This is a genomic window from Parablautia muri (assembly GCF_009917485.1).
In the GTDB taxonomy this organism is placed as follows: domain Bacteria; phylum Bacillota; class Clostridia; order Lachnospirales; family Lachnospiraceae; genus Suilimivivens; species Suilimivivens muri.
This window is the reverse complement of sequence record NZ_QZDT01000033.1, coordinates 1-46,205: the sequence shown is the minus strand read 5'-3', so window position 1 is coordinate 46,205 and position 46,205 is coordinate 1. Positions and strand designations below refer to the sequence as shown.

Annotated in this window: 39 protein-coding genes and 2 pseudogenes; 33 read left to right on the top strand and 8 right to left on the bottom strand. The window is 42.9% G+C overall.

The window, feature by feature from the left end; translation table 11 throughout:
• Positions 1-90 precede the first annotated feature (90 nt).
• The 5 genes and pseudogenes from D5281_RS26970 to D5281_RS16990 all read right to left on the bottom strand — a co-directional run.
• Positions 91-276 (bottom strand): annotated as a pseudogene (locus tag D5281_RS26970) (sigma-70 family RNA polymerase sigma factor); the annotation flags it as partial.
• Positions 277-335: 59 nt separating this feature from the next.
• Positions 336-740, bottom strand: coding sequence for an FMN-binding protein (locus tag D5281_RS17005; protein WP_160561295.1), 405 nt, complete (start codon positions 738-740; stop codon positions 336-338).
• Complete coding sequence (locus D5281_RS17000) at positions 737-1,306, bottom strand: flavodoxin family protein (RefSeq protein ID WP_160561294.1); 570 nt, start codon at positions 1,304-1,306, stop codon at positions 737-739. The genes D5281_RS17005 and D5281_RS17000 overlap by 4 nt, the downstream gene beginning before the upstream one ends.
• Positions 1,299-1,946 (bottom strand): annotated as a pseudogene (locus D5281_RS26965) (TetR/AcrR family transcriptional regulator). Before D5281_RS26965 ends, D5281_RS17000 begins: the two are co-directional and overlap by 8 nt.
• Positions 1,947-2,158: 212 nt before the next feature.
• Entirely contained in the window at positions 2,159-2,320 is a 162-nt protein-coding gene (locus D5281_RS16990) for a DUF4294 domain-containing protein (protein ID WP_160561293.1), read from the bottom strand.
• Positions 2,321-2,376: 56 nt separating this feature from the next.
• Here D5281_RS16990 and D5281_RS16985 point away from each other — a divergent pair, with 56 nt between their 5' ends.
• The 6 genes from D5281_RS16985 to D5281_RS16960 all read left to right on the top strand — a co-directional run bounded on the left by D5281_RS16985 (position 2,377) and on the right by D5281_RS16960 (position 8,863).
• Positions 2,377-2,547 (top strand): helix-turn-helix domain-containing protein, encoded by a 171-nt coding sequence (locus tag D5281_RS16985; protein WP_334296620.1) that lies wholly within the window; start codon positions 2,377-2,379, stop codon positions 2,545-2,547.
• A 58-nt stretch (positions 2,548-2,605) separates the two neighbouring features.
• A complete protein-coding gene (locus D5281_RS16980) occupies positions 2,606-3,676 on the top strand; it encodes a hypothetical protein (protein ID WP_160561292.1) in 1,071 nt (356 codons plus the stop codon).
• Between the two features lie 304 nt (positions 3,677-3,980).
• Complete coding sequence (locus D5281_RS16975) at positions 3,981-5,345, top strand: dihydroorotase (RefSeq protein WP_277935422.1); 1,365 nt, start codon at positions 3,981-3,983, stop codon at positions 5,343-5,345.
• A gap of 116 nt (positions 5,346-5,461) precedes the next feature.
• Positions 5,462-6,247 carry a dihydroorotate dehydrogenase electron transfer subunit gene (locus D5281_RS16970; protein ID WP_456299544.1) on the top strand — a complete coding sequence of 262 codons (786 nt, stop codon included), beginning with the start codon at positions 5,462-5,464 and terminating at the stop codon, positions 6,245-6,247.
• Complete coding sequence (locus D5281_RS16965; RefSeq protein ID WP_277935423.1) at positions 6,247-7,152, top strand: dihydroorotate dehydrogenase; 906 nt, start codon at positions 6,247-6,249, stop codon at positions 7,150-7,152. Before D5281_RS16970 ends, D5281_RS16965 begins: the two co-directional genes overlap by 1 nt.
• A 139-nt stretch (positions 7,153-7,291) precedes the next feature.
• Entirely contained in the window at positions 7,292-8,863 is a 1,572-nt protein-coding gene (locus D5281_RS16960; protein WP_330585112.1) for a DUF3794 and LysM peptidoglycan-binding domain-containing protein, read from the top strand.
• Positions 8,864-8,964: 101 nt separating this feature from the next.
• Here the strand turns inward: D5281_RS16960 and D5281_RS16955 are convergent, their stop codons facing one another.
• The gene (locus D5281_RS16955) at positions 8,965-9,573 is read right to left on the bottom strand and encodes a hypothetical protein (RefSeq protein WP_160561289.1); all 609 of its coding nucleotides are present in this window, start codon (positions 9,571-9,573) and stop codon (positions 8,965-8,967) included.
• A 434-nt stretch (positions 9,574-10,007) separates the two neighbouring features.
• Here D5281_RS16955 and ispE point away from each other — a divergent pair, with 434 nt between their 5' ends.
• From ispE to D5281_RS16930, 5 genes are all read left to right on the top strand, one after another.
• Positions 10,008-10,880 (top strand): 4-(cytidine 5'-diphospho)-2-C-methyl-D-erythritol kinase, encoded by an 873-nt coding sequence (gene ispE, locus D5281_RS16950; protein ID WP_160561298.1) that lies wholly within the window; start codon positions 10,008-10,010, stop codon positions 10,878-10,880.
• A gap of 114 nt (positions 10,881-10,994) precedes the next feature.
• Positions 10,995-11,675 (top strand): GntR family transcriptional regulator, encoded by a 681-nt coding sequence (locus D5281_RS16945; protein ID WP_160561288.1) that lies wholly within the window; start codon positions 10,995-10,997, stop codon positions 11,673-11,675.
• Between the two features lie 147 nt (positions 11,676-11,822).
• Positions 11,823-12,176 (top strand): hypothetical protein, encoded by a 354-nt coding sequence (locus tag D5281_RS16940; RefSeq protein ID WP_160561287.1) that lies wholly within the window; start codon positions 11,823-11,825, stop codon positions 12,174-12,176.
• Positions 12,177-12,236: 60 nt separating this feature from the next.
• Complete coding sequence (murI, locus tag D5281_RS16935) at positions 12,237-13,058, top strand: glutamate racemase (RefSeq protein WP_160561286.1); 822 nt, start codon at positions 12,237-12,239, stop codon at positions 13,056-13,058.
• Between the two features lie 146 nt (positions 13,059-13,204).
• On the top strand, positions 13,205-13,669 hold the full coding sequence (locus D5281_RS16930; RefSeq protein ID WP_160561285.1) for a DUF1934 domain-containing protein: 465 nt from the start codon (positions 13,205-13,207) through the stop codon (positions 13,667-13,669).
• A gap of 99 nt (positions 13,670-13,768) precedes the next feature.
• On the opposite strand, the gene D5281_RS16925 is transcribed toward D5281_RS16930, so the two are convergent.
• Positions 13,769-14,245, bottom strand: coding sequence for a hypothetical protein (locus tag D5281_RS16925; RefSeq protein ID WP_330585110.1), 477 nt, complete (start codon positions 14,243-14,245; stop codon positions 13,769-13,771).
• Positions 14,246-14,814: 569 nt separating this feature from the next.
• Here D5281_RS16925 and D5281_RS16920 point away from each other — a divergent pair.
• The 7 genes from D5281_RS16920 (at position 14,815) to D5281_RS16890 (ending at position 25,182) form a co-directional block, all read left to right on the top strand.
• Complete coding sequence (locus D5281_RS16920) at positions 14,815-16,830, top strand: ABC transporter substrate-binding protein (protein WP_160561284.1); 2,016 nt, start codon at positions 14,815-14,817, stop codon at positions 16,828-16,830.
• 148 nt (positions 16,831-16,978) lie between these two features.
• Complete coding sequence (locus tag D5281_RS16915) at positions 16,979-17,977, top strand: ABC transporter permease (protein ID WP_160561283.1); 999 nt, start codon at positions 16,979-16,981, stop codon at positions 17,975-17,977.
• A 17-nt stretch (positions 17,978-17,994) separates the two neighbouring features.
• The gene (locus D5281_RS16910; RefSeq protein WP_160561282.1) at positions 17,995-18,831 is read left to right on the top strand and encodes an ABC transporter permease; all 837 of its coding nucleotides are present in this window, start codon (positions 17,995-17,997) and stop codon (positions 18,829-18,831) included.
• 6 nt (positions 18,832-18,837) lie between these two features.
• A complete protein-coding gene (locus D5281_RS16905; protein ID WP_160561281.1) occupies positions 18,838-19,818 on the top strand; it encodes an ABC transporter ATP-binding protein in 981 nt (326 codons plus the stop codon).
• Complete coding sequence (locus tag D5281_RS16900; protein WP_160561280.1) at positions 19,811-20,791, top strand: ABC transporter ATP-binding protein; 981 nt, start codon at positions 19,811-19,813, stop codon at positions 20,789-20,791. The genes D5281_RS16905 and D5281_RS16900 overlap by 8 nt, the downstream gene beginning before the upstream one ends.
• Before the next feature lie 224 nt (positions 20,792-21,015).
• Complete coding sequence (locus D5281_RS16895; protein WP_160561279.1) at positions 21,016-22,686, top strand: glycoside hydrolase family 13 protein; 1,671 nt, start codon at positions 21,016-21,018, stop codon at positions 22,684-22,686.
• Positions 22,687-22,764: 78 nt separating this feature from the next.
• A complete protein-coding gene (locus D5281_RS16890) occupies positions 22,765-25,182 on the top strand; it encodes a glycoside hydrolase family 31 protein (RefSeq protein WP_160561278.1) in 2,418 nt (805 codons plus the stop codon).
• A 195-nt stretch (positions 25,183-25,377) separates the two neighbouring features.
• On the opposite strand, the gene D5281_RS16885 is transcribed toward D5281_RS16890, so the two are convergent.
• Positions 25,378-26,223, bottom strand: coding sequence for an AraC family transcriptional regulator (locus tag D5281_RS16885; RefSeq protein ID WP_160561277.1), 846 nt, complete (start codon positions 26,221-26,223; stop codon positions 25,378-25,380).
• Positions 26,224-26,435: 212 nt separating this feature from the next.
• On the opposite strand from D5281_RS16885, the gene D5281_RS16880 reads away from it, so the two are divergent.
• The 15 genes from D5281_RS16880 (at position 26,436) to D5281_RS16810 (ending at position 45,737) form a co-directional block, all read left to right on the top strand.
• On the top strand, positions 26,436-26,582 hold the full coding sequence (locus tag D5281_RS16880; RefSeq protein WP_160561276.1) for a hypothetical protein: 147 nt from the start codon (positions 26,436-26,438) through the stop codon (positions 26,580-26,582).
• A gap of 92 nt (positions 26,583-26,674) precedes the next feature.
• The gene (locus D5281_RS16875; RefSeq protein ID WP_160561275.1) at positions 26,675-26,821 is read left to right on the top strand and encodes a hypothetical protein; all 147 of its coding nucleotides are present in this window, start codon (positions 26,675-26,677) and stop codon (positions 26,819-26,821) included.
• An 89-nt stretch (positions 26,822-26,910) separates the two neighbouring features.
• A complete protein-coding gene (locus D5281_RS16870) occupies positions 26,911-27,057 on the top strand; it encodes a hypothetical protein (RefSeq protein WP_160561274.1) in 147 nt (48 codons plus the stop codon).
• Between the two features lie 620 nt (positions 27,058-27,677).
• Positions 27,678-28,763, top strand: a complete 1,086-nt coding sequence (tig, locus tag D5281_RS16865; protein WP_160561273.1) for a trigger factor — start codon at positions 27,678-27,680, stop codon at positions 28,761-28,763.
• 143 nt (positions 28,764-28,906) lie between these two features.
• Positions 28,907-30,265 (top strand): C40 family peptidase, encoded by a 1,359-nt coding sequence (locus tag D5281_RS16860; protein WP_277935421.1) that lies wholly within the window; start codon positions 28,907-28,909, stop codon positions 30,263-30,265.
• A 162-nt stretch (positions 30,266-30,427) separates the two neighbouring features.
• Positions 30,428-31,954, top strand: coding sequence for an ATP-dependent Clp protease ATP-binding subunit ClpX (gene clpX, locus D5281_RS16855; protein ID WP_160561272.1), 1,527 nt, complete (start codon positions 30,428-30,430; stop codon positions 31,952-31,954).
• Positions 31,955-32,139: 185 nt separating this feature from the next.
• Positions 32,140-32,991 carry an AraC family transcriptional regulator gene (locus tag D5281_RS16850; protein ID WP_160561271.1) on the top strand — a complete coding sequence of 284 codons (852 nt, stop codon included), beginning with the start codon at positions 32,140-32,142 and terminating at the stop codon, positions 32,989-32,991.
• A 292-nt stretch (positions 32,992-33,283) separates the two neighbouring features.
• Positions 33,284-34,684 (top strand): ABC transporter substrate-binding protein, encoded by a 1,401-nt coding sequence (locus D5281_RS16845; protein WP_160561270.1) that lies wholly within the window; start codon positions 33,284-33,286, stop codon positions 34,682-34,684.
• A gap of 101 nt (positions 34,685-34,785) precedes the next feature.
• Complete coding sequence (locus D5281_RS16840) at positions 34,786-35,661, top strand: carbohydrate ABC transporter permease (protein WP_160561269.1); 876 nt, start codon at positions 34,786-34,788, stop codon at positions 35,659-35,661.
• 109 nt (positions 35,662-35,770) lie between these two features.
• Positions 35,771-36,610 carry a carbohydrate ABC transporter permease gene (locus D5281_RS16835; RefSeq protein WP_160561268.1) on the top strand — a complete coding sequence of 280 codons (840 nt, stop codon included), beginning with the start codon at positions 35,771-35,773 and terminating at the stop codon, positions 36,608-36,610.
• Between the two features lie 167 nt (positions 36,611-36,777).
• Entirely contained in the window at positions 36,778-38,091 is a 1,314-nt protein-coding gene (gene melA, locus D5281_RS16830) for an alpha-galactosidase (protein WP_160561267.1), read from the top strand.
• A 212-nt stretch (positions 38,092-38,303) separates the two neighbouring features.
• Complete coding sequence (locus D5281_RS16825) at positions 38,304-40,076, top strand: sensor histidine kinase (RefSeq protein ID WP_160561266.1); 1,773 nt, start codon at positions 38,304-38,306, stop codon at positions 40,074-40,076.
• A gap of 103 nt (positions 40,077-40,179) precedes the next feature.
• Positions 40,180-41,628, top strand: a complete 1,449-nt coding sequence (locus D5281_RS16820) for a response regulator transcription factor (protein ID WP_160561265.1) — start codon at positions 40,180-40,182, stop codon at positions 41,626-41,628.
• A gap of 671 nt (positions 41,629-42,299) precedes the next feature.
• Complete coding sequence (gene metG, locus D5281_RS16815; RefSeq protein WP_160561264.1) at positions 42,300-43,943, top strand: methionine--tRNA ligase; 1,644 nt, start codon at positions 42,300-42,302, stop codon at positions 43,941-43,943.
• A gap of 114 nt (positions 43,944-44,057) precedes the next feature.
• Positions 44,058-45,737 (top strand): S8 family peptidase, encoded by a 1,680-nt coding sequence (locus D5281_RS16810; RefSeq protein ID WP_160561263.1) that lies wholly within the window; start codon positions 44,058-44,060, stop codon positions 45,735-45,737.
• Positions 45,738-46,205 lie beyond the last annotated feature (468 nt).

Here is a 46,205-nt window from a genome sequence, read left to right as displayed (position 1 = left end):
TTCTCTTTCTCTATGCTGATGTCATTATATCGGTTAATTCTGTGACAATCAATCAGATTTATTTGAAGCCAGAATAAATGGGCAGCAACAGAAATATGTGTCTGATGTACAGAATGGATAAAACTTTTCTTCTGTGAGGTATTCAAAAGATATTTCCCTTTGCCGCCGCTTATCCCTGTCACGCCATGCGTTGATAGCCGCATAGCGTATGACTACTCTGCAAAAGGCGTTAAAGGTGTACTCGATATGCTCCTTGTATGCTTCTGTGCAATTCACGGAAATTCCCCCTTTCTCCCACATGGGGCGGTGCATGGATTACAGTTACTTTTGAATTGTTATAGCCCATTTTTTAGGGCATTTTCAACAGCCTTTTTTATAACGGTGCTTGAATTTGTTGCGCCCGATATTGCGTCTACGTCTATTTTCTGTTCATCAACTATTTTGTTAGTTATGGCTTCTGCGGCTTTTCCACGTTCATGCCTATGCTCCAAAATGTTAATATTTGTGATTTCTCCATTTTGCACGGTAACTTCCACTTTAGCATATATAAAATTTACATCATATTCACCAATATAAACTCCGTCGGAAATATCCGAAATATTTATTTCTTCAAAAGTGGTTTCCTTTATTGCCTGTTTATAATCTGTAACACTTTTAAGATAAATTATTCCCCAAACCAAGCTAATAAGCACAAGGAGCATAACAGCAAATAAAACTACTTTCTTTTTAGACATTCTCATTTCATACACCTTTCGATTTTTTTGATTGTTTGTTTTGGTAACTCTTTTTTACTCGCTGTACCCGCACATACAATTTTGCCTATCGGTTTCATTCCCGCTGTCTTAAAAAATTCGTCCATACTGCGGATTGCCCCTCTGCTTTGCCCGAATATCCATGAAAAAGGAAACGGCGTGTTGCAGGAAGTTAAAAGCATATATTTCTTGCCCTTTAAACGTGGCTTAGGAAAAGTGCTTGTTTCCTCCATAGCTGTTCCCAATAATCGGTCAAATAAATTTTTAACAGGAGCAGGCACATTCGCCCAATAGACAGGAGTTGCAAGCAGAACCGTTTGGCATTTTTGTAAACATATTACAATTTTCTGTATATCGTCCTTTTGAATACAAGTGTGCGTATTCATACAAACCCTACACCCCGTACAGTAAGAAAGATTTTTTTCGTATAGGTTAATCTTCGTTACGGTATAGCCCATTTCTTCGGCTCTACAAATTGTATAATTTAGCATAGTCGCGGTTGTTCCGTTTGTATGAGGGCTTCCCAAAATAGCAAGCAACCTTTTTTCATTCATACTCATTCCCCTTGTCTGCAATAGAGCAATACAGCATATGAAAACCATGCTCTAAAAACTGGATTTTTGATAAGCCCATTGTTTTTTTTATATATTCTTCTTTATTTGCTGCAAACTGAATAAGCCCGGACAGCATACCCCACAAATTAAAAATAGTAGGCATGATTTTCAGATTGCCACGCAAATCGCCTTTATCTATGCCGGAGATTAAAAACTCCTTTATCTTTTCGTTTATTTCTTCCCCTATTTGATAAGTTTCTTTTTCTTCGGGAAGATAATCGTGGTTTTCAAAATCAATATTGATTTAATCTAATACCATTTTGAAGTAAAATGGAAATTCTTCTTGGTACTGAACCAACCCACGGCAAATGAAATTGTACTGTTCTTTTGTGGTTTCTTGTTGTTCAAGTGCAGAAACGATGTAATGATAGAGTTTTTTCATGCTATCCAGCACTAAGATACCAACAATTTCCTCTTTATTCTCAAAATACACATATAAAGTCGCTTTACTATATCCGGCTGCTTTTGCTATATCGTCCATAGATGTTGCTACAATGCCTTTATCCATAAACAATACTGACGCAGCGGAAGCAATTTTTTCTCGGTGTACGCTTCTCGGCTCTTTTTTTCTCCTTGCCATTGCTTACCTCCTATAATTAAACTTAGAGTTTAATTATAGCGGTTTTAAGGAACAATGTCAACTTTTATCTGGGAAAAGCATTTTGAAAAATGTATGTATGAATAAGTGAATGAGAGGGATTCCGTCGTCGTCGGCATTGTGGGAATGTGTATAACTGGCTGACTTATGGAATTGTGGATAACTCTGTTTGCAGGACGTGGGAAAGCTGCACTTTAGGTTTTCCATGTGCTGTGAATAGAGTTATCCATGATTCCATAGCCTGTTATGCACATTTCCATAATGCTTGTCTTTTGGTCTTTGGTTCTTTTGTTCGGAATAGTGTGGAGCTGGCGGTCTATCTCTTGTTTTCGGTTGCTTGCTTCTTTACCGTACATGAGCATTATCCCGTCTGTTTAAGCGTGCTACCGGAGAAGGGTGTAACGAGTATATTGTGCGAAAGCGGATTGAACAGGCGAAATCACTGCTGGCAACCACAACCTTGAAGGCAGGAGAGATTGCTATCATGGTTGGGTATCATGATATGAATTATTTTTCGCTGGCGTTTAAGAAGCATACGGGGGTATCACCCATTAAATACCGGGAGCAGGTGCAAAAAAAGTAGATTTATATAACGATTTTTAAGAAAGATAATGAAAAAGAGCTTGACAGGAAGTGAGAAAATGAACGGGAGAAACAGAATGGGACATAATAAGGATTCCTTGAAAAAAAAGAAATGCATGCGGTATTTACCGGTTTTGTGTCTGATGGGATGTCTGACGCTTTTGGGCGGATGTGGACGGACAAGAGAAAATGCGCAAAAGCAGGCAGAAGAAACAGAAAAGGAAGATGTGACGTATACGGTGCAAAGAGAGGAAAGCAGCCTTGCAAAATGGAAAAGTGATCTGCCGGAAGGAAAGACAGAGGGAGTATCGGCGCCGGCAATCAGGGGACTTTGTGTGAGTATGGAAGGAAAACCATTTTTTGCAGTTTCTTATGAGCCCAGGGAATATAAAAATTCCTTTGACTGCTGGGCAATTTCCGTACCCTACGAGTCTATGGTTTCCGTAGATACGGAAGTCATGTACGACTATTTTCAGATGGTGGCGGATTTGGAGCTTGGCAGAACAGAAAATATAAGCCGGAAACAGACCGGAATTGAGGAGGGAAACCGCAGTATTTTCGTGGCTTACTATGAGGGACAGACAGAGGCTGGCGGACAGGCGCAGCCGGATAAAGGACTTCTGTACCAATTCGGAAAAGAGGACGGCGAGGGAAACTATTATGTGGAAGCGGCAGACCAGATATGGACGGTAAAGAAAGCGGCGGCAGATGAACTTTTTGCATTGCATCCTTATGATTTTGTCCTTAAGGTAGTCAGCATAGTCAGCGTTGAAACGGTGTCAAAGGTGAAAATAGACACAGGGGAGAAGGAGTATGTAATGGAGGCGGAAGAAGGGGGATTTACCTTTGACGGACGTGCAGTGGATGAAAGTGTCTTTTATGGACTGTATACGGAGCTGATGAGCATTTTTATTGAGAAAGAAATTCCCGAAGATGGGGAAGGCATAGGCGGCGAGGTGCTTCTGAGGGTGACATATCAAAGAAACAACAAGGAGGCGCCGCAGATTACCCAGGAGTACTATGTTTATGATGAAACTTACGCGGTGGCAAGAGTAAACGAGACAGAATTTTTCTTAGTAAGCAGGGAGGCAGTTGAGGGCTTGATGGGGGAAATTGCGGGGGCTTTTTAGACTTTTTATGGTTTTTGCGCAAGGAGAGAAGCCGAAGTGTGAACTGTTGTTACTTTTCACGGATCAGGAATGCGCATTTACTGCGCATTCCGTGAGAACATGATTCAGGTGTGAGAGGAAATATCGCCCCGAATGTTACTATGAGCGGCTTCCAGGCCGTGAATAGTAATGAACTGTTACGAGTTAATGCGGAAAGATTTTCGGGGTTATTGTGAAAAGATAGGGGGCATGGTAGAATAAAGGCGTACAGACTGAGAGCGCCTTGTACATATTTAATTTTTGTACGCCGATAGGAAAGGGGATTATGATGAAGGAATTTTTACTTTATATAAAGAATGGCACGATAATAGACCCGATCGGAAACCGCCTGTACAAGGGGGATCTGCAGATTGAGAACGGAAGAATTAGCAGGATTATCCGTAAGGAAGGAACATCTTTTGGGAAAGATCCTTTGGCAGATGCCGGGGCGAAGATAGACCTAACAGCCCGGAAGGAGGAAAGTATATCAAATGTAAAGGTGATAGAAGGGGAAGGGCTTATGATTGCTCCCGGACTTGCGGACACTCATGTGCATTTCAGGGACCCGGGCTTTCTTTATAAGGAAGATATTTACACAGGAGCAAGGGCGGCGGCAAAGGGAGGCTTTACACAAATTGTTCTGATGGCCAACACGAAGCCCTGCGTGGACAATGAGAACACTCTTTCTTATGTGCTGGCGAAAGGAAAAGAGACGAATATCCATATAGCATCCTGCGCCAATGTGACAAAAGGAATGGCAGGGAAAGAGCTGACAGACATGGAAAGATTGTCAGAATGTGGCGCGGCAGGATTTACGGACGATGGTATCCCGCTGCTTCATAAGGAGCTGGTGAGGGAGGCTATGGAGCGGGTGAAAAAGCTGCATAGACCCATCAGCTTTCATGAGGAAAATCCTGCCCTGATTTTCAACAATGGCATTAACAAAGGAAAGGCTTCGGAATTTTACCATATCGGCGGCTCACCCAGAGAGGCGGAGATCGACCTGGTGAAAAGGGATTTGGAGCTTGCACTTTTAACAGGTGCGGATGTGGTCATTCAACATATCAGCACAAAAGAGGCGGTGGAGCTGGTGCGCAGAGCAAAGGAGGCGGGCGCATGGGTGCACGCCGAGGCTACCCCTCATCATTTTACCCTGACGGAGGAGGCGGCGATTCAAAAAGGCACGCTGGCCAAAATGAACCCGCCCCTGCGCGGGGAGGAGGACAGGCTGGCTATCATAGAGGGTCTTAAGGATGGAACCATTGACCTGATTGCCACAGACCATGCGCCTCACAGCAAGGAGGAGAAAGAGAAACCCATTACAGAAGCGCCAAGCGGAATTATCGGGCTGGAAACTGCGCTTTCCCTGGGAATCAGGGAGTTGGTGGAGAAAGGGTATTTGACTTATCCGGAACTGATAAAGGCAATGAGTACGGCTCCCTGTCTGCTTTACGGATTAGAGGGAGGCCGGATAGAGGAAGGAGCGGCGGCGGACTTGGTGCTGTTCCATCCAAAGGAAAGGTGGACAGTGTCAGAGTTTGCGTCTAAATCCGCCAATTCTCCTTTTGTGGGAGAAAGCCTTCCCGGGGTGGTTTATTACACGATTTGTGGGGGAAAGATAGTGTATGAGAAGGAATATTGTGAAAAATAAATTTTTCACAGACGGATTTTCACAGGCGATTCTTGATTCAATATGGGATTTGAGCAGGTGCCTGGAATAAATGTGGAGGGGCAGGATGGAACAAATTTGCGCGATAAGCAGGAGGTATAAGTATGAAAAAGAAAGTTCGGGCCAGAATTTTGTCCCAGAATATGCTTACGGAAGGCATCTACGATATGTGGCTGTCCACAGAGCTTGCGAAAGAGGCAAGAGCAGGGCAGTTTATCGGCATTTATACAGGCCATGAGGCGCATTTGCTGCCTCGGCCTATCAGTATCTGTGAGGTGGACAGGGAAAAAGAGGCACTTCGGGTGGTATACAGGGCAGTGGGCAGGGGAACAGAGATTTTTTCTGCCTGGCAGCCGGGAGATGAGGCGGATATTTTAGGCGTTCTTGGAAACGGCTATTCCATAGAAACAGGACGTGGTAAACAGGTAGTGCTGATGGGAGGAGGAATCGGGATCCCGCCTATGCTGCAGCTTGCCAAAGATCTTTGGGCAGCAGGCACACATGCGGAGATTGTTCTGGGGTACCGGGACAATCAGCTTTTCCTGAAGGAAGAATTTGAAAAGTACGGAAAGGTGTACGCTGCCACAGAGGATGGAAGTGTGGGGACAAAGGGAAATGTGCTTACGGCAATGGAGGCAGAGCACCTAAAGGCGGATGTGATTATGGCCTGCGGTCCCTTACCCATGCTTCGTGCAGTCAAGCGCTATGCCGAAGAAAAGCGGATAGAAGCCTACCTTTCCCTGGAGGAGCGGATGGCCTGCGGCGTAGGAGCGTGCCTTGGCTGTGTCTGTAAGACCACCCATAAGGATGCACATTCCCATGTAAACAATGCCCGAATCTGTACAGATGGGCCTGTTTTTGATGCAAGGGAGGTGGAGATTTGATGAATACAAAAGTGACGATTGCAGGTGTGGAATTAAAAAATCCGGTTATGACTGCCTCAGGAACCTTTGGATCCGGCATGGAATACAGCGATTTTGTGGACTTAAATAAGTTAGGGGCAGTGGTGACAAAAGGAGTTGCGAGTGTACCATGGCCGGGAAATCCTGTGCCCCGGGTGGCGGAAACCTACGGAGGAATGCTAAATGCAATCGGCTTGCAGAATCCGGGCATTGACGTTTTTGTAGAAAGAGATATTCCTTTTTTGCGGCAGTTTGACACGAAAGTGATTGTGAATGTGTGCGGCAAAAGTGTGGAGGACTACCTTGCGGTGGTGGAACGGCTTGGGGATACGGATGTGGACATGCTGGAAATCAACGTGTCCTGCCCTAATGTCAAGGAGGGCGCCATTGCCTTTGGACAGAAGGCGGAGAGCCTTTACGATATTACATCCCAAATTAAGAAAAAGGCGAAGCAGCCGGTGATGATGAAGCTCAGCCCCAATGTGACGGATATTGCGGAGATGGCGAAAGCAGCGGAGGCAGCAGGGGCGGATGCTATTTCGCTGATTAATACATTGACCGGTATGAAAATTGATGTTCACAAAAGAAGCTTTGTACTGGCAAACAAGACCGGCGGTTTATCGGGACCTGCCATTAAGCCGGTGGCGGTAAGGATGGTCTATCAGGCCTCCCATGCAGTGAACATACCGGTGATTGGTATGGGTGGAATCGGCTCTTTTGAGGATGCCATTGAATTTTTGCTGGCCGGGGCCAGCGCCGTAGCGGTAGGGGCCATGAATTTTGTAAATCCCTACACGACAATGGAAGTAATAAAGGGAATCGAAGCTTACATGCAAAAGTATGGAGTTGAAGATATAAAAGAATTGATTGGTGGGGTAAGGGAGTAAACACACTGTGCTGTTTGTTCAAAATACGCCTGTATTTCAAATAGATGATGAAGATGTTTCGGGACTGTTTCTTTCTTAGAGGCATACTTTACCTCCCTGGGTCATACATTAAGATAAGTAGACTTTGGGGAGGTTTTTTGTGGAGCTAATCAAACGGAATATACATATGGACTGCATGAAATGCAAGGCCCAGACACAAATGACACTTGAGGATGATGTGATCATATCAGATTCAAGGCCCGATGCCACAAAACTGATCATGGATAGAGGAAATGTGATAATTGATGAAGTGAAGGTGACCGATGATCATGTAAATGTGAAAGGCAAACTGGAATTTCATGTGCTTTATCTGGCAGAAAAAGGCGCTTCCTCGGCGGTAAAATGTGACGTGGCGGACATGGAGGGAGCGATTCCTTTTGATGAGATGGTTTTTGTGGAGGGTATCAAAGGGGGAGATAGTGTAAACGTAGATTGGGAGCTTGAGGATTTAAGCGTAAGTCTTATTAATTCCAGAAAGCTCAGCGTGCAGTCGGTGGTTACGCTTATGCTTACCTGTGAAGAAATCTGTGATGAGGAAACCGCTGTGGACCTTTACAGTGAGGAACCCGTAGAGTTCAGAAAAAAGACACTGGATGTTGCCACAATGGCTATCAAAAAGAAGGACATTTTCAGGGTAAAAGAGGAAGTGGAAATACCAGGGAGCTTTCCTAATATTTTTGCCATGATTTGGTCAGAAATCACACCGGAGGCGCTGGAATTTAAGGTGCTTGAGGATAAAATCGGGATACAGGGCGAACTGCGTGCTTTTTTCCTTTATAAAGGGGAAGGGGACGAGGAGGAAATCTGTCATTATGAGACCACATTGCCCTTTGCAGGAAGTTTGGACTGTCCTGGCGCGAGAGAGGGAATGATACCAGAAATCCGTTACCGGGCGGAAAACCGAGATGTGGAGATTCGGCCGGATTTTGACGGAGAGGAAAGGGTCATCACCTTTGAGCAATGTCTGGATCTTGATATTTGCATTTATGAGGAAGAACGGATCGATATTCTTTCGGATGTGTATGGCGTGGTAAATGAAGTGTCCGTTGTGGAAAAAAATGCGGATTTTAGAAACCTTATCACAAGAAGCAGCGGTAAGACAAAGCTGTCAGGACACTTTAAATGCCCGGATGAAAAAATCACGCTTCACAAAATACTGCATACAACAAGCAGCCTTCAGATAACGGGGCAAAATGCGAACGAGAGCGGAATTGAGCTTACCGGTGTGGTAAATTTGCAGATTTTTTATGAGTGCAGCAATGAGGAAGATAAGTATGGTGTGATTAAGGGAACCATCCCATTCCAGTATGTGCTGGATGCAGAAGGCATCAATCAGAACTGTATTTATTCTGTGCAGGCCTTTGTAGATCAGATTACAGTATCTATTATTGATACAGGAGAAGTGGACGTAAAGTGTGTACTGTATTTCAGAGCCAATGTGTACAGTAAATGGCAGGAAAAGATTGTAGAGCAGATTGTAGTGACAGAACCTGACATGGAAAAAATGGCGGCCCTTCCGGGAATAGCGGTGTATATGGTAAAAGAAGGCGATAGCCTGTGGGATATTGGAAAACGCTACTATGTACCTGTTTCCGTCATTAAGCAGACCAATGACCTTGCTTCTGATGAAGTAAAGGCAGGGGACAAAATTTTGATTGTGAAAAATGCGTAATCTTTCATTATGACACAAAAATTTCCGGAGCCTCTTAAAAGCTCCGGAAATTTTATGTTGTGCACCTGACGGCGTAGGTCTTTAAGGATTAATACAAAATATTAATCTTCCACTGTAAGGCCGGCTTCTTTAGCCATGTCGTCAAATCCCTTCTGTACAGCGTCATAAGTCTTTTGTGAAATGTCGGGAAGACTGCCGCCCCATTTCTTTTCAGCCATTTTGAAACCTTTTTCAAAAGCAGAACGCATTTTTTCAATCTGGCTGGGGTCACCGCCTGTTAATGCTTTCGCAAAATCCAAAATACGCTGGGATGTCTGAGAAACACCCCAATAGCCGTCTTCAGCGATATCGGCCTGAGCCTGAAGCTTGGTAGCAGGATCTACGGTAAATTTGCCACTGGCTAAAATGCTCCACATGTCGTTTGCATTTCCATAAGTCTGACCCTGCTTGGTGAGCATTTTTTCTACAAGGCTCTGAAGCTGAGAGGTCCTTGCATCGGCATCTGCTTTCAACTTAGCAATCATATTCGTATCAGGTTTATACTTAGTGGTTTTAGCAGTTTCGCCAGAAGGCTCGTACACTGCACCGGCAGATGTAGTTCCTTTTGAAGTTTCTGTTTTAGCTTCTGATTTGGTTTCGGTGTTCTTAGACTGGGCAGCATATGTTGTGCTGTAGACATTAGAGCCACCTGTAACTCCATTTACGCTCATAGTATCACCCTCCTTGGTTATTTTATCAATTTACTTATCGGCACATTCTTTGTAAAAATCAAGAGAGTTTCAGTATTTTACTTAAAATTGTTATGAAATATATTTAATATGTAATGAATGTGTCCGACAGGTCGATTCCAATCTCCCGCGGATTTTGCGGCAAATGCAAAGTCCCGGGCCGAACGGTTACAAACAGCCTTCGAAGCCTGTAACGTGCTTGACAAGAGAGAGGGGATTGTATAAAATTAAGTACAATTCATGTATTATGTATACAGAAATGGATGTGAAGTTTTGAATAACGGATGCAATTTCATGGGGAGGCTGTTATTTTTTCAGAGATATTCCAAACGCCAATGTAAATTGAAAGGATTAAGAAAGTATGAACGCAATACCGCAAGTATAGCCTGCGGTATGCAGGGGGTGTAAGAATGATTATGAACCAGGTTACTAGAAAAGCATATGCTAAAATAAATTTGGGCTTGGATGTTTTAAGGAGACGTCCTGATGGTTATCATGAAGTGAGGATGGTAATGCAGACAGTAGGAATTTTTGATACCCTGACCTTTCGGAAAAGAGCAGGTAAAGAACCATTACCAGATATTTTGCTCTCAGTGGATAAGGAGGAGCTTTCCGGTGATGAAAGTAATTTGATTTACAGAGCGGCAAAGCTGGTTATGGAAACTTACGGGGTGAAGGAAGGAGTGGACATTTCATTAAATAAGAACATTCCCATAGCGGCCGGTATGGCAGGAGGAAGCAGCGATGCGGCGGCGGCATTTCATGGATTAAATGAGCTCTTTGAACTATCTATGAGCCTTGAGGATATGCAGAAAATGGGTGTAAAAATTGGAGCGGACGTACCCTATTGCATAGTGGGAGGAACAGCGCTTTCGGAAGGGATTGGGGAAATATTAACCCCTATTGCAGCGCCGCCTGAGGCATATTTGCTGATAGTGAAACCGGACATTGATGTGTCTACTAAATATGTATATGAAAATCTCCATGCGGATACTTTGTCAGAGCATCCTGATATTGACGGCATGGTGGAGGCATTGCAGGAGGGGAGCCTTAGAGGGATTACTGAGCGCATGGGGAATGTGCTGGAGACCGTGACCATAAAAAAATATCCGGTCATCCATCAAATTAAGGAAGCTATGGTTATGCAGGGGGCGGAAAATGCGCTTATGAGCGGTAGCGGCCCTACTGTTTTTGGAATTTACAGGGAGAGGGAAAGGGCTCAGGAAGCGTATAAGGCAGTGGAGAAAATGGGACTTGCCAAGCAGATTTATGTGACAGAGTTTGTATAAGCATTTGGCTTAGGGAAAGGCTTTAGAAAGGGGTATAAGTTTGGAAGTAAACTTCCAAACTCTTTATTGAAGGCAGTACCGCAAGTAAGCTTGCGGTATGCAGGGGGTGTAAATATGGAAGAATTTCAAATTGATATGAATGAATTTTTACCTCTTAGGGATGTGGTATTTAATACTTTAAGAAGCGCGATCCTCACAGGTAAGCTAAAGCCTGGAGAACGTCTTATGGAAGTGCATCTTGCCAACCGGCTGGGAGTCAGCCGTACGCCAATCAGGGAGGCGATTCGAAAGCTGGAGCTGGAGGGACTTGTGATTATGATTCCAAGGCGCGGCGCGGAGGTGGCGCGGATTACGGAGAAAAGTTTGAAGGATGTGCTGGAGGTTAGGCGTACCCTGGATGCCCTCAGTGTGGAGCTTGCCTGTGAAAGAATCAGGGAGGAAGATTTAGAACGCCTGCAGAAGGCCTGCGAAGAATTTGAGAGGGCGGCCAAGGGAAAGGACGCATCGGTGATTGCAAAGGCGGATGTGGCGCTCCATGATATTATCGTAGCGGCTACCGGCAATGAGCGCCTTGTGCAGCTGGTAAACAACCTATCTGAGCAGATGTACCGCTACCGTTTTGTTTATATTATGGAAGAAAGCCAGCATGATATGCTTGTGGCTGAGCATAGGGAGATTTATGAGAGCATTGCCGGCAGGGATAAAGAACGTGCCTCAAAAGCGGCAAAGCTCCATATAGATAATCAGGAAGAATCCATTATGAAACAAATTAGAATGGAAAATCAAAGAAATTGAATAGAATAAATAGATAAGGACACACTCTTATCATAGACGCAATTAGTCCAACCAGATGTAGCTTGTCTTATCTGAAGTGCGATGCGTCTAAACAGTGGCCAGCCTGGAAATGGTTTGGGCTGACGATGGAAGGATGAGAGTGGTTCAATGAAAAGAGCATGTGAAGCTATTGTATTGTTAATTGGTACCTTGGGCTGGTGGGGATTCGTGTATCCGGATTTGTGTCTAACAAAAGACGCCTATGAACAGGAATATGAAGCGTATGGAGACTGCGAAGAACAGGAAGGAGACGAGGGGTATGACGATTGCGAAGAAAAGCAGTCTGAAGGCGGGGAAATAACAGAAGCTTTTAGAGCTTTTCCGGATAATAAAGCGAATGCTGAAAATGACAGCCATCATAAAGAAGTCTTGACAGAAGTTAAGAAAGGAAAAACGATGGAAATATCGGGTACAATACGTATAAAAAGCCGTCTGATAGAATATGTATATCAGGGCAGGTAAAACAGAGAAGGCGTTTTACCGCCGGCTGGAAAGATAAAATAACAGGAGAAATAGATTGAGATGATAAATAGAAATGCACCCGTAGGAGTCTTTGATTCCGGTGTGGGAGGACTTACGGTGGTAAGGGAAATCATGCGGCAGATCCCCAATGAAAAAATTATTTATTTCGGGGATACGGCAAGAGTGCCCTATGGCAGTAAATCAAAGGAAACGGTTACCAGATATTCAAAACAGATTATCCGTTTTTTACAGACCCAGAATGTGAAAGCAATTGTGGTGGCCTGCAACACGGCAAGCGCTTACGCCCTGGATGAGATAGAGCGGGAAGTGGATATTCCCATGATTGGTGTGGTAAAGCCGGGGGCTAAGGTGGCGGCGGAGGCTACCGCAAACGGGAAAATAGGAGTAATCGGCACGGAAGGTACGATTGGCAGCAGTATTTATTCCAGATACATAAAAGAAATAAAACAGGATGCGGATGTAGTGGGAAAGGCCTGCCCTTTGTTTGTTCCTCTTGTGGAGGAAGGGCTTTTGCAGGATCCGGTTACGGATGAGATAGCCAAAAGATATCTGACGGAGCTGATTGATATTGGCATCGATACCCTGATTTTAGGCTGTACGCATTATCCTTTGATACGCTCTACCATTGGACGGGTTATGGGAGTAAAGGTGACTTTAGTAAATCCTGCTTATGAGACGGCAAGGGAACTAAAGGAGCTGCTAAGGACAGAAAATATGTTGAATGAGGAAGAAATCCGGCTTGGCGATAACAGATACCGTTTTTATGTCAGTGATGGTGCGGAAAAATTTATGCATTTTGCAAATTCCATTATCAAATATGGAATACTATCCGCCAAAATTATTCCGATAGAAGATTATTAGTGCGCCATGCCGAAAACCCTTGTGCGAATATCTTCAGAAGTTTGCACAGGAACTTGAGGTACACTGCATGAGGCGAATCATAAAAAATGTGTGAGAAATTAAAATTTGACTCCGGTTTATCCGGGTTAGGAGGATGAAAAATAAAAATGACGAAAGAGGTACTTTTATCTCTCAAAGGTCTTCAGATGGAAATCGGCGAGGAAACACAGGCATTGGAAACCATAACGCCGGCGGATTATTATGAGAGAAATGGAAAGCATTATGTAATTTATGAAGAAATGATGGAAGGATTTACAGATGTCACAAAAAACAGGATCAAATTCAGTGATTCCAGTCTGGAGGTTTATAAAAAAGGTCTCATAAATGTACATATGGTGTTTGAAGAAAATAAGAAAAATATGACCAGCTATATGACGCCATATGGAACTATTTTAATTGGGATTGACACGGAATCTGTTCTAGTGGAGGAGAAGGAAAACCAAATCCGGGTGGAGGTGGATTATGCCTTAGAGGCGAATTACCAGCATTTGGCTGACTGCCGGATAGAGATGGAATTAAGGCCCCGCGAGGAAGGCATAAACCTTGGATACGGATCGCAGACATTATCCTGAAAGCCCTAAGGGGCTTCTTTAAGAAGTTGAACTTAAAATCAGCTTAATCTTACTCTAGAAAATAAACTTAAAAAGGCCTGCTTTTCAAGCAGGCTCCTTTTATTTAATTGGCTTTGCGCCAGCCTTTTCCTGGACTTTTTCAAGTGTCCGTTTAAAGAAACTTTTCTTTTTGGCAGGGGCAACTACCGGTTTGCCGTGAAGTCCTTTCACATCTGTAATGTAAATACCGCTTACTACGGCTTTTACTTCTTTCTTAACGGGAACAGAATCAAATATCTTTTCTTCACAAATTAAGGTCATGATCTGAGGACCTACCTTTGCTTTTACCACAGGAAGCTTACTTCCACGAAGCAGCTTGGGGGTCTGGTCAATGACCATCTGCGGAAGTCCGGACTCTTTTAGTTTCATGCGCTTCTTATCTATAATCAGCATAGATACGGTCTGCTTCATGGCGTTAATCTGTTCCTGCTGCGCTTCTTGACGCTTCTGAGCCTTTTTCCCAAGAAAATATAATACTACAAGTGCGATGATTAATACTACCAGAATAACTAATAAGATGATGGCTATTTTACTCACAATAAACCTCCTTGCCGCTTAAACATATTCAGAATCCCAAAATGACAGTATAGAAATTATTCTAGCATTTCGGGAAAGAATAGGCAAGTGATTTCACAGAAACGAGATAAAAATTGGATTTGCCGGAATGAAATCTATTAAATAAAAATTATATTAATTAGCTATTGCTTTTTTGAACAATTTCGGGTAAACTATGATTATGCTCATATAGTAAAAATGTACAGTAAATGACAATTATAGACTATTAAATGTACATGAATGATACATATATTACGTTTGTTTTGTACATATTTTAAGCTTTGAGCATTGAAGTTTGGAAGATTTACTTTAAAATCGAACAAACGTTTTGGATATTTTTTATTATACCATTAAAGGGAATTTGAAAGAAAAATGCCATGATTCCGCGTATATAAAGTTTCATTTTCGTTTATGAAAAGGGAGGTAGCAGAGAAGTTCTGTTTTGACATAAGCGAAAAGAAAATTTATATAAATAGGGCAGCAGGATTTGTTAAAATAGCATGCGGTTGCAACTTTGAAACTGCCCATACTTATTTTAAAGGAGGAAGAAAATGCGTAGAAAAGTTATTGCAATGTTAATGGCAGCAACAGTGGCTGCTGTTACGCTCGTTGGCTGCGGTGGCGGTGCGGACTCAGGTTCTACGGGTGGTACATCCGGAACAGAATCTTCCGATTCCGGCCAAGCAGGCGATACGGGAAGTTCAGAAAGCTCAGGTGGCGGTACGGCAGCTGCTGAAGGCATTACCACTGAAGTTGGCACTCCTCGTGCCGAGACCTTGATTGTTGAGTGCCAGAACTCAACGGATACACCTGGTCAGTTTAACTCTTACATGCAGGGTACTGCAATGGGATTTGGTATTCATCAGATGATGAGTGCACATTTATGGGAAATGAATACTGCTAAAGGTGAGCAGTATGGTGAAATTGCTGATGGTCTGCCGGAATCCAATGATGATTTCACAGAGTGGACAGTAAAGATTCGTCAGGGAATCAAGTGGTCTGACGGAGAAGATGTAACCGCAGATGATGTTGTTTTCACATTTAACATGATCAAAGACAACAGTGCAATCAATGCCAGCGCGGCAACCAACCTGTACATTGATTCCGTTGAGAAGGTTGATGATTATACCGTAAAATTTAATATGAAAGAGCCGTTCCCTCGTTTCGTACAGCGTTACGGCATCACCGTATGGGGAACCGATTACCGTATCGTTCCTGAACATATTTACTCACAGCAGGCGGACGTTACCACATTTAAGGATGAAGCTCCTGTTGTTGCAGGCCCTTATACGGTAAAAGATTATGATAGTCTTGGAATGTGGGTTCTTTATGAACTGCGTGAAGACTGGCAGGACAGTACACTGGGCGTTGTAGGCGCTGCGGAATTTGGTTATACGGCTGACGGTGTTCCTCCTAAATATGTTTGGTTCCGCACCTTCTCGGATTCCACAACAAAACAGATGGCAATGATCAACAACGAAATCGACCTGCTTTGCGAGGTTACTCTGGAAGAGTTCCAGACCATGAACGCTTCTAACCCTAACATCAAGTGCTGGTATGATGATTTCCCATATGCTAACCCTGATGACCCGGGCGCAAAGGGTATCGTATTCTCACATGGCAAGGGCGCACCTTATGACAATGCTGATTTCCGTTGGGGTATCTGCCTTGCTCTGGATATCGACCAGATTTCCATGAATACATTCTCAGGCGCAGGACGTGTAGCACCTATTCCTCTTTTGAACAATACACAGTTCTTACAGGAAACCTACACAATTCCGATGCAGGAATGGTTAGAGAATTTCGAACTTGATTTGGGTGATGGCACAACCTTTAAGCCTTATGACACAGGTTATGCACGGCGCATGGCAAGTTCTTTAGGTATCAGCGGTACAGATGAAGAACTGATTACTATGTTTGGTGCAGGCTGGTGGAAACATGATGAAGAAGCTGCAACTAAGCTGCTTGAGAAGGCTGGCCTTGAGAAGGTTGACGGCGTTTGGAATTACAATGGCGCACCTTTCACATTCGAGCTGAGCTACTTAGCTGACGCTGAGTTCCAGGAGGCACGTGGTGTTCAGGCTGTTTACAATCAGTTACAGGCATTTGGATTCCAGTGTACAATCGCTTCTAAATCCTCCGCAACATGGGATGTAGACGGCGGACAGGGTAACTTTGATATTGCTGGTTACTGGCCTTCAGGCGGTATCCTGAAAGATTTCTATTCTGCAATCAGCGGCTTTGATTCTGAGTTGATTAAGCCTCTTGGTGAGACTGGTTCAGGTCAGGGTATGCGTTGGAACAATGCGCGTGTGACAGAGATTCTTCATGAGTTAGCAAACATTGACCCTGAAGATCCGAAGTCTTATGAACTGCATACTGAATTCCTTCAGGAATGTGTGAAGGATATGTGTGAAATTAACTTCCTTTCCGGTACCAAGTTCGTTCCTACCAATTCTACTTATTGGGAAGGCTATCCGAATGCGAACAATCCATATGATGGTCCTTGGTGGTGGTGGAGCTGCTTCAAATATATGCTCCCGAACATTCATCCGACACAGGGTTAATCAGCAGTAGGATGCTTAGAACGTTAGTAACATGATTCGTGCTGGCAGAAAATTGATAAAGTGATTTTCTGTTGTATCATTAAAAGGCGGGGCCGTAAGTTGATGGCTTACGGCCCCGTCCTTGCTTAATAGTAAAGGAGTGCTGTGTATGAAATTTAAAACATTCTTTCTGCAGCGTGTACTCGCCTGGGCACTTACAATCTGGATTGGCGTTACTTTCATCTTTTTTATTCCACGTATGTTCCCATCAGATCCTGTTGAGAACATGATTGCGCAGATGCAGACACGTTCAGGTAATATGGACCCGGCCGAGATGGATGCACTTAGACAACAGCTACGTGTACAATTTGGTCTTGAAGGGTCAATGCTGCAACAATATGGTTCTTTCTTATGGAATGGACTGCTTCATTTTGATTTTGGCCCATCTCTTATGAGTTATCCGGAACCGGTTGGTACCATTATCGGACGATATCTTCCATATACATTGATTTTGTCATTAACATCCACGTTTCTTGCATGGGTGATCGGTAACTTTATCGGTTTGCTTGCCGGTTTCCGAAAGAACAAGAAATCTTCGCAGATTTTGGAAGGTATAGCGATTTGTATATACCCCATCCCTTATTTCCTGGTGGCTTTGGTATTACAGATTATCTTTGCCTTCGTTTTAAAATGGTTCCCGTTGCAGGCAGTTATTAAGACGGGCGTTGGTTTCGGACCGTGGTTTGGATCTCTTATGAAGGCATCCGTGCTTCCGGCAATTTCATTGTTGCTGCTTGGTACCGGCTGGTGGATTATATCCATGAAATCCCTTGCAAGTACTACGGCTGAAGAAGATTATGTGCGTTATGCCCGTTTCCGTGGTCTGTCCGAGGCAACGATTGGTAAGAGCTATGTGCTTCGTAACTCCATTTTGACACAGATTACTGCCCTTGCCATGAGTCTTGGCGGTGTATTTGGCGGTTCCATTATGACAGAGATTATTTTCGGGTATCCTGGTGTTGGTTCCTTGATTCAGAGTGCTATCCTGCAGTCAGATTACAACATGATTCTGGGCTGTATTACGATTTCTATTGTGGCAATTTCTACTGCAACGCTGATCGTTGACCTGATTTATCCGTTCATTGATCCGCGCATCAGGTACGGCTGATAGGAAGGGGGATAAACATGAAGAAATTTTGGAAAACAGCGAACTTCCGTCTGAAAACAGGACTGATTGTTACTTGCTTTTTTATGATTATTGGATTTATTGTATATTTTTTCCCACATACGGATCCGTTTACATTTAATACCTACCCGAACAACTTAGGCGCATCGGGGGAGCATTGGTTAGGTACTACCAGTATGGGGCAGGATGTTGTGTGGCTTTTAATTGAAGCAATTCACAACTCATTGCTGATTGGTTTGATTGTTGCTACGATTGGTACGGTTGCCGGTGTTTTAGTGGGATTGCTGGCTGGTTTTGCAGGTGGTACATTGGACAGAGTACTTATGATTATCACAGATACCTTCGTGGTAATTCCGTCTTTGCCGATTTTGATTATGATGACATCCCTGATGAAGGGCGGCGCTACGGTTATCGTTATGGCTCTTGTACTTGCATTATTTGCATGGGCATGGCCCAGCCGCCAGATTCGTTCTATGGCGCTGACAATTAAGGAACGTGACTTCATTCATACGGCCCGTTTCTCAGGAGAGAGCACCATGCAGATTGTTGTAACAGAGATTTTGCCATTTGCACTTTCGTGGTCACTTTCCAACTTTATGAATGCTACACTTTCCGCAATCGGTTCAGAGTCCAGCCTTGCAGTGCTTGGCTTGTCACCAGGTAACTTGGTATCCTTAGGTAATATGATTCAGTGGGCTAGAAATTATAACGCCGTTCTTGCAGGACGCTGGTTATGGATCGGCGCGCCGATTGTTGCAACTGTTATCTTATTCATTGGCCTGTTCTTGCTTATTACAGGTTACAATGATTATCAAGCTATGAAGAGAGGCAGGTGATAGAATATGCTGAAAGTCGAAAACTTGTCGACTTCTTATAAGACCATTGATGGTGATGTTCATGTGCTCAATGACATTAACTTTGAGATTCATGACAATGAGATATTCGGCATTGCAGGAGAATCCGGCTGCGGTAAAACAACCCTGCTGAACACTCTTTATGATATTGTAGAGTTTCCGCTTGTTATTGATAAAGGACGTGTTGTCTTAGAGGGTGAGAAGAACGGACAGAAATATTCTTTTGAATCCGGTCAGATTCGCAAAACCTGGTGGAATAATATTTCCTATGTGCCACAGGCAGCGCAGAGTGTTTTAAATCCAATCGTTCGATTAAAGACGCAGTTTCTTGATTCCATTCCAAAGGAAGATAAGAAAAATGAAACACCTGAGCAGACTCTGGCAAGAGTTGCCGATTATTTAAAGGAACTGAACCTTTCTCCTGACGTATTGGAATCTTATCCATTCCAGTTATCAGGCGGTATGCGCCAGCGTGCGATTATTGCGCTTGCAACTTTTATGGCTCCCGGCCTTGTGCTTGCAGATGAGCCTACCACAGCTCTTGACGTTGTGGTACAAAAAGGTATTTTGATGATGCTGATGCGCTTGCAGCAGCAGCTTAAGAATTCACTGGTTATCGTAAGCCATGATATGGGTGTGCATTATCAGATTACAGACCGTATGGCGATCATGTATTCCGGCAGCATTGCAGAACTTGGAAAGACAGAGGATATTTTTAATGATCCGATTCATCCTTATACAAAGATGCTTGTAGACGCACTGCCTCGTGTAGGTGAGGATGTTCAAAGAGTAGGTATTGCAGGTCGTCCGCCTGCGCTTAAGAACCCGCCTCCAGGCTGTCGTTTTGCGCCTCGCTGTCCACATGCAACAGACCGCTGCCGCAGTGAAGTGCCGAAATTCCGTGAAATAACTCCCGGGCGGTTTGCTGCCTGCCACTTATTAAAGGAGGAGGTGAAGAAGAATGGCTGAGAAATTATTGGAAATTAAAGGCGTCAGTAAGATTTTCCGAGTAGGCGGTATGATACGTGGTAAGAAACTGGTGGCCGTGGATGATGTTTCTTTATCCATTGACAATGATAAGCCCGTCATTCTGTCTGTCGTTGGGGAGTCCGGATGTGGTAAATCCACATTGTGTAAGATGGTTCTGCGTCTGCACAATCCTGATATGGGTGAGATTATTCTGGATGGCAAATCTTATGCTGACAAGAAAAGCTATGACCCACAGCAGTTTAAGCATGATGTACAGCCTATCTTTCAGAACCCGTACGAATCTTTTTCCTCACGGAAAACAGTAGATACCTATTTATATAATACGGCGCTTCGTCTTGGCATTGCGAAGAATAGAAGTGAAGCTGACGGAGTGGTGGATGAAGCTTTAAAGAGTGTTGGTATGTCGCTTCAGGTTGTGAAGGGCAAATATCCTACGCAGTTTTCCGGTGGTGAGTTGCAGCGTGTTTCTATCGCCCGTGCGCTTATTACACGTCCGAAGCTGATTATCGCTGATGAGCCAGTTGCGGCAATTGACGCTTCTATGAAGATGAATATCGTCAATCTTTTTAAGGAATTGCGTGATAAATATAAAATTTCATTTATTTATATTACCCATGACCTTTCAACGGCATACTATGTGTCCGACTATATTGCAACCCTTTACCGTGGCTGCCTGATTGAATATGGTCCGGCGAAAGAAATTATGGATAATCCGGCGCATCCGTACACAGACCTTCTTATGAATTCTGTGCCCCGTGTTGGTGACAAATGGAAGGATGCAACGGCTATGCCTGATATGGAAGGCAAAGAGTATGCAATTGAATATTGTAAGTTTGCTCCGCGCTGTCCGTATGCTACAGATAAATGTAGGCAGGAACGTCCTGCGCCTACCCAGATGGGGAATGAGCGTATGGTGCTTTGCTATCATCCTTTGACGGAAAAGAAGGCATAAAGGCGTAAGCTGTAAATGATACGATATAGGAATGGGACTCTCGGCTTGCCAGGAGTCCCATACTATTATAGAAATTTTATAGAATATCAGAGTAAAGAATATAATTAAAAAGAAGAATATAGTATAAGAAACTGAAATTGAAATCAATAAATCAGTTTTTGACGCATGGTGTATTTTATACACGTTCAATATGCGTTCTGTTGATAAGAATGGGGGTCTAACGTATGGAACAAGCATGGTGGAAAGAGGCTGTTGTATATCAAATATATCCGCGCAGCTTTATGGACAGTAACGGGGATGGAATTGGAGATTTGAACGGCATTACGTCACGTCTGGATTATTTAAAAGAACTGGGGATTGATGTAATCTGGCTTTCTCCAATCTATCAGTCGCCCAACGATGATAATGGCTATGATATCAGCGATTACCAGGCGATTATGCAGGAATTTGGAACCATGGAAGATTTCGACAAAATGATTGAGGGGATTCATGCGCGGGGAATGCGTTTGATGATGGATCTGGTGGTAAACCATACTTCCGATGAACATGCATGGTTTTTAGAGAGCCGTAAGAGCAAAGACAATCCTTACCGGGATTATTATATCTGGCGGGAGGGGAAAGACGGACAGGCGCCTAACAATTGGGGCAGTTATTTTTCCGGTTCCGCATGGCAGTATGATGATGCTACGGATATGTATTATCTGCATTTGTTTTCCAAGAAACAGCCTGACCTTAACTGGGAAAATCCCACGGTACGTGAGGAAGTATTCTCCATGATGAACTGGTGGTGCGGCGAGAAGGGAATTGACGGTTTCCGTATGGACGTTATCAGTCTTATTTCAAAGCGGCCCGGACTGCCGGACGGTCCTAAAGGGCCTAAGGCTCTTTATGGATATGCAGATTGTGCAAATGGGCCCCGGGTACATGAATTTCTTAAGGAAATGAATCAGAAAGTACTTTCTCACTATGATTTGATGACCGTAGGCGAGGCGGCAGGTGTTACGATTGATGAAGCAAAACGCTATGCCGGCTTTCATGAAAATGAATTGAACATGGTTTTCCATTTTGAACATGTGGGTCTTGACTCAGATGAAAATGGCAGATGGACGGATAAGCGGGTTCCGCTGATAGAATTTAAGAAGGTAATGAGCGCATGGCAAAATGAGCTTGAAGGGAAGGCATGGAACAGCCTGTATTTAAGCAATCATGATCAGCCTCGTTCGATTTCCAGATTTGGGGATGATTCGCCGGAGTATAGAGAGGTTTGCGCTAAGATGCTGGCAACCTGCCTGCATATGATGCAGGGAACGCCCTATGTATATCAGGGTGAAGAATTAGGTATGACCAATATGCCTTTTGCGGATATTTCGGAGGTCAGGGATATTGAGAGTATCAATGCCTACAAGGAAATGTCCGAAGCAGGGCTGATCTCCAAGGAAGATATGATGCACTTTATCCGTTTGAAAGGCCGGGATAATGCCCGTACACCTATGCAGTGGGATGATAGCAAGAACGCAGGTTTCACCACGGGTACTCCATGGATTGGCGTTAATCCCAACTATACGACAATCAATGCAAAAGCGGCGCTTGAGGATAAAAATTCTATTTTCCACTATTATCAAAAGCTGATTGCCTTAAGGAAAGCGGAGCCGATTATGGTCTACGGCCATTATGATTTGTTAGAGCCGGAGCACGATTCACTGTATGTTTACACGCGTTCTTTGGATGGGCAGAAGCTGCTGGTAATCTGTAACTTTACAAAGGAGCAGATAAGTTATGAAGTTCCGGCGGAGTTTGGCGGTGCACAGATTCTGATTGGCAACTATGAGAGAGATAAGGCGGAGGGGATAATTGAATTAAAACCTTACGAGGCCATGGTAATAAAATGTAAATAAAGTTTCAGCTTTTTATTGGTGGCAGTGCCGCAAGCATAGCTTGTGGTATGCAAGGGTATAAGAATGGGAGATTCGTTTATGAAAGATTATTTAAAAATAAAGAACAATCCGGCGGCCTGTGGAGAAAATATGATTCAGGGCGACTGCTATCGCATTACGGTTCTGACTTCTCGACTGCTTCGGCTGGAATACAGCGCGGAAGGCGTTTTTAACGATGCGGCTACCCAGATGGTTTTGAACCGTGATTTTCCGGTTACATCCTATCAGCTTAAGGAAACAGAGGATGAGCTGCAGCTGATGACAGAGCATTTACAGTTAAATTATGACAAAAAGGAATTTACCAGCCATGGACTTTCCTGTAAATGCCTGGGTGTGAAGAACGCTTATTTTTCCAGGACCTGGCATTTTGGAGAACCCGAGGAGATGGGCGGATTTATTGGGAATCTTGGGGGAACGGCCCGTACGCTGGATACGGTAAACGGAGCCTGTGAGCTGGAAAGTGGCATTTTGTCCCGGAGCGGGTTTGCCGTGATTGACGATTCCACATCCTTGCTGCTTGCGGATGATGGTTTCGTACAACCCAGGAAAAAAGGCGCTAAGGATTTGTATTTCTTTGGATATGGGCATGATTATTTAGACGCGCTTAAAGATTTTTATTATTTGTGCGGCAAAACACCTATGTTGCCCAGATTTGCACTTGGCAACTGGTGGAGCCGTTATTATCAATATACGGAAGAATCTTATATGGAACTGATGGATCGGTTTGATAAAGAGGAGATTCCTTTCAGTGTGGCGGTAATTGATATGGACTGGCATCTGGTAGAGATTGACCCTAAATACGGCAGCGGCTGGACAGGATATACCTGGAATAAAGACTTTTTCCCGGATCCCAGGCGCTTCTTACAAAAGCTTCATGACCGCGGCATGAAGACAACGCTGAATGTCCATCCGGCAGACGGTATCCGTGCTTATGAGGATTGTTACCCGAAGGTGGCAAAGGCTATGGGGGTAGATACTTCTAAAGAAGAACCGGTGAATTTTGATATTGCTGACCCGAAATTCCTCTCCGTTTATTTTGACGAAGTGCATCATCCTATGGAAGAAGAAGGTGTGGATTTCTGGTGGTTAGACTGGCAACAGGGAACGAACACAAAAATTGAAGGGCTTGACCCCTTATGGATGCTGAATCATTTCCATTATTTGGACAGTGGCAGGGACGGAAAGCGGCCAATGACCTTTTCCCGCTACGCAGGCCCCGGTTCCCACCGTTATCCTATCGGATTTTCCGGTGACACACATATCACATGGGAGTCTTTGGATTTTCAGCCTTATTTTACAAATACGGCTTCTAATATAGGGTATGGATGGTGGAGCCATGATATCGGCGGCCACATGATGGGATACAGGGATGAGGAGCTTGAGGTTCGCTGGTACCAGTACGGTGTGTTCTCACCGATTAACCGTCTCCACAGCAGTAACAGCAGATTCAGCGGCAAGGAGCCCTGGAAGTTTAGCATGGAGGCAGCGCACGTGATGGGCGAATTTTTACGTCTGCGCCACAGACTGGTTCCATATCTGTACACAATGAACTATCGCGCATGGAAAGAAGATAAACCGCTCTGCCAGCCGATGTACTATCTTGCGCCGGACGAGTTTGCATCTTACAAAGTGCCCAATGAGTATTTATTTGGTACAGAGCTGTTAGTAGCGCCTGTGACCACCAAGCGGATTCCAAGTGTACGCCTTGCAAAGGTTAACGCATGGCTGCCGGAGGGACTTTGGTTTGATTTCTTCACGGGAACTGTTTACGAAGGAGGCCGCACAATGGAATTGTACCGGCCGCTGTCCCAGATACCTGTTCTGGCCCGTGCAGGTGCGATTGTGCCTATGACGGATGAAATCAGCGCGAAGGAAGTAGAGCAGAATCCGAAGCATCTGGAAATCAGGGTATATGCCGGAGCTGACGGCGCCTTCACCCTTTATGAGGACGACAATGTTTCCTGCGGCTATGAGCAGGGCGATTGTGCAAAGACACCAATGGAAGTATGCTGGGCGGATAAAAAAGCATTTACTTTGCATCCGATTGAAGGAAATACGAAACTTTTACCTGAAAAACGCGCTTATACGATTCGTGTGATTGGAAGCACGGCCGAAAAGGCTGTTATTTTGAAAAATGGCAATGAAATTGAAGCGCAGGTTACTTATTGTGCAAAGTGCCATGAGCTTTGTGTTGCGCTTACGGATGTGACGGCGGAAGATACGGTTGAAATCCGTCTGCCTGAAGATGCAGCTGTAGTGGATAACCCGATTATGGAGCAGGTGGATGAGCTGCTTAATATGGCTGAGATTCCTTTTATGCAAAAAGAGGTTCTTTTCGCACTTATGGATAAGTGTAAAGGACAACTGAATGTTTTGGCTGGTGAACTGCAGGCAATGGACCTTGATGATGGGCTGCGGGGCGCATTGTTAGAAATTGTGACTGCTTATCAGATGTAAAAAGTATTAGGCGCTTTGTGGTGCAATTCAGATAGTCAAATAAATTATATCAGGGCAAAAACTGGACTTTGTAATGTCCAGTTTTTGCCTTGTTATTTCGGTTAGGATGTTTGACTTGGCCTATAAATTGAAAATCTGGTTTCTAATTGATTCATTTCTACTATAAAGTGGATGCTTTCGCTTGATCTTCCCAGGTTACTTGATTTCCCGCTTGCGTACCTCGGAAGGGGTACATCCATATAAATTCTTAAAACTTGCATTAAATCTTTTTTGATTTGTAAATCCGTTTTTTTCCATAACTTCTGAAATCGGTGTGGTTGTGTAAAGTAAATCCTGATAAGCATGATTTAGCCTTAGGCCTGTGAGATATTCCTGGAATGTGATTCCCATGCTCTGGCGGAATAGGCGGCAGAAGTATTCCCGGCTGATGGACAGCTGGTCCGCCACATCCGACAAGGAGATGGGATCGCTGTAATGTTCCTCGGCCCAGGAGAGTATCTGATGGATCCGGTCGGTTAATAATTGATTTGAATCGGGCGCTTCTCCCTGCTCCCGGATTCCAAAATGGCGGAGAAGATGGGCAAGGGCCTGCAGGATGATGCCTTCCGACTCTAATGAAACTTCAGGGGTTTCTAATAAGTACAGCTTGGTCAGCCGGGTCATCATCTGGCATATTTCCAGGTAGGCGGAAAACTGTTCGTCACGGATTTCGTCAGGTACGCAGTGAATCTGATAAAGTTCAATATCCGGCAGATAGCTTTTGAGTTTCTCCTTAGAAACATGGATACAGATATTCATGGCTCTCTCTCCGGAGACTAACATGCTGTGTGCCTGACGGGACTCTATTACCGTGAGGTTTTTTTTGGGAAGGTGATATTGCGCTCCATCCATTAAAAGCTCCACATCTCCGTTAAGGGGATATAAAAATTCCAGAGTCTCGTGCCAGTGCAACGGATTAAACCCACCGGGAAGGGTCTGGTAGAGAATGCGGATTCCCAGAGGGCTGCTCTTTTGGGGCTGCTCGTAATAGCTGTGATTCATAGGGTACCTCCTCATAATTGGGCAAAACCTGATGTACAAATTTGTATCTGTTTACTTTATATAATAATATCAATATTGCCTTAAAACAAGTCAAAAAACTATCTAGTTCAAACCCATTTAAAGGAGTATGCTCCATATTGTAAACGGAACGGAGATAAAGATAACAGCTCCGGAACATAAAAAGCAAATCTGATAGAAAGGTGTGACAAATCATGAAGAATTATTTAAAAACAATGGTAGAAAATTATTTTGTGAACAATCTGGTTGCTTTGTGGCATGTAGGAAATGAAGATGCACCTGAAGAAGTGCTGAAAAGAAATTCCTATACACTGTTAAATGTATCACCCAGATTTTTCTAAGAAGAAAGAAAACTAAATAAGAAATAACAAGAATGAAACAAAATATCAAAATAGCAAAAACAAAAATCAAATAAAGAAAGAGGTGCTAAATTATGAAGAATTATATGAGAACAATGGTAGAAAATTATTTTGTAAACAATCTGGTAGCTTTGCTGCATGTAGGAAATGAAAATGCACCTGAGGAAGTGTTGAAAAGAAATTCCTACGCACTGTTGAATGTATCACCTAGATTTTTCTAAGAAGAAAGAAAAATTAAATAAGTCATAACGAAAACTGAATAGGAACGAAGTAGAACGATAAATAGAAAAAAAGAAAGAGGTGCCCAATTATGAAGAATTATATGAGAACAATGGTAGAAAATTATTTTGTAAACAATCTGGTGGCTTTGCTGTATGTAGGAAATGAAAATGCACCTGAGGAAATGCTGAAAAGAAATTCCTATACACTGTTGAACGTATCACCCAGATTTTTCTAAAAGAGGGATGATAACAACAAAAAGTAACATAGCAGACAGTCAATAGAACTGAAACAATAGAAACAAAAAATGAGGAAGGAAAGGTATCATGATTATGAAAAATTATATGAAGACAATGGTAGAAAAATATCTTGCAAATAACAAAGTCGTTTTATTGCATGTAGAAAATGAAGATGAGGCAGCTGAGATGATGAAAAGGAATTCCTACACACTGCTGAATGTGTCTCCTAGAGCGTTCTAAGACATTTTAAGGACATAAGAAAAAATAAAACGAAAAGAGAAGAAAAATGCATTTTAGATACCAGTAAATGGCCGGTGTTTTCCAAAAAAGAAGACACTGGCTTTTTCATTCCGGCAGGCAGCTATCAAGCAGGCCCCGGACAGAAAAATAACTCCGTTGAAGAATGAAATTATGAATTATTCGTTAAAATTGAATGAAACACTTTCGTTAACTTTTGATTTGTGATATAAAAATATAGTACCCTTCTAAAAAATGCTGCGAAAAATAAACGTTAATTGGTAAGCTGCCGGCGAAGCGTGGCAGCTTATGATATTGTGTTCCCTTTTTAAACGAGCAGGTTATAGAGCATGGGGAAATTAAGAAAGAGGATTTTATAAAAATGGATTTGATGAAAAGAAGTGCTTCGATCACACTTGCGATGACTCTATTTGCAGGTATTTTGGGAGGATGTGGGAATAAGGATACCAGCGGACTTGTATATACTACGGATTTTAAAGCAGAGGATTATGTTGACTTAGGTGAGTATAAAGGTGTGGAAATTGAAGTTGCATCGCCTGAGGTTTCAGATGATGCTATGAAGACATATATAAAAAGCGCTTTTTCCAATTATGCGGAGCCTGTAAGCGGCCGTAGTGTGGAAATGGGGGATATTACCAACATTGATTATGAGGGCAAGCTGGACGGGGTGGCCTTTGAGGGAGGAACTGCAAAAGGTGCAGAACTGGTGATCGGATCAGGTAGATTTATTCCGGGTTTTGAAGATGGTGTTGTGGGGATGGAAATTGGACAGACTAAGGATATTGATTTAGCGTTTCCGGATCCCTATGCCAGCAATCCGGATCTGGCGGGTAAGGATGTCGTTTTTACTGTGACAGTCAATGGAATCAGCGCGCCTCATATTACGGACGAGCTGGTGGAAGGGCTTGGCCTTACGGACTGCAGCACGGTGGAAGAATATGAAAAATATGTATATGATAATTTGATGGCCCAGGCTCAGGCGGATTTTGAGGAGCAGAAGATGGACGAGGCAGTGGTGGCAGTGGAGGAAAGCAGCAGTTTTAAGGAGCCTCCTGATGGTATGGTAAACAGACTCAATGAAAATTTGACCAATACCTTGACTTCCTACGCGCAAATGTATGGCATGGAACTCCAACAGTATATATCTTATGCTTATGGCAGTGGTGTGGAGAATTATGAAGAATTTTTGCTGGAACAGGCAAGGTTTACGGCCCAGCGTTATATTATGCTGGCGGCGATTGCAGATAAGGAAGGTATTTTAGTGACAGAGGAGGAGCTGGAGGAAGATTTTGCCAAGATGGCCGAGCGTTATAAGTATGAAAGCGTAGAGGCTTATAAAGCGGAAATTGATGTGGATGCCTACAGGGAATTTCAGCTGATTCAAAAGGTAAGAGAATTTCTTGGAGAGAATGCAGTGGTAAAAAGTCCGGTTGTTTCTGAACAATAGGCGGATTTAAAAAGCATAGCGGTGTTTTAGCTGTCTATATAATTGGAAGCAGGGAAGATATTTTAATGTACAGGGGATTCTATGCAGGACATAAGCGCTTAGTCTTTCGTTTATGCAGGCAGATATGGGTGTGAAGCGGGAAAATGTATAAAAATAAGAAGAAAAAACGAGTCAGATGGCTTGCGATGGCTATGTCATTATCAATTATGCTGTCAGTGGCAGACCCGGTAGGGGCTACCTCTATTTCTGATTTGGAAAAGCAAAAGCAGGAGCTGGAAGAAAAGAAAAAAGAAGCGGATGCAAAGAAGAAAGAAGAACAGCAAAGATATAATAACGCTTCGGGCAAGGCGGATGCTATCCAGTCTGATGTGGATGCGGTGGCAGAGGAGATCGAAGAAATAGATGCTGCCTTGGTGGAAACCATTGCCAGTGTGGAAATGATAGAGGAAGAAATTGAGGAAAAAGAAGAACAGATTGAGGAGACGAAAGCAGATCTGGAACAAGCCAAAATTGTAGAGCGGAACCAATATGAAGCAATGAAGCTGCGGATTCAGTTTATGTATGAGAGGGGAAACTCTTCTTATTTGGAGCTGCTCTTAGCCAGTGAGAGTATGGCTGAAATGCTCAACAAAACAGAGTATGTGGAAAAGCTGTATGAGTATGACAGAAAGCTTCTTGCTGATTATCAGGCAGCCAGAGAAGAAGTGGAGGCTTTGCAGGAAAAACTGGAGGAAGAAATGGACGAGCTGGAGGCTCAGCAGCATGAGCTGATGGAGGAAAAAGCAAGCCTTGAAATCATTTTAAATGAGAAGAAGTCTACTTATGACAATTATGAGGCCCAGCTTGCCAAGGCAAGGCAGGAAGCGGCAATTTATAAAGCGAATATTAAGAGACAGAATGATGAAATTAAAAAGTTAGAAGCCCAGGCGGCAAGTAAGCAGTCTGAAATAGAAGAAGCAAAGAGAGCTGAGGAGGAGGCAAGGAAAGCGCAGGAGCTGGCTTTGCAGAGAGAAGCAGAGGAACGGGAAAGGCGAGAAAAAGAATCTTCCGGAACATCTTCCTCTGACACATCCGAAAAATCATCTTCGGATTCGTCATCCTCCTCAGGGTCGTCCTCCGGAGGGGGATATGCATCAGCGTCCAGCTATTCCGGCTCAGGCAGTAAGGGACAACAGATTGCAAATTATGCATGCCAATATATCGGAAATCCTTATGTACCAGGGGGAACAAGCTTAACAGAAGGGGCGGACTGTTCCGGATTTGTCTGGAGAGTATATAAGGACTTCGGCTATAACCTTCCCAGGACATCTTATTCTCTTAGAAGTACGGGAACGGGAGTTTCGTATTCAGAGGCGAGGCCAGGAGATATCGTATGTTATGCAGGGCATGTGGGTATTTATATTGGAAACGGGCAGATTGTACATGCCAGTACGCAGAGAACGGGGATTAAGATTACCACTGCTACCTATAAGGAGATTTTGGCGGTAAGGAGAATCGTATAAAACAAGAGGATGAACTGTTGTTACTACCATATATACAGGTGTGAGGGGCAAGCTTGTGCAAAAGCCAGGAATACTTTATAATGGTGTAAGAAGCTCTAAAGGGCCCAAATCGGCGCCGAAGATTGTTGAAAAGTTTAGTGCGGAAGAATGAGAGGAAAAGAGATGTCAGATTTTGATGAGAGAGATATGAACGAGATAGAAGAATTGGAAAGTACGGCTTCAGATACAAAAGAAACAGTCGGCGGAAACGAAGGAGACGGTGAGAAAAAGGAGAAGGAATATGAGGATGTCTGTTTTATCTGCCGCCGCCCTGAAAGCAAGGCGGGAAAAATGTTTAAGCTGCCCAATAACATTACGGTGTGCAACGACTGTATGCATAAGACCATGGATACGGTGAGCCAGTTTGACTACCAGGGAATGCTGAATAATCCGTCTTTTATCGATGACCTGAATAAAAATATGAGCGGTAAAGGGTATCCCAATATTCGCTTCGTTAATATTGCGGACTTGCAGGGAGAGGGCGGAATCCCCAACAAGCAGAGGCTTAAAAAGAAAAAGCCTAAGACCAAGAAAGAACCGGTGCTGGATATCAAAAACATTCCGCCGCCTCACAGGATCAAGGCCCAGCTGGACGACTATGTGATTGGGCAGGAACATGCAAAGAAAGTGATTTCCGTGGCGGTGTACAATCATTATAAAAGAGTGGCAACAGGCACCATGGATGACATAGAAATCGAAAAGTCCAATATGCTGATGATTGGGCCTACGGGATGTGGCAAGACTTACCTGGTAAAGACCCTGGCAAGGCTTTTGGATGTGCCCCTTGCCATTGCAGACGCCACCTCACTTACAGAAGCGGGCTATATAGGCGATGACATTGAGAGTGTGATTTCCAAGCTCTTAGCCGCCTCGAATAACGATGTGGAAAAGGCGGAGAGGGGAATTGTCTTCATAGACGAGATCGATAAGATTGCCAAAAAGAAAAATACCACCAGCAGGGATGTCAGCGGTGAGAGTGTACAGCAGGGGATGCTGCGTCTTTTGGAGGGCGCAGATGTGGAGGTGCCGGTAGGAGCCAACAGCAAAAATGCAATGGTTCCCCTGGCAACCATCAACACAAGAAATATCCTATTTATCTGTGGCGGCGCTTTTCCTGACCTGGAGGAAATTATTAAGCAGCGTCTGAAAAAGCAGACCTCCATAGGATTTAATGCGGAGTTGAAAGATAAGTTTGATAAGGAAAAAGATATTATCAGCAGAGTGACAGTTGAGGACTTAAAAAAGTTCGGCATGATACCGGAGTTTTTAGGACGCCTCCCCGTTATTTATACATTGGCAGCGCTTGATAAAGCTATGCTGGTTAAAATTTTGAAGGAGCCGAAAAATGCTATCTTAAAGCAGTACCAAAAGCTTCTTGAGCTGGACGAGGTAAAGCTGGAATTTGACGAGGGCGCACTGGAAGCAATAGCGGAAAAGGCCATGGAGAAAGATACCGGCGCAAGAGCCCTTCGGGCGATCATAGAGGATTTTATGCTGGATATTATGTATGAGATCCCAAAGGACGACAATATTGGACGTGTGACGATCACCAGGGAATATATTGAAGGAACTGGCGGGCCGATTATTGATATCCGCAGCATCAGCGGGGAAAATCCGGATAATTTGAAGGTGATTGAAGATAAAGGGTGACGATAGGGATTGGGAAGGCTGACGATGTTTGCTCAATAAGCCGGCCAACGAAAAGTAACAATGCCTACCCAATAAGCCAGCCGATGAAGCGTGATGGCGTTTGGTGCTCTCTTTTTTTGTACAGAAATTGAGAGGAAAAAAGATGTGAATGATATATACTAAAGCTGTCAGGAGGATTTTCGGATATGGAATGGATAGAAAGATTAAACAGTACAATAGTCTATATAGAGGAACACTTAACAGAAGAAATTGATTATGAACAGCTTGGCCGGATTGCCTGCTGTTCCACGTTTCATTTTCAGAGGATGTTTACTTATATGGCAGGGATTCCTCTGTCCGAATACATCCGCAAAAGAAAGATGTCTTTAGCGGCTGTGGACTTGCAGGGGAGCGATGCGAAAATTATTGATATAGCAGGGAAATATGGATATAGCTCCCCCACTGCATTTAATAGAGCGTTTCAGTCTATCCATGGGATTGCTCCTTCCGCCGTAAAAAATGAAGGGGTATCCGTAAAATCCTTTCCGCCGATTACCTTTAAAATCACTGTGAAAGGAGTAGAAGAAATGCAGTATCGAATTGAAACGAAAGAGGCATTCCGCATTGTGGGAGCATCTGTTCCGCTGTACGAAGATATTGAGAAAAACTTTACGATTATCCCCTCTAAGTGGCAGGAAATATCTGTAAATGGAGCATTACAGAAGCTGATTGGCATGATGGATATGCAGCCTATGGGTGTGCTTGGTGTCAGTACCTGTAATGATACGGAACCATGGAAGTACTATATTGCCGTAGCGGCTTCGGGGGATAAGGGTGAATTTGAAGAATATGTTGTGCCTGCGGCAACCTGGGCAATTTTTGCAGGTGAGGGGACAAACCAGTCTATCCAAGAACTTGAGCGGCGTATTGTGACAGAATGGCTGCCGACTTCGGGATATGAGTATGGAAACGCCCCGGACATTGAAGTTTACCTAAATCCCGATCCTCAAAACGCACAGTACGAAGTATGGATCCCGGTGGTGAAGAAGCAAGTATAGATGAGGTTACCCGCAAATTTGTGCTTAGAGCACAAATTTGCAGGTCAGGAAGGGAGCATGGCTATTATCGTGCAATAATTGGTATCATGTAAGTTAAAAACAGAGATGTTGAGCTGATAGATATGTGAGTTAGATCCCATAGTTTATCGGCTCTTTTTTTTGTATGCAAAAAATCAGTCCCTCCATTATAAAAAAGAGCACCACAAGTAAGGAGAGATGGCGGGTATAATAGGGTTATATCCGGATAAAAGTAGTAACAATATACAATAGAACGCAGGATAGGAGGATCATTATGTTAAAAAAGGGCAAAAAAATGTTGGCTTTAGGTTTAACAGGAGCTATGGTGATGGGGCTGATGGGCTGTTCAAATAGTACAGACAATCAGGACGCTGCGAAAGTAAACCAGGAGGAAACCGAAGATAGTAATGAAAAGTCAGATACGCAGGACGATACAAAGAAAGATGTGCTATCGGATAATCAGGATGGCGGGGCAGAAGTTGAAAATGACGTGACTTTGGAGGTGGAAGTAGGCTACACGGCAGAAGCGCTTGAGCAATTTCGAGAGGTTATAGATGATTTTACGGCGCAAACGGGCATTGAGATTGAACTGGTAACTCCCGGTGCGGATTATGAAACAGTTATGAAAACCAGGATGGCATCAGGCGATATGCCGGATGTGTTTGTGACGCATGGATGGTCCATTGCAAGATATAAGGAATATCTGACCAGATTAAATGACGAGACATGGTTTGAGAAAATTGATGCATCAATTTTACCGGTGGTATCCGATCAGGAAGGAAGTATTTATGTACTGCCCGTAACCCAGGGGATGAACGGTCTATCCTATAATAAGAGAGTGCTGGAGGATGCCAGTGTAAATGCTACGGAAATTCAAAGTATGGATGATTTTAAAGAGGCATGTGAAAAACTTAAAGAGAAGGGTGTAACGCCTGTTCATATTGGAGGAAAAGACAGCTGGACGACTGCAGGTCTTTATAATGTGATGGCTCCTGCATTTTATACGGCAAAGGGCTGCAAATATCCTTCGGGAGATACATTGAAGGATGGCAGCTTTGATTGGGATGCAAATGGAAAATATCTGTTGGAGGAAATTGCAGGAATGGTACAGGCAGGTTATTTCAATACGGATTTTATAACGGCAGATGAAACATCTTCCGTTATCGCTTTAGGTGAGGGGAAATGTGCCTTTATGTTTGGCAGTGTGGGATATGTGCAAAAAGCAAAAGCTGTGGTGGATGATGCGGAGATTGGAGTAATCCCTATGCCTTCTACTATGCAGGATGGAGAATCACAGTATATGACAGGTGAAGGAAGCTGCTTTGGCATCTTCAAGGATACGGAGCATATGGAGCAGGCAAAGCAGTTTTTAGAATTTCTTGCTTTGCCTGATAACGCCAACAAAATTATGAAGGCAGATGGGGAAATGCCGGCGCTTGACGGAATGGATAAGGAAGGGAGTGAATCTTATCAGGCATACCAGGAAAGTATCAATTCCTTTAACGTATGTTATGATAATCTTTTTGACAGAGAATACTTCCCCAGTGGCATGTGGTCTGTGATGACAGATGCGGTAATGGAAGTGTTTATGGATCCTGAGGAACAGGGAATTGACCGAGCGGTAAGTCTGCTAAAAGAAAATTATATTGACAAATATGAGGCAGCGCAGGAATAGAAAAGAGATACTTAGGCATTTAGGATGCTGTACAGGGAAATATGGGGGTAGATTGAAAAAATTGCGCTTACCCCCTGACAGGGGATATTAGAAACCGGAGGATGAGTGTGAAAAAAAAGGAAGTGAAAATAAATTTTTTTTATATTCCGGCAATATTGTTGATTTTACTTTTTGTGGTAAGGCCCTTTTGTGAAACAATTTTTATTTCTTTGACGAAATGGAATGGTTATTCTTCGGACAAGGTATTTATAGGGATAAAGAATTATGTGGATATGCTGAAAGATGACAGATTAAAAAGGGCATTTGTCAATACATTGATTTATGGATTTGCATCAACTTTTATGCAAAATGTGATAGGCTTGTTAATTGCGGTCTTTGTGGATTCACGTTTTAGAGGGAACAATATAATACGTGCGGTTGTTTATATGCCGATCATGATTTCAGGACTTATTATGGGTTATATTATGTATTTTTTCCTGACTTATGACAATGGCGTTTTAAATGACATGATTGGAATATTCGGATACGAACCTGTGGACTGGCTGGCAGACGGAAGGAGAGGCATATTATTTATCACTCTGATTAACACCTGGCAGTATGCGGGGAATTGTATGATTATTTATCTTTCAGGTATTCAAAGTATACCCCAAATGTATGAAGAAGCGGCGGTTATCGATGGAGCCGGTACATTCCAGCGTTTTAGGTTCATCACCCTGCCGCTGCTGCTGCCGGCTGTGACAACAGCGGTTATCACCAATTTGATTGGCGGCTTGAAGCTTTTTGACGGAATTATAGCTTTGACAAATGGCGGACCTAATTATGCAACCCATTCTATGATGTCGTATTTAAACAGCCAGTACTTTCTTGCGGAAAAAGCGGGATATGCATCAGCGGTGGGTATTTCAACATTCGTTCTAATTATGGTGATTTCGCTGCTATGTAATCAGTACTTTGAAGGAAAAAGCATAGAAGAATGATTTTTGGTGCGATTCTGCTAAGGGCGTAAGAAAGCATAAAGGATGGAAGAAGTGCATCTGGCCCTTCGCCAAAGGGTGTAGTCTGAGATACTGTAAGGGGAGTATATAAATGAATAGAATAAAACAAAAGTCCGGAACGGAAAGAAATTGGTGGAAGTATTTGTTGGCGGCTGTTATTTTGATTATATATCTGCTTCCTGTTTATGTGGTTGTGGTGATGTCACTAAAACCAATGACAGACCATACTTCCAGGCTGCTTCCTCCAGTAGAGATATACCTGGAAAATTATTTAAAAGTATTTAAAAACAGTAATATATTAAATGCAATGAAAAATTCCCTGATTATTACTGTGGGGACAGTGGCAATTGTTGTGATAGCAGGCTGTCTTGCCGCATATCCCATAGCCAGAAATAAAGGAAGGCTGGGAAGGGCAGTAAAGATTTTTGTTCTTGGCGTTATGATGGTTCCGGGGATGTCAATGGTGGTAGGGGTTTACTCTACGCTTGTTTCCATTCATGCCATATCTACTTACTGGGGAATTATTTTAGTAAGCGCAGCTTTTGGACTGCCTTTTTCCATTTACATGTATTCTAATTTTATAGCGGCGATACCTGATACCTTAGATGAAGCGGCAGCCATTGACGGGGCGGATGTGCTGACCATATTTTTTAAGATTATTTTTCCACAGTTAAAACCAGTGACGGTTTCTGTACTGTTAATGCAGGGAGTCTCAACATGGAATGAATATGGTTATTCGCTGTATATTCTTCAAAAGCCTGATATGTACAATGTGACTCTGACCGTAAAACAGTTTTTTGGAGAACAGCTAAAGGATTTAAATGGAGCGGCAGCTTCTGCGGCGGTTGCAATTATACCGGTTATTATTATTTATTTGTTTTTACAAAAATATTTTGTGAAGGGCGCTATAGATAGTGCGGTGAAAGGTTAAACGGTAAGATTATGTTAAGGCCTGCAAAAATATGTACTATTGAGTATAAACGCCTTGGAATGGAGGAAGATTGAAAATTAAAATTTTCAATCATGAGATTTGTGTCTGTGCGCTGCTTGCCACAAACTCGGTTATGCACAAAGGGCAGCGCAGAAATGGAGAGAAAAATGAAAAAAATTGCTTTTATAGGCGCAGGAAGTGTAGTTTTTACAAGAAATCTTGTACGGGATTTATTGACGTTTAAGGCGTTTGAGGATGCCGTGATTACATTAATGGATATTGACGAAGAAAAACTGATGTATGCAACAAAATCTGTGGAAAAAATCATTCAGGCAGGAAATTATCCTGCAAAGGTGGTTTCCACCACAAACAGGGCCCAGGCGCTTGAAAATGCGGACGGTGTGCTGAGTACGATTTGTGTTGGCGATATCCATGTATGGGGGAAAGATATGGAAATCCCTATGAAATATGGGGTGGATTATAATATTGGGGATACCAGAGGGGTGTCCGGTATCTTCAGGGCGCTTCGCACCTGGCCGGTTATGATGGACATCTGCAGGGATATTGAAAAATATTGCCCTGATGCAGTGTTTTTAAATTATACGAATCCTATGGCAATCCTGTGCAGAGCTATGCAGGGGGAGACGAAGTTAAATGTTACGGGGCTTTGTCATAGTGTGCAGGGAACGGCTGAGATGCTGGCCAATTGGATTGGGGCGAACAAAGAGGAGATCACCTATACATGTGCAGGCATCAATCACCAGGCGTTTTACCTGACGTATAAATGGAATGGACAGGATGCGTATCCGTTGATTGCAAAAGCGGTTGAGGAGCATTACCAGGAGGAAATTGTAAGAAATGAAATGTTCAGGCATTTGGGTTATTACGTGACAGAATCCAGCGGACACGCGTCAGAATATGTATCCTGGTTCAGAAAACGCCCCGACCTGATTGAAAAATATTGTACCCATGGGACCGGCTGGAATCCGGGGATACATTTTATGGCCAGAATTGATTATGAAAAAAATGAAGCCAACTGGCGAAAAGAGTTTGTAGAATGGGCGGATAATCCTGTAAACTTACAGAGAGGGAATGAATATGCAGCCCACATATTCAATGCGGTTTTTGGAGATGGCGCCATGTATGAATTTAATGGAAATGTGAGAAATTTTGGGTTGATTGACAATCTTCCTGCCGGGTGCTGCGTGGAGGTACCGGTTCTGGCATCGAAGAAAGGACTGGAGCCGATTCACGTAGGAGCGCTGCCGGCGCATCTTGCTTTACTTACCAACATAAGCGCCAGAATTGAAGAATTGGCAGTGGAAGGGGCAATTACCGGCGACCCTAGGAAAATTTATCAGGCATGTTATTTTGACCCGCTGGCATCTGCTGTTTTAAGTCTTGCAGAAATCAAAACAATGGTCAGGGAAATGTTTGAGGCAAACCGGGAATATCTTCCGCAATTTAAGCATTTTGATTAAAATCAGACAGCAGATATGCTGCCGAAAAGATTAAGACTTTTTAAGGGGATGTGAGAAATAAGATTTGTCCGTAATCTTTTATTGTGATATCGGGTAAACCACATGTGTATTGCGAAAATGTAGCTTATTTTCCACAGCCCCTTATAGGCAAGAAAGCAGGATTTGGGAAAGAGAAGCTTTGTTTTGAAGATTAGCATTGGAGGTAGTATTGATTGAAAAAACATTCACTTAAGGTGTCTTTATACTATGTGTTTATAGGATCTGTTTTTATGCCGTTTATTGTCATCAGTCTGATTATCTCCTATTTTTTTCACAACCAGTTGTTAGATAACTATAAAGTGAATAATCAGATCATCCTACAGACGCTGTCAAATTATCTTGACAGCTCCTTGCAAAATTCCGAGCGTTTCTTTTTTTTATATTTATTTGATACAAACGTTTCTAAGTTTTATCGTTCTGTCAACAAAAATGAAATTAATTATTCCCAGGAAAATTTATATAAATATGTTCGTGATTCCGTCAGATACAGGAGCTCTTTAAATAATTATCTGACAATGTTCAACTCCCATTATAAGGGGATAGGCTTTATACCGGAGCATGCCAATCAATACAGCTGCTTTTATTTGCAAAGGTATGAAAGTAATGTTATATGGTATCAAAATGATGAAATGGACAAGGAAGAATGGTACCGGGGGATGATAAGACTCCCTTTGGGAAAGGTACTTTTCCTGCCGGAAAGCATCATGAAAGGATGCAAAGAATATCAGGAAACGGAAAATGTTTTTTGTATGCTGCGTGTTACAAATCATCTGGAAACAGCATCCAGGCAGGGATATACTTTTTTGGAATTGTCTGATGCTATATTTTCAGATTTGGCAAAGGAGGTTTCATTGCCCGGGGGAGCAGGGCTGGCAATATATTTTCCGGACGGCACGTCTGCCTATGCAACGGATGATAAATTTATGTTCGATAAAGATGTCCTGAAGGATTTAATGGATGTGGACGGCAAAAGGGTTAAAATAAACAAGGGTAATTATTACGTGTATAGTATGAAAGAGGAAGAATATGGATTTTTGATTTGCTATCTGCTGCCTCAGAGTATTGTTTGGAAACAGGCAAACGAAACGTATCTTTCTATATTGCTGATTTGGTTTTGTTCTATTATTATATCTTTCGTGATATTTGCCGGGTTAAGTAAAAGGATTTCCATTTCCACAGGCCAGATCATGGAGTATATCAAGAAGTATCGGCTTGGAGATGGAAAAAAGGAGCGGAATTTGCTGCCTGAAATGCCCATAGAGGAATTTGACAATATATCTGTAGCGTTAACAGAGATGACAGATAGGATCACCAATTTGATAGAACATGAGTATATTTGGAAAATCAATCAGCAGATGGCGGAATATAAAGCAATGCAGGCGGAAATCAATCCCCATTTTTTTAATAATGTAATGAATTCTTTGCTGGCGCTGAACAGAATAGGAGAAAAGGAAAATTTAGAAAGAGGAATTTTAAACTTATCCAGGATGTTCAGATATACCTGCGAGCATGGGTATGAATCCACGATAGAAAAGGAGTGTCATTTTATAGAAAGTTATTTGATATTGGAAAAGGTAAGATTTGAAGAACGGCTGAATTATGAAATCAGAATAGAAAAGCAGTTAAAGGAGCTTTCGATTCCCAAGCTGCTGCTCCAGCCGATTGTTGAAAACATTATACGCCATGGAATGCCCCAGGATGGGAGAGGTATAAAGATTTTGCTGCATGTGTGTGAGTTAGGAAGCCGTTTTGGGAAAAGGTTTATTTGGATTATGATAGCAAATAATGGCGTTCCGTACAAAGATAAGGAACTGTACTTAGAAGGCAGAGTTGGGATTCGTAATGTAAAGGAACGTCTTATGATTTCCTATCCGGACTCTTTTTTCTGGTATGACAGAAAAGGAGAATTTCAGACAATTTGCAATATATTGATTTGTAAAGAATAACGAAACGATGGTCATATTCCAAGCAATATGTATGCGTTCATTCCCCAAATACGTTTGGCATGAATTGACGTAAGGAGTTATAAATCAAGTAGTAGGAGCATGTATGAGAATATTAATTGCGGATGATGAGAGATTAGTCAGGGTCAGCCTTATTTCCATGCTCCGGGAGCTGTATCCCGGAGAACATGAAATTGATTGTGCAAAAGACGGTGAAGAAATGGTGGAAATGGTAAACAGAGCTTCTTATGATGTGGTTTTCCTGGATATAAATATGCCTAAAAAGAGCGGCCTTGATGCATTAGAACTGTGTAAGCCGTATTTTGACGGAACTGTCTGGTGCGTTTTGACAGGATATACGGAATTTCAATTTGCAAAACGTTCCATTTCCCTGGGTGTGAAAGAGTATTTGCTTAAACCATTGGACATTCAGGAATTAAAACATTTTATGGATGCGATAGTAAATGAAAAAAAGGGGAAGAAAAAGGACAGGCGTCAACTTTTTGCAAATAAAATAAGCCAGGCCTTCGCGCTTGCAGATACGATGGGAATTGTAAATCAAATGTGGCCGGAAAGGAAAGAAGCACAATATAGTATTTATCTTTTTTTGGCAGATACGGCAGGAAATATCGAAAGACAGGCTGTGTATGCAAAATTGTATGGGGATTTAAAAGAAAATCTCGACCGCATAATCGAAGAAACAGATCAATATGCGCTTTTTTTCTTACAGTCCGGCGAACTATGTCTGTTGCTTGAGGGAAAGGAATATGACAGGATAAGTGCCTATTTGAAGATACATGGAACAGAATATGATATGAGAGCTAAAATAACCGCCCTATGGTCTAAAGCCAAGGACTTTAAGGAACTATATTTGCATAAGCAGCTTTTGCTGGCGTTGTCGCCAATCCGCATTTTGGAGGATGATTTAACAACAATATCTATGGAGGAGCTGCGTAATCGCAGCAGAATTATGGAAAAACGGTATTTCTGTGAAAAGATTGAAATGTTGACAGCCTGCTATTTGACGGAGAATTACGAGGGAGCCAATAAGATTTTACAGGAAATGGAGGGAAATGAAAAACTAAAGGAGACTTTTGGACAGATAAGGAAAGACTCATTGCTGTTTTACCTGTCAGTTGTGTGGAATGATAAGTTTGAAGGCAGTGCTTATGAGGAATTGGTGAGACAGCTGCGGGAAGTGATTCAAAAAGGTATTGTGGAAGGATGTGGGAGAAAAAAGGATCTGATACAACAGATTAAGGATTACGTGGCAGCTAATTATATGGAAGATGTAACCATTGCGGCGATAGGAAACCGGTTTGGCATTACGCCTTCTTATATCAGCCGGGTCTTTAAAGATAAAACAGGGGAAAAGTATATTGATTATGTTACCCATATCCGAATGAAAAAAGCCAGGGAAATATTATTAAACGAACCGGAGGTATCGGTAAAGGAGGTGGCTGAACGGGTTGGTTATGTAAGTGAAAAACATTTTTCAAGAACCTTCAAAAAATATTTTCATTGTAATCCTTCCTTGCTTGCCAGCAGCCTGTAAATTTGGGCGTGGCATAGGTTTATCCTTGGAAAATTTGTCTTTACAGTATTTCTTTGTACAACAATTTAGTCCAGAATTTTGCATTTCGTGCAAAGTCCGCAGGTAAGGGTATAGGGAAAGATTGACAAAAGAGAGAATTTATTGTATGATTTACAAAATTTATACCAAAGGCTGTGAAGAGAAGAGTAAGTGGTTAGATATGTTACAGAGAGTCTGGTTAGATGAGAACAGATGCAGAAGGAACTACTGAAAATGGTCTCGGAGCTGCGTACCGAAGCTACTGTGAAGAAATCATTAAGAAACTTTAAGGCATCAAAAAACGTTGCCTAAGGGTTGCTGAATGTTTCAGAAAACACCCTAAAGGGTGGGCATTTTTCCTACGGATTTATGTTGCTTAGAAGCGGCAACATGGAGGTTATGACGCTTAGGCTACGACGGGTTCACCCGTTACAGTGATAGACTATCGATGAATCATTTCTCATCCGTAGTTGATAAGGCTTATATCGTGAGATATAGGTGAATTTAGGGTGGTAACACGAAGCGTTTGCTCTCGTCCCTGAAAAAGAAATTTTTCAGAGAGGAGGGCTTTTTTTATGAAGAAAATGGAATGACGCAGCTGTCACAGAAATCTAAGTTATCACAATAAATCATAAGGAAATGAGGTATGTAAAATGAGAAATATTTTAATTGGCGGGGCATGGGTGTATGCAAATGGTTCATTGCATATAGGCCATATAGCAGGATTATTACCCGGAGATGTATTGGCCAGATATCACAGGGCCGTGGGAGATAATGTATATTTTGTGTCGGGAAGCGACTGCCACGGAACTCCCGTAGCGTTCCGGGCTAGACGAGAGGGGAGAGGGCCGCAGGAAATCAGCGACTTTTATCATGAAGAATTTGTGGAATGCTTTCAAAAGCTGGGATTTAGCTATGACGTATATACCAAAACATCCTCAAAGGAACATCAAGATTTTGTAAGGAAATTTCACAAAAAATTGTATGAGAGCAATTATGTTTACGAAAAGGAGGTTCCACAGGCATATTGTGAAAGCTGTGCCGGCTTTTTGGCAGACCGGTTTGTGTTAGGAAAGTGCCCAAAGTGCGGAAAGGACACCAGGGGAGACCAGTGTGATGCATGCGGGGTGGTTTTAGAACCGGAGAATCTTACGGAGGCGGTTTGCGCAGTTTGCAAAAGGCCTGTAAGCTTTAAAAATGCAAAGCATTTATATATAGCAATTACAAAATTAGAGGCTGAGTTAAGAGCATTGGTTGAGAGCCACCCCAAGTGGAGAAAGAATGCCATTGCATTTACGAATCAGTATATCGAAGATGGGTTAAGAGACCGGGCGCTGACAAGGGATTTAGAATGGGGGATAAAGGTTCCCAAAGATGGTTATGAAAGAAAAACGATTTATATATGGGCGGAAAATGTGTTGGGATATTTATCTGCAAGCAAGGTGGCTGCCGAAGCAAGAGGCAGTGATTTTCATACACTTTGGGGCAAAGAAGCGAAACATTATTATGTGCATGGCAAAGATAATATACCGTTTCACACGATTATTTTACCGGCGCTTTTGCTGGGCAATGGCGCGGGATGGCATCTGCCGGATCAAATTGTGTCAAGCGAATATCTGACATTAGAAGGAAGAAAGATATCAACCAGTCAAAATTATGCAATCTGGGTCAAGGAGTTATTAGATCATTATGAGGCGGATTCTATCCGTTACTTTTTGCTGGCAAATGGTCCGGAAAAGAAAGATGCGGATTTTTCATGGAGAGAATATGTCCATAGTCATAATGGTGAACTGCTTGGAGCGTACGGAAATTTTGTGAACCGTTCGTTAGCGTTTGTTATAAAATATTTTGATGGGGCTGTACCGGATGGAGCAGGAAATCCGTCTATTGATAAACAAATAGAGGAGCTGTTTGTTTCCGTTGGAAGACAGATTGAAAACGGTGCTTTCAAAGATGCAATTGCTGAAATATTTGCTTTTATAAGAAGTGCAAATAAGTTTTTTGATACGCAGCAGCCATGGCTTACCAGGACTACCGATAGGAGGGCATGTGAAAATACGCTTAACCAATGTGTTCAAATTATCGCTAATTTAGCGGTTTTATTAGCCCCATTTTTGCCATTTTCATCCGATAAAGTGTGTAAATGGCTGGGGATAAATAATCAATGGGAAAAGCAGTCTGTACCGGGGGGCTATTTGCTCCCTGAGGTGGAAATTTTATTTCAGCGGATTGATAAAAAGGTGATAGATGCTGAGACAGAAAAATTAAAATCTATTATACCGTATAGATATGAGTAAATTTCAGAGTGTTTTTTCACGAGTGCACTGAAAAAGGCAACCGGCTGATATAAACTGTTTGACGTTTTGAAGGGTTAGGTCATATATTACAAGAAAAGGATAATGGAATTATGGATGACAGATCAGGAAAAAATTGTTTCAAATGATTATTATGACATAATTGCCGATTACACTTTACCGGAAAAATTATGGGGCTCGCTGAGAGATTTTGTTTATCAGCCTGTCAGTGGGGAAATAGGGGTGGTTTATGCCAACCGCAGGGAAGTCCCCCAACTGAGTGTAAGTGAGTTTACTTATCAGGCTATTCCTAAGCTATATGGACTGATGCAGCAGAGCGAGCCCTTTGATCCTACGCCTTTAATCCGCAGTGGGATTACGGAAATGCAAAACAGTGCCCTTAACTTAACGGGGAGAGGTGTTATCATAGGTTTTCTTGATACGGGGATACGCTATGACGATCCGGTATTCCGGAATCCGGATGGCAGCACGCGAATATTGGGAATCTGGGATCAGAACGTACAGACCGGCACGCCTCCGGATGGCATTCTTTATGGTACGGAGTATAAGCGGGAGACCATTGATTTAGCCTTGCAAAGTGAAAATCCAAGAGAAATTGTGCCCAGCTATGATGAAAATGGACATGGCACGGCGTTAGCTAGTGTGGCGGTAGGAAGCAGTCTGGAAAATGGGCTTGGATTTTTAGGCGCGGCGCCAGAGGCTGATATTGTAATGGTAAAGCTTAAGGAGGCAAAGCAATATTTGAGGGATTTTTATCTGATCCCGGAGGATGTGCCTGCCTATGCTGAAAGTGATGTAATGGTTGCGATCAAATATCTGGAAAGCTATGCAGTATCTCTGTTAAAGCCTTTGGTTATCTGTTTTGGTCTTGGGACGAATATGGGAGATCACAACGGGCATCAAATACTGGGAGGTTATTTAAACCTGATTGCAACAAAGCGCAGCAGGGTAGTGATGGTGTGCGGAGGAAATGAGGGCAATAGCGCCCATCATTACGAGGGAACTTCGATAGAAGGGCTTTTGGAGACGGTAGACAACGTAGAAATCAGGGTGGATGGAAATACCAAAGGGTTTACGGCGGAACTTTGGGGGAATGTACCGGCTAAGCATGCCATATCCATACGTACGCCTGGAGGGGAGGTTACTTCGCGGGTGGATTTCAGAGACCAGAACAGGCGGGAGTTTTCTTTTGTGTTTGAACGGTCAAGGATTGAAGTGGATCATATTCTTGTGGAACAGGGCTCAGGAGAAGAACTAATCTTTTTCAGATTTATAGACCCTACGCCGGGAGTTTGGACGATTCAGGTTACAATCAGCGAGAATGGTTCCGGAAGCATTTTTAACATATGGCTTCCGGTCACAGACTTTTTGCAGAGTAATACTTACTTTTTACGGCCTTATCCTTATGGAACGCTGACGGAGCCTTCTAATGCCCGTGAAGTAATTACAACCTCTACTTACAATGATGAAAATGGAGGTTTTTGGGCAGATTCGGGAAGAGGGTATACGAGACAGGGGCGTGTAAAGCCCGATATCTCATCCCCAGGTGTTAATATCAGTACGATACTTGGCCGGAGAACAGGCTCCAGCTTTGGAGTGGCACTTGCATCAGGGGCTGCCGCACAGTTTTTGCAATGGGCGGTGGTGCAGGCAAACCAGCCAAGGGTGGAGAGCAGAGAGCTTAAAAACTATTTAATACGCGGGGCATTCAGGGCGCCGGGTGAGAATTATCCGAATGGGGAATGGGGGGCGTATGGTAATATAGTGTCAAGTTAGCAAGGAACCAGTAAAATCAAGGGTTTCCGCTGATTTAGTCCTATGAAAAAATGCTGTGAAAAAATTTTCGACATGTCGAAAACAGCAAAATTGGATAAGGACGGGCCTGTTTTTAACCAGAAAACCGAAAATCAAGCAACTTGACACTAATATACCACAAAGCCGAGTGGTGTTGTAAAAAGTGTGCCTAAAAGGGGTGATAACTGAATATTTTTGAGTTTAGGTAGGACTAAGTTAGCTTTTCATGCGGACAAGTATTGTGTCTGCGCGGCTGATTTAGTCCTATTTCTTATTGCACCATTTTAACAGGAGGTACGAATGAAATCAAGAGAAATGACGTAAGCGTCAAATAAGATAGTGGATAGAAAAATAACCACTACCCCTCTATACTGAAAGGGCAGTGGTCATCGGCACCGTTCCTGTACCATGGGATCCCATGGCAGATAGTCATCCAGATATTCCGGATTC

Excerpts from the sequence above, each read along its gene's own strand:
- D5281_RS17005 (WP_160561295.1), bottom strand. The coding sequence starts at position 740 with ATGAGAATGTCTAAAAAGAAAGTAGTTTTATTTGCTGTTATGCTCCTT.
- D5281_RS17000 (WP_160561294.1), bottom strand. The coding sequence starts at position 1,306 with ATGAATGAAAAAAGGTTGCTTGCTATTTTGGGAAGCCCTCATACAAAC.
- D5281_RS16990 (WP_160561293.1), bottom strand. The coding sequence starts at position 2,320 with ATGTACGGTAAAGAAGCAAGCAACCGAAAACAAGAGATAGACCGCCAG.
- D5281_RS16980 (WP_160561292.1), top strand. The coding sequence starts at position 2,606 with ATGAACGGGAGAAACAGAATGGGACATAATAAGGATTCCTTGAAAAAA.
- D5281_RS16975 (WP_277935422.1), top strand. The coding sequence starts at position 3,981 with ATGATGAAGGAATTTTTACTTTATATAAAGAATGGCACGATAATAGAC.
- D5281_RS16965 (WP_277935423.1), top strand. The coding sequence starts at position 6,247 with ATGAATACAAAAGTGACGATTGCAGGTGTGGAATTAAAAAATCCGGTT.
- D5281_RS16955 (WP_160561289.1), bottom strand. The coding sequence starts at position 9,573 with ATGAGCGTAAATGGAGTTACAGGTGGCTCTAATGTCTACAGCACAACA.
- ispE (WP_160561298.1), top strand. The coding sequence starts at position 10,008 with ATGAACCAGGTTACTAGAAAAGCATATGCTAAAATAAATTTGGGCTTG.
- D5281_RS16945 (WP_160561288.1), top strand. The coding sequence starts at position 10,995 with ATGGAAGAATTTCAAATTGATATGAATGAATTTTTACCTCTTAGGGAT.
- D5281_RS16940 (WP_160561287.1), top strand. The coding sequence starts at position 11,823 with ATGAAAAGAGCATGTGAAGCTATTGTATTGTTAATTGGTACCTTGGGC.
- murI (WP_160561286.1), top strand. The coding sequence starts at position 12,237 with ATGATAAATAGAAATGCACCCGTAGGAGTCTTTGATTCCGGTGTGGGA.
- D5281_RS16930 (WP_160561285.1), top strand. The coding sequence starts at position 13,205 with ATGACGAAAGAGGTACTTTTATCTCTCAAAGGTCTTCAGATGGAAATC.
- D5281_RS16920 (WP_160561284.1), top strand. The coding sequence starts at position 14,815 with ATGCGTAGAAAAGTTATTGCAATGTTAATGGCAGCAACAGTGGCTGCT.
- D5281_RS16915 (WP_160561283.1), top strand. The coding sequence starts at position 16,979 with ATGAAATTTAAAACATTCTTTCTGCAGCGTGTACTCGCCTGGGCACTT.
- D5281_RS16910 (WP_160561282.1), top strand. The coding sequence starts at position 17,995 with ATGAAGAAATTTTGGAAAACAGCGAACTTCCGTCTGAAAACAGGACTG.
- D5281_RS16905 (WP_160561281.1), top strand. The coding sequence starts at position 18,838 with ATGCTGAAAGTCGAAAACTTGTCGACTTCTTATAAGACCATTGATGGT.
- D5281_RS16900 (WP_160561280.1), top strand. The coding sequence starts at position 19,811 with ATGGCTGAGAAATTATTGGAAATTAAAGGCGTCAGTAAGATTTTCCGA.
- D5281_RS16895 (WP_160561279.1), top strand. The coding sequence starts at position 21,016 with ATGGAACAAGCATGGTGGAAAGAGGCTGTTGTATATCAAATATATCCG.
- D5281_RS16890 (WP_160561278.1), top strand. The coding sequence starts at position 22,765 with ATGAAAGATTATTTAAAAATAAAGAACAATCCGGCGGCCTGTGGAGAA.
- D5281_RS16885 (WP_160561277.1), bottom strand. The coding sequence starts at position 26,223 with ATGAATCACAGCTATTACGAGCAGCCCCAAAAGAGCAGCCCTCTGGGA.
- D5281_RS16880 (WP_160561276.1), top strand. The coding sequence starts at position 26,436 with ATGAAGAATTATTTAAAAACAATGGTAGAAAATTATTTTGTGAACAAT.
- D5281_RS16875 (WP_160561275.1), top strand. The coding sequence starts at position 26,675 with ATGAAGAATTATATGAGAACAATGGTAGAAAATTATTTTGTAAACAAT.
- D5281_RS16870 (WP_160561274.1), top strand. The coding sequence starts at position 26,911 with ATGAAGAATTATATGAGAACAATGGTAGAAAATTATTTTGTAAACAAT.
- tig (WP_160561273.1), top strand. The coding sequence starts at position 27,678 with ATGGATTTGATGAAAAGAAGTGCTTCGATCACACTTGCGATGACTCTA.
- D5281_RS16860 (WP_277935421.1), top strand. The coding sequence starts at position 28,907 with ATGTATAAAAATAAGAAGAAAAAACGAGTCAGATGGCTTGCGATGGCT.
- clpX (WP_160561272.1), top strand. The coding sequence starts at position 30,428 with ATGTCAGATTTTGATGAGAGAGATATGAACGAGATAGAAGAATTGGAA.
- D5281_RS16850 (WP_160561271.1), top strand. The coding sequence starts at position 32,140 with ATGGAATGGATAGAAAGATTAAACAGTACAATAGTCTATATAGAGGAA.
- D5281_RS16845 (WP_160561270.1), top strand. The coding sequence starts at position 33,284 with ATGTTAAAAAAGGGCAAAAAAATGTTGGCTTTAGGTTTAACAGGAGCT.
- D5281_RS16840 (WP_160561269.1), top strand. The coding sequence starts at position 34,786 with ATGAGTGTGAAAAAAAAGGAAGTGAAAATAAATTTTTTTTATATTCCG.
- D5281_RS16835 (WP_160561268.1), top strand. The coding sequence starts at position 35,771 with ATGAATAGAATAAAACAAAAGTCCGGAACGGAAAGAAATTGGTGGAAG.
- melA (WP_160561267.1), top strand. The coding sequence starts at position 36,778 with ATGAAAAAAATTGCTTTTATAGGCGCAGGAAGTGTAGTTTTTACAAGA.
- D5281_RS16820 (WP_160561265.1), top strand. The coding sequence starts at position 40,180 with ATGAGAATATTAATTGCGGATGATGAGAGATTAGTCAGGGTCAGCCTT.
- metG (WP_160561264.1), top strand. The coding sequence starts at position 42,300 with ATGAGAAATATTTTAATTGGCGGGGCATGGGTGTATGCAAATGGTTCA.
- D5281_RS16810 (WP_160561263.1), top strand. The coding sequence starts at position 44,058 with ATGACAGATCAGGAAAAAATTGTTTCAAATGATTATTATGACATAATT.